Here is a 54,992-nt window from a genome sequence, read left to right on the forward strand (position 1 = left end):
GTGGCTCTCGCGGATCCCGCTGCCGCAGTGGGCCCGCGGACTGCAACCGGTGGTGATCATCCCGCTGCTCGGCACGCTCATCACCGGTGGGCTGATGTACATGATCCTGGCCGGACCGCTGCGCTGGGTGAACGAGGAGATGACCAGCGCCCTGAACGGGATGAGCGGCAGCTCGAAGATCGCCCTCGGTGCCGTGATCGGCCTCATGATGTGCTTCGACCTGGGCGGCCCGGTGAACAAGGCCGCGTACGCCTTCGGTGTGGCCGGCCTGGGCAGTGCCGGCGCAGGCCTCGCGCAGTGGGAGATCATGGCCGCGGTGATGGCGGCCGGCATGGTGCCGCCGCTCGCGCTCGCCGCCGCCACCTTCCTGCGCCCCGGCCTGTTCACGGCTCCCGAACGGGAGAACGGCAAGGCGGCGATCCCGCTGGGCCTGTGCTTCATCTCCGAGGGCGCCATTCCGTTCGCCGCCGCCGATCCGCTGCGGGTGATCCCGTCCATGATGCTCGGTGGTGCCGTGACCGGTGGACTGTCGATGGCGCTCAGCGCCCAGCTGCGTGCGCCCCACGGCGGTGTCTTCGTGATGTTCGCGACCAACGGCACCTGGTGGAAGTTCCTGATCGCGCTCGCGGCCGGCGTGGTGGTCAGCGCCGTCGCGGTGGTGGCCGCCAAAACCCTGTGGCGCCGCGCCGCTCCGGCCGATTCGCCGCAGCCCTCCCTCGCCGCCGCGTAATACTTGTTCCGACTCCGGAGGCGACCCGCCGCCGGCCGTACCCACCCACGAGGAGAGTTCCATGCCCAGCACCACCGTCACCGTCGGATCGGCCGTCGGCCTGCACGCGCGCCCGGCCGCCGTGATCGCGAACGCGGTCAATGAATCCGGACACGACGTGACCCTGTCCGTGGCCGGGGGCGACCCGGTGGACGCCGGATCGGCGCTGATGATCATGACGCTCGGTGCGGAGCAGGGCGTCGAGGTCACCGTCGAGTCGGACGATCAGGCCACGGTCGATGCGATCTCCGCGCTCATCGTGCAGGATCTCGACGCGTAGTCCGTACGGACTCGCGCGGACGAGCGAAGGGGCGGCCGGTGTTCCGGCCGCCCCTTCGTCGTCTCGTTCAGGACGCGGGCGTGATGCAGTAGCTCACGCGCTGCGGCGCCGGGTAGTTCAGGGCGGCGGACCCGCGGCAGTTCAGCGGGCCGCCGGAGGCGCGCTCGGTCACCCGGACCACGTTCGCCGCGCCGCCACCGAGGGCCGTCGGGCACGCGATGGGCCGGATGTCGGTGGTGGCGGCCTGATCGGGCCGCACCTGGTAGCAGTTCCCCAGTGTGAGGTTGGGGACCACGCACAGGGTGGCGCCGTCGGACTCGACCCGGGCGTAGCTGGGCAGCGAGCAGGCGGTCTTCGCGGCCACCTTCTCGGCCACGGAGAAGGTCATCCCGCCGCCCTCGCACCCGGCCCGGTTCGCCGTGCCGTCCGCCACCGAGACGCAATCGCCCACCTCGACGGCGTTGACGTTCGTGACCTCGGGATTCGAGGGCTTCACGCCGAGCAGCAGGACGGCCGCCCCGACGATCACGACGGCGATCACGCCCGAGTAGACGACGGAGGTCAGTACGCGCCAGCCGGTGGTGGGCCGGGCCGCGTCGATGCTGGTGCGCAGCCGGCCCGCCGTCGCGTCGTAGCGACGGCGGAGCGCCGCGAGGCGGGGCTGCGCGTGCTCGAGGATCTGGGTGGCCATAGTCTCAATCTTAACTTGAGACTCACTGAATAACACAAGCCCCATCTTTCACAGCGTTTCGCCGGGGTCGGGAGCGGCGCGGACCGCCGCTGTCTAGGCTTTGCTCATGCCACAGGACGGACCCGTCATCGCTGTAGGCCCGAACCCCGATCCGGAGTTCGACGCCGCCATCACCCGGGGAGGCGGCGTACCCGGCCCGCTGCGGAACGCGGAGGGGCTGGTGTGGATCGACTCCACCTCGGTCCCCACCGACATCCCCGCCTCGATCCGGTGGGTGCAGCTGCCCTTCGCCGGCATCGAGAACTTCGTGGATTCGGGCCTGTTGCAGAAGTATCCCGACATCACCTTCACCTCCGCGGCGGGCGCCTACAGCACCACCGTCGCCGAGCACGCGCTCACCCTGCTGCTCGCGGGCGTCCGCGGGCTCTGGCACCGCGAGACCACGTGGGACCCGAAGAACGCCGCGCCCCGCGTGGGGCTGCTGGGCGGGTCGACGGTGGCCATCGTGGGCGCCGGCGGCATCGGCCGGGATCTCGCGCCGCAGCTGCGGGCCCTGGGTGTGAACGTGATCGCCGTCAACCGGTCCGGCACCGATGTGACCGGCGCCGTCGTGGTCACCGCGGACCGGCTCGACGAGGTCTGGTCGCAGGTGGACCACGTGGTGCTCGCCGCGCCCGCGACCGCCGAGACCAAGTCGCTCGTGAATGCGGACGTGCTGGCGCAGCTCAAACCGCACTCCTGGGTGATCAACGTGGCGCGTGGCGCGCTGATCGACACCGATGCCCTGGTCGCGGCCCTGAAGAAGGGCGCCATCGGCGGCGTCGGCCTGGACGTGACCGATCCGGAACCGCTGCCCGCGGACCACCCCCTGTGGTCGATCCCGAACGCGATCATCACGCCGCACGTCGCGAACCCGCCGCAGCACCTGCGTCCCGCGCTGCTCGAGCGGGTGGAGGTCAACGTGCGGCGGTTCGCGAACGATATGGAACCGCTCGCCGTGATCGACCGCTCGAAGGGCTACTGATGCCGGAGGGCGAGGTCGGCGGAGGCGACTCCCGCTCGCCCGACGACATCGACCTCATCATCCGAGGCATGGTCGGCTTCGCCAAGCGCATTCGCAGCGAGGCCCGGTTCCTGCACTCGGAGGTCTCGTACGTCGATTTCACGCTGCTCTTCGTGCTGAACGAGACGCCGGGCCTGCGCGCGGTCGATCTCGCCGAGGCCGTCTCGATCGACAAGTCGACGGCCAGCCGCCAGCTCGCGAGTCTGGAACGACGGGGCCTGATCCGCCGCGATGCGGACCCGGCCAGCCCCCGGTCCCGGTCGCTGCGGCTCACCGACCGCGCCCAGGAGGTGCTCGCCGATACCGACCGCGAGTGGCGGCGGCGGATCGCGGAACGGACGGCCGACTGGCCCGTCGAGGACGTACGCGCCTTCGCGACCCTCATCGATCGGTACATGGCCACCGAACTGCCCGGAGACGCACCGGATCCCGGCTCCGCCGGCCCGGAGTGACGCAGGTCACCAACCTACTGGTGGGTAAGTTCCCCCGTGCTATGGTCAGCCCACTGTTCTGAGCAATGGGCGGCCCACGTAGCCACCGCGATGTCCGGCGAACCCGGGCGCCACGCGGACCCACCCCCGTTCACACCGTCGCGGGGGCTGGCGCACGCGTGAGGTCGTGCGAGCCGGAACTCCGGACCGCGGCCGTGTGGTCCGGTAGGGACGACCAAGGAACGAACATGAATGTCGGTGTGGTGATGAGCGCATGATCATCGGAGTGTTGAAAGAGGCGCAGCCGGGGGAGACCCGGGCCGCCGCGACCCCGACGACCGTCGCCCAGCTGATCAAGCTGGGATACGACGTGGTCGTCGATCCGGGTGCGGGCGAGGCGTCTTCGTTCTCGGACGACGCCTACGTCGAATCCGGGGCCACCATCGGGGACGCGCGTGCGGCCGACGTCGTGCTCGGCGTCAACGCCCCGTCGTCCACCCAGCTCGACGGTGTGCGGCCCGGCGCGAGCCTGATCGCGATCCTGGCCCCCGGCCTGAACCCCGACCTCCTCGAGGACGTCAAGGGCCGCGGCATCACCGCGATGGCCATGGACGCGGTGCCGCGCATCTCGCGCGCGCAGTCGATGGACGTGCTCTCGTCGATGGCGAACATCGCCGGCTATCGCGCTGTGGTCGAGGCCGCGAACGTCTTCGGCCGGTTCTTCACCGGCCAGGTGACCGCCGCGGGCAAGGTCCCGCCGGCCAAGGTGCTCGTGGTGGGCGCCGGCGTCGCCGGCCTCGCGGCGATCGGCGCCGCCGGCTCGCTCGGCGCCATCGTCCGCGCCACCGACCCGCGTCCCGAGGTGGCCGACCAGGTCGCGTCGCTGGGCGGCGAGTACCTGTCCGTCGCCGATGAGCAGGCCGAGGTCTCCGCGACCGGCTACGCCAAGGAGATGGACGACGACTACAAGGCCCGCGAGGCGCAGCTCTACGCCGAGCAGTGCAAGGACGTCGACATCATCATCACCACGGCGCTGATCCCGGGCCGGCCGGCCCCGCGGATCATCACCGAGGAGATGGTGGCCTCGATGAAGGCAGGCAGCGTCATCGTCGATATGGCGGCCGCCAACGGCGGCAACGTCGCCGGCACCGTCAAGGACCAGGCGATCGTCACGCCGAACGGTGTCACCATCCTCGGCTACACCGATCTGGCCGGACGGCTCGCCGCCCAGGCCTCGCAGTTGTACGGCACCAACGTGGTGAACCTGCTCAAGCTGCTCACCCCGGAGAAGGACGGTGAGCTCGTCCTCGACTTCGAGGACCCGGTGCAGCGCTCCATCACCGTGACCCGCGACAACGAGATCCTGTGGCCCCCGCCGGCCGTGAAGGTCTCGGCCGCGCCCCAGGCCGCACCCGCCGCCGAGGCGGAGACGAAGCCCGAGAAGCAGCCGATGTCGGCCGCCACCAAGGTGGGCCTGACGCTGTTCGGCATCGCGGTGCTGTTCGTGGTCAACGCCTTCGCGCCCGATCCGATCCCGCGGCACTTCACCGTGCTCGTGCTGGCCATCGTGATCGGCTACTACGTGATCGGCAAGGTGCACCACGCCCTGCACACCCCGCTGATGAGCGTCACCAACGCCATCTCCGGTGTGATCGTGGTGGGCGCCATCATCCAGGTGGGACTGAACAATCCCGCGATCCAGGCCCTCGCCGGGGTCGCGATCCTGCTCGCCTCCATCAACGTCTTCGGCGGCTTCGCGGTGACGCGGCGCATGCTGACCATGTTCTCGAAGGGGGCGTGACGACATGACGGTCGAATCCATCGCGACCGCCGCGTATCTCGTCGCGGCACTGCTGTTCATCCTGAGCCTCGCGGGCCTGTCCAAGCACGAGAGCGCGCGCACCGGCTGGCTGTACGGCGTGATCGGCATGACGATCGCCATCGCCGCCACCGTGGCGCTGGCGCTCAACAAGAGCGAGGTGGCGGGCACCGCCACCGTGATCCTGCTCGTCACCGCTCTGATCGGCGCCGCGATCGGCCTGTACAAGGCCAAGGTCGTGCAGATGACGGGCATGCCCGAGCTGATCGCCCTGCTGCACAGCTTCGTCGGCCTCGCCGCCGTGCTGGTCGGTTGGGCCTCGTACCTCGAGGTCGAGCGCGGCTGGATCCCCGGAGAGGCCGCGCATTACACCGGTGCCCTGCTCAAGATCCACCACGCCGAGGTCTTCATCGGTGTGTTCATCGGCGCCGTCACCTTCACCGGTTCGATCGTCGCGTACCTCAAGCTGTCCGCGAAGATGAAGTCGGCACCGCTGGTGCTGCCGGGCAAGAACTACATCAACATCGGCGCCCTGGTGCTGTTCGCGGTGTTCACCGTGTGGTTCGTGGTGGACCAGCAGCTGTGGCTGCTGATCGCCGTCACGGTGATCGCACTGCTGCTGGGATGGCACCTCGTGGCCTCCATCGGCGGCGGCGACATGCCGGTCGTGGTGTCCATGCTCAACAGCTACTCGGGCTGGGCCGCCGCCGCGGCGGGCTTCCTGCTCAGCAACGATCTGCTGATCGTGACCGGCGCGCTCGTCGGCTCGTCCGGTGCGTACCTCTCGTACATCATGTGCAAGGCGATGAACCGCTCGTTCATCTCCGTGATCGCAGGCGGTTTCGGCATCGAGGCCGCGCCCACCGAGGATCAGGATTACGGCGAGCACACCGAGACCAACGCCGACAGCGTGGCCGAACTGCTCAAGAACGCCAAGACCGTGGTGATCACGCCCGGCTACGGCATGGCCGTGGCGCAGGCCCAGTACGGCGTTGCCGAGCTGACCCGCGAGCTGCGCAAGCGCGGCGTGAACGTGCGCTTCGGCATCCACCCCGTGGCCGGCCGCCTGCCCGGGCACATGAACGTGCTGCTGGCCGAGGCGAAGGTGCCGTACGACATCGTCCTCGAGATGGACGAGATCAACGACGATTTCGCCGATACCGACGTGGTGCTGGTGATCGGCGCCAACGACACCGTGAACCCGGCCGCGGCCGAGGATCCGACCAGCCCGATCGCGGGCATGCCGGTGCTCACGGTGTGGGAGGCCGAGAACGTGATCGTCTTCAAGCGGTCGATGGCCTCCGGCTACGCCGGCGTGCAGAACCCGCTGTTCTTCCGCACCAACTCGGCGATGCTGTTCGGCGACGCCAAGGACCGCGTGCAGGACATCCTGGCCGCGATCAACTGATCACGCCGACAAGGGCCCGGACCGTCGCACGACGGTGCCGGGCCCTTCGTCGTGGTGGCCTACCGCCAGGCTTCGTCGATCGTCACGGTGCCGTCCGTGAACGGCAGGTCCCGGCCGACGGTGTCCGGACGGTCCAGGGCGTCCGCCGCCACCAGGGCGACGTTCGCGCGGGAGGTGCCGGGATTGTCGGCCGAGCGCACCGCGGCCGGATCGACCCGCCCCGAGGCCTCGTCCGCGGTGAGCCGGCCGGGCATCAGCACCGTCCAGTCCAGATCGGAGGCGCGCACCGCGACATCGGCGGCGGCCTTGGCCTCGGCGTAGTGGAAGAACGGGTCCGATTCGGGGACACCGTGATCCGGGGCCGCCCCGAGGTAGGAGACCATGATGTAGCGGCGCACCCCGGCCTGTTCGGCGGCCTGCACCGAGCGGATCGCGGCATCCCGGTCCACGGCGTAGGTGCGATCGGGATTCCCGCCGCCGGCCCCGGCGGAGAAGACCACCGCGTCGTTGCCCTGCAGTGCCGTCGCGATCTCGTCGCGGGAGGCGTTCTCGACGTCGAGCACCAGTGGCGTCGCGCCGGTGGCGGTCACATCGGCCGCGTGCTGAGGGTTGCGGATCCACGAGGTCACCTCGTCTCCGCGTGAACTCAGCACTTCCGCAAGGAGAAGTGCCACTTTGCCGTGTCCGCCGATGATCGCGATCCGTGCCATGGCCACCACGGTACGTCCGGCGGGGCGTCGCCGCAGTCGGGGCCGGTCAGCCGCCGAGCGGCATCGTCGCCAGCCGCAGTGCGAGCACCAGGAGGAGGATGCCGATGCCCAGGTTCAGTGCGCGCCAGACTGCGGGCCGACCGAGTGTGCCGGACAGGCGCTGCGCACCGAAGCCGAGCAGGCAGAACCAGCCGATGCTGGCGACCACGGCACCGGCGGCGAACCACCAGCGATCCGGGCCGTAGCGCGTGGACGCCGATCCCAAGAGCAGCACGGTGTCCAGGTATACGTGCGGGTTGAGCCAGGTCAGTGCCAGCGCGGCGGTCACCGCCGCGGCCACCGAGGCCGCGCTCCGCCCGCCCGCGGTGAGCCCGGCGGTGTGCCGCGCGGACCAGAGCGAGCGAAGGCCGTAGCCGATCAGCACCACCACGCCCGCCCACGTGACCACGGTCAGCAGGGTGGGGCGGCCCGATACTGCGGCGCCCAGGCCGGCGACCCCGGCGCAGATCAGCAGGACATCGGAGGCGATGCAGACGGCCACCACCGCCGCGGTGCCCCGTCCGCGCGCCGCCACCTGGAGGATGTACGCGTTCTGTGCGCCGATCGCCACGATCAGCGACAGGCCGAGGCCGAGGCCGGCGAGGAGTGCGGAGGTCATGGCACCGACGCTAGGCCCGGCGCCGGGATAAGTTCCAATGCTTGATACTGCTGACCCATTAGAATCACTTCATGCTGAACGGGCAGCACCTGGCGACGCTCGTCGCCGTGGTCGAGGAACAGAGCTTCGGCGCCGCCGCGTCCCGGCTGCGGATCACGCAATCCGCGGTCAGCCAGCGCATCCGCGCGCTGGAACAGCAGGTGGGGCACGTGGTCGTCACGCGGGAGGGGCCGTGCCTGCCCACCGATCAGGGCAGCATCCTGCTCGGGTTGGCACGCGGCGTCGCCACCCTGGAGGCCGACGCGCTCGGCCGGCTCGCCGGCGGCAGTGGAGCCGCCCGGCTGGACGTGGGTGTCAACGCCGATTCGCTGGCCACCTGGTTCGGCGAGGTGATCGCGGCGGTCGCCGGCTGGGACGACGGCACGCAGCTGCGCCTGCAGGTCGACGACGAGCACCACACCGCCGATCTGCTCCGGGCCGGAACGGTGCTCGGTGCCGTCACCACCGATCCCGAGCCGGTCCAGGGCTGTGCGGTGGAGTATCTCGGCTTCATGCGTTACCTGCCGGTGTGCACACCCGAGTTCGCGGTGCGATGGCAACGTGGGGGCCGATGGCGCTGGCGCGAGATGCCGGTGGTGCAGTTCGACCTGCGCAAGGATGATCTGCAGAACCGGGTACTCCGTTGGCACGGGGTGACCGCCGAACCGGGAGCCACGGACTACCCACCCGCGCAGCGGATCCCGTCGTCGGAGGGATTCGCCCACGCCGTGCGGGTCGGCCTCGGCTGGGGCAGCCTCCCCGAGGCGCAGCTCGGCGACGCCCTCGACCGGGGCGATCTCGTGCGCGTGGGTGACCGTCCCGTGGACGTGAAGTTGTACTGGCAGTCCTGGCGATTGCACACCCGCGCCACCGGGCGGCTGGCCGATGCGATTCACGCCGCGGCCGCGGTGCATCTGCGGTGACCGGGGGCGGCCGGTCCGGCCGCGGGAGTAGCGTCGAGCCATGGTGGAACGGGCGCCCCGCACACTGCGTCGCGGGCTGAGCGAGCTCGACGGGAGACTCTTCGACGCCGTCGCCGATTCGCCGAGTCCGCTGCTCGACCTCACCATGCGGCCTCTGTCCGCAGCGGCCGATCACTCGGTGCTGTGGATGGCCGTCGCGGCGGGCATGAGTACGGGCGGGCTGTCGCTGCGGCGGGGCGCCGTGCGCGGTCTGCTGACGCTCGGCGTCACCAGCCTGGTGGTCAATCAGGGGCTCAAGCGGATCTATCCCCGCGCCCGGCCCGCCTTCGACGGTGTGCCGGTCAAGCGGGCGCGGCGGCAGCCGACGTCCAACTCCTTCCCGTCCGGGCACGCGGCGAGCGCCGCGGCCTTCGCCGTGGGCGTCGGGCTGGAACACCACCGCGCCGGGTACCTTCTCGGCGGCCTCGCCGCCGCGGTGGGACTGTCCCGGGTGGCCACCGGCGCACACTATCCCGCAGATGTGCTCGCGGGATTCGCCGTCGGTGCGGGTATCGCCGTGGCCGGGGCGCGGCTCGTGCCGCCGGTCGACGACGGGTGCGCGGTGACGGCGGACGCCGCGGTGGAACAGGTCCGGCGGAATCCCGACGGCGCGGGGCTGGTGGTCGTCCTCAACCCCGCGTCGGGAGACGGCACGGGCACGCGTGTCGCGCAGGAGTTGCGCGCCGCGCTCCCGTCGGCCGAGATCGTGGAGCTGGACGCGGGCGCGGATGTGGATGCCGTGGCCGCCGACGCCGCCTCCCGTGCGGAGTTCCTCGGTGTGGCGGGAGGAGACGGGACCGTGGCCACCGTGGCCGCGCACGCCATCGCCGCAGACACGCCGCTCGCCGTCTTCCCCGCCGGCACGTTCAATCATTTCGCCAAGGACATCGGTGCCGATACCGTCTCCGCGGCCGTCGATTTCATCCGCCGGGGGCGGGTCACCCGGGTCGACGCGGTGTGGCTGAACGACGAGAAGCTGCTGCTCAACACCGCGAGCATCGGCGCCTACCCGGAGTTCGTACGCACCCGCTCCCGGTTGCAGCGCCGCCGCATCGGTCGTCCCTCGGCCACCCTGCGCGCGATCCTGCGGGTGCTGCGGCGCAGCGCGCCGGTCCGGGTGCGGATCGAGGGCCGTCCGACCACCGTCTCCTTCTTCTTCCTCGGCAACTCGATGTACGGCGCACCGGGTTTCGTGCCCGGCCGCAGGAGCCGGCTCGACGACGGGCTGCTCGACGTCCGGTACCTGGAGGACGGCCACCGCAGGGGCGGTACTCGCCTGCTGTTGTCCTGGCTGAGCGGCCGCATCCGGACGTCCAAGATCTATTGGGAGATGCAGACCCCCACGGTCACCATCGAATCCGACGAGCCCTTCCGGGTGGCGCACGACGGCGAATCCGGAGAACTGCACAGGCGCGCCCACTTCCGCGTGGCCCACCGCGAGCTCCGGGTCTTCGGCACGAGCCAGGTGGGCTAGGTCGTTCCCATCAGCGTCATCCGATTGACCACGATGTCATCGGCGATGAGAGTGGCGGTGCCCGCACCGGTCCCGGTGCCATCGGCCCGGGTGTGCACACTGTTGACCACGCCGACCGCGGTGAACGTCCCGTCGGGCCAGCGGGCGTACACGGGACCGCCCGAATCGCCCTCCACCGCGGGGATCCCGGCCCACCTGACCTTCGTGCCCACCACATCGTCGAGCACCCCGCAGCTGCGCCCGGTGCGCGCCCCGACGATGCAGATCTCCGGGCGCCCGGACCGCAGATCGGCCGCGGTGCTGTAGCCGGTGACGGGGCCGATGGCGTCCGCCACGGCGCGGACATCGCTGCCCTGCACCTGGATGATGGCGATGTCCTGCCGCCGGTTCCGGGTGGCCTTGATGTACTCGCCGAAGGGAACGCTGCTGCCGGCCGAGGTGAGGTAGCGCGCGACCGGCGCGCTACCGGGCCGGGCCTGGCGGGCGAGCTCCGCGCAGTGCCCGGCGGTGAAGGCGACGATCTGGCCGTTGGGGTAGCGCGCGAAGAAGCCCAGTGTGCAGACACTGGAGTACATCCCGAAGGAGTCCACGAAGGTGGCGATGCCGGCACCGGTGGTCGGGACCGATGCCACCGCCGGGGCACGGCCCGGGGCGTCGACCGGATAGGGTGCCACGCTCGGCGTGGTCACCACGGCCGTCGAGACGGGCGGTGGCGGTTCGAGGGTGGCGCGTTCCGGTGCGATGCCGGCACATCCGGCGGCTCCGGCGGCGAGGGCCAGGGCGCACGCCGCGATCCGCGCGCGGCGGCGGAGGGTGTGCACGGTCCGCCCGTCCTCAGGCGCGCGAGCGGATCGCCTCGGTGACGGCGCCGATGGCGAGCGCCCGCACCAGGTCGACCTTCGCCTCGACCTGTCCGGTGGCGGCCGAGATGAAGGCGTCGCCGTCGTACCGGGTGTGCGGCGGGTCGATCGCCCGGGACAGTCCGTCGTGCGCGCCCTGCGCCACGATGAGGCACTCGACCTTGGTGAGGCGGGCGTTCGTGATCACCACGCCGATGGTGGTGTTCTCCCGGTCGCCCGGGGTCGAGAACGGCTCGTAGTCGCCGAATCCCGCGTCGGTCTCCGTCCCGGTGAGGATGTCGCCGAAGGCGTTGACGGCGCACAGCGCCCCGACGATCACCGCGCCCGACCGCGCCTCGGCGTAGGCCAGGCCGGCGTCGCGGATGCCGTCGATTCCGCGGGCCTTGCCCACGGTGGCCCCGGTCCCGGCGCCGATCAGGCCGTTCACCTCGGCATCGTGCGCCGCGGATGCCGCTGCGGCGTAGCCGTTCTCCGCCGTCGGCCGGACGGTGGGATCGCCCACCATCAGGTCGAACAGGCCGAGGGTGGGCACGATCGGCACCCGGCCGGCCACCGTCGCGATGCCCCTGCCCTCCTCTTCCAGGCGGCGCATCACCCCGTCGGCGCTGGCGAGGCCGAAGGCGGACCCGCCCGTGAGCACCGCGCCGTGGATCTCCTCCACCGACCGTTCGGGGGAGAGCAGGTCGAACTCGCGGGAGGCGGGTGCGCCGCCGCGCACCTCGCCGGACCCGACGGTGCCGTCGGGGAAGGTGACCACCGTGCAGCCGGTGCGGGCCGCCTCGTCGGTGTAGTGGCCGACGCGGATGCCGGGAATGGTCACGACGGAGGTGGCGGGCATGCCCAGAAGATTACGCGCGCTCCGCCGCGTGCGCGGTCTCGTAGGCGAGCCTGGTGGCGGCGCGGCGTTCGACCGTCTCCGGGTTCTCCAGAGCAGGGTCCAGGCCGTTCTTCTCCAGCCGCCGGGCGCGGTTGGGGCGCATGTAGGCGGCGTTGTAGAAGGCGTTGAGCAGGACGCCCAGCAGCACCGTCGCGCCGCGCAGGCCGAGCGGCCCGGGGAGCAGCAGGAGCAGGCCGTACACGGGGAGCATGGCGAGTTGGCCGCGCACCAGGTGGCGGGCCACCCAGGTGCGGCAGGTGAGCGTGTGCCGCACCCAGGCGCGGTTCCTCTCGGGCAGGGTTCCGGTGTACACCCAGGCCAGGTAGTGCAGCGGATCGGGACGGTGTGCGGTGCTCATGTCAGGACTCTCTTTCCAGGGCGCCCGCGGCCAGTGCCCGGGCATTGACGGTGGTGAGCACGCGGTGCAGGTCCTCGAGCTCGGACAGGCTGGCGCCGAGCCGCTCGATCACGGCCGGCGGCACGTCCAGCGCCCGCGTGCGGAGCTCCCGGCCCGCGTCGGTGAGATCGACGTCGATCTGCCGTTCGTCGTGGGCGGATCGCGTGCGGGTGATCAGTCCCTGCGTCTCCAGACGCTTCAGCAACGGGCTGAGGGTGGGTGAATCGAGTTGCAGCGCTTCGCCGATCTCCTTGACGGACATCGGTGCCGCGCCCCACAGGGCGAGCATCACCAGGTACTGCGGGTGCGTGAGGCCCATCGGCGCGAGGATCGGCCGGTACACGGACAGCACCGCGCGATTGGCCACCGCGAGCGCGAAGCACACCTGGCGCTCCAGGGCGAGCGGATCGGCGTCGGCGGCGGGGGTATCGGGATCGGCCATGTCCCCACGGTAGCAGATAAGTAGTGCACTAACTAGTCGTGCACGAAGTTATTCGTCGGGGCCCTCCCACGGGATGTCCGACTCGCCGGGGAGATCGCCGGGCAGCAGATCCTCGCGGAATCCGCGCCAACTGGGTTGGCGCAGGTGACCGCCCCGCCGCAGGGAGGAGTAGCGCACATCGCCCACCACCTGCGGCAGCACCCACACGGCGTCGCGGGCGTCCGGATCGTCGATGGGCGCGGTGAACGGGGACCGCTTCATCCGCAGCGGTTCCAGGCGTTCGGCCAGGGCGTCCAGGTCGCGGTCGCTGAATCCGGACCCGACCGACCCGAGGTACACCAGTCCGGTCTCGGCGGGCAGTCCCACGAGGACCGAGCCGATCCGGTTCGCCCGCGAACCCTTCCCCGGCTTCCAGCCGCCGATCGCCACCTGCAGATCGCGCCAGTTCTTGTGCTTGAGCCAGGCGCGCACCCGCTGGCCCGGCAGGTAGGGGGAGTCGCGGCGCTTGGCCACGATGCCCTCCCAACCGAGTTCGGCGCTCACCGCGGCCGCGACGGCGCCCGACGACGCCTCCACCAGCGGTGGCACGGCGATCGCATCATCGGAATCGAGCAGTGGTGCAAGACCTTCCAGGACCTCGCGCCGGACGGTCCAGGGCCGCCGGGTGAGATCGACCCCGTTCAGTTCGAGGACGTCGAACAGGTACAGCTGCACGGCGCCGGCGCGGGTGTCGCCGCCCGCCATCAGGTGGAACGACGGTACGCCGTTCGGGTCGAGCACCACCGCCTCACCGTCGAGCACCACGTCCATACCGTCGAGATCGTGGGCCAGCGACTCGAATTCGGGGAACTCGCCGGTCACCACCCGACCCGAGCGGGTGCGCAGGCTCAGCGCGCCACCGCGCACCGTGGCGATGATCCGGTAGCCGTCCCACTTGCCCTCGAAGGCCCATTCCTCGACCGAGAGCCGGTCGATCGGGGATTCGGTGGGCAGCATCGGATCCGGCGCCGCCGCTGAGGCTTTCGTGACGGGTGCGGAGGTGTCTTTGGTGAGATGTGCCAGCCAGTTCTTCTCGCCGGTGCGGATGAGCGCGTAGCGCAGTCCGCGCAGGCGTTCGCCGTGCAGCGTCACGATCACCTCGTCCTTGCGCCACTTCTCCAACTCGTAGGTGCCGTGGTCCCAGATGGTCACATCGCCGCCGCCGTACTCACCCTTCGGGATGCTGCCCTCGAAGGCGGCGTAGTCCATGGGGTGGTCCTCGGTGCGCACGGCGAGGTGATTCACGGCCGGATCGTCCGGGAGGTTCTTCGGCACCGCCCAGGAGGCCAGCACGCCGTCGTGCTCCAGGCGGAAGTCGTAGTGCAACCGACGCGCGTGGTGCTCCTGGATCACGAAAATCGGATCGCCCGCGCTCGCCGCGCCGCCGAAGGGCTCGGGGGTCTTGTGGGCATCGCGCTTGGCCCGGTACTCGTCGAGGTTCACCGGCCGCGGCGGGGGCGACGGTGCCGCGAGCAGGGGCGTGAGCAGGTCCCCGTCGGTGCGCGCGCGGTGCAGCACCTCATGGAACTCCAACTGCCGCAGTCCCGGACGGGTGAGCTCGTCCCAGTCGCGGGGCGCTGCGACCCACGGGTGGTCCCGGCCGCGCAGGGAGTAGGGCGAGACGGTGGTCTTGGAGCCGCTGTTCTGCGACCAGTCCACGAAGATCCGGCCCCCGCGCTGATCCTTCGACATCGACGCCGTCACCAGGTCGGGCGACTCGGTCTCGAGCTGGGACGCGATGGCGTGCGCCACCTTGCGCGCCCCCGGCGACGAGAGCCCGTCCGGCAAGGTCGAGTAGATGTGCATGCCCTTCGAGCCACTGGTCACCGGATGCCCGTCGAGTCCCATCGCGGCGAGCAGGTCACGGATGCGCAGCGCCAGCGCCGCACAGTCGTCGAGGGTGATGCCGGGGCCCGGGTCGAGGTCGAGGACCAGGCGGTCCGGCGGGCCGGGCACCTCGGTCTCGCCGTCGATCACGAACGTCCACTGCGGGACGTGCAGTTCCAGCGCGGCCTGCTGCCCGAGCCACACCATATCGGCCGTGTTCTCGACCACGGGGTACAGCGATTCGCCGTCGGAGTGGTGCTGGGCGCCGCGGCGGATCCACGCCGGTGCGTGGCTCGGCAGCCGCTTCTCGAAGAAGGCCGTCTTGTCGACGCCGTTGGGCCAGCGTTTGCGGGTGAGCGGACGGTCGCGCAGATGGGGCACCGCGAAGGGTGCGATCGCCTGGTAGTAGTCGATGACCTCGGACTTCGTGGTGCCCGTGGCCGGGTACAGCACCTTGTCCAGGTTGGTGAGCTGCACGTTGACGCCATCCACCTCGCGGTTCTCCCGTGTCTGCGCCACCCACCCATTATCGCCGCCTTCCCTCCCGCCGCTCCCCGACTTAACAGCGTTAGGTGTAGGTGTTTCCCCAGGACGGGGTGTGGGCTAACGCTGTTAAGTCAGGGAGGGGTGGGTGCGAGGGGTGGGTGCGGGATTCGGCTCTCGCCATATCGGCTCACACCAGTCACAATGGTCACATGCGCGCGATATGGACGGGTGAGCTGTCGTTCGGGCTGGTGAACGTGCCGGTGAAGGTGTACTCGGCGATCGAGAGCCACGACGCGAAGTCGCACCAGGTGGATGCGAAGGACGGGGTCCGCATCCGGTACAAGCGCGTCCGCGAGGGCACCGACGACGAGGTGGAGTTCGCGAACATCGCCAACGCCTACGAGGCGGACAGCGGCGACACGGTGATCCTCAGCAAGGAGGACATCAAGTCGATGCCCGTCGAGCGGCATCGCGAGATCTCCGTGACCGAGTTCGTGCCGCGCGAGGACGTGGACCCGATCATGTTCGACAAGCCCTACTACCTCGAGCCCTCGTCGAAGTCGCCGAAGGCCTACGTGCTGCTGCGGCAGGCACTGCAGGAGACGGACCGGCTCGCGATCTGCACCTTCACCCTGCGCAATCGCACCCGGCTCTGCGCGCTGCGGGTGGTGGGCAACGTGATGGTGCTGCAGACCCTGCTCTGGCCCGACGAGATCCGCACCCCCGAGTTCCCCTCGCTCACCGAGGACGTGAAGATCCGGCCGCAGGAGCTCGCGATGGCCGCCTCGCTCATCGACTCGATGGCCACCGATTTCGACCCCGAGCAGTACGAGGACGACTACCAGGTGCAGCTGCAGCAGCTGATCGAGGCGAAGTCGACCGGCGAGACGGCCTTCCCGGACGCGCCCGACGAGGCCGGCGACGAGGACGACGAGGTGGCCGACCTGCTGGCCGCGCTGCGCGCATCGGTCAAGAGCCGCGAGTCCGGCAAGCCCGCGAAGACCGCCGAGAAGAAGCCGGCGCGCAAGCGCGAGGCCAGCTGATCTAGAGCTCCCGCTTGAGCCCCACGTGCTCGGAGCGGTAGCCGAGCCGCCCGTAGAAGGCGCGCGCCCGCTCGCGCGTCATATCGGTGGTGAGCTGCGCCAGGGTGGCCCGGTGCGTCCGGCCGTGGTGATGCGCCCACTCGATCATCGCGGTGCCCAGGCCGCGCGAGCGTTCGGTGGCCGCCACCCGCACGCCCTCGATCTGCAGCCGGGTCGTCCCCGAACGCGACAGACCGGGGATCACCGTCAGATGCATGGTCCCCACCACGCGATCGGACTCGTCGCGGACCACCGCGAGGTAGTGCGAACGATCGCGGGCCACCACGTCGAAGGCGGCGTCGTATCCGGCGGTCTCGGGCGATTCCCGGGTCCGGCCGATCTCGTCGTCGGAGAGCAGGGCGACGATGGCGGGGACATCGTCCCGGGTGGCCCGCTGCACCCGGTAGGTCCGGTCGCCCACGCGCAGCGTGCCGCCCACCGATTCGCGTGCGGCCGCCCGCATCCGGCCCACGAGCAGGTCGAGCCAGGCGCCCACGTTCTCCCGCGCCTCGACGGTGTCGGGGTAGCGGCACCGTAGGTGCAGGCCCTCCTGGTCGAGGATGAACCACAGCATCACGCCGTCGGTGCGGATGCTGGCGCCCACGTACTGCGCCGCGAGTCCTGCGGAATCGACCCGCACGGGCAGCCTGCGCAGATCCAGCCACGAGATCGCGAACATGCCTGGCACCTCGGGCATCCCGCCCCAGGGCTCGAGGATGTCCTCCAGCGGCCAGGACCCGAGCTGCACGGCCTCACGTACCGCCGCCGCGGCCGCCTTCGGCTCCGGCGATCGGCTCTCGATCACCGAGTTGGTGATGAACCAACCCACCGAGTCGTGCCAGGTGTCATCCGCAACGGTCCCCGGTCGGCCTCCGGCCTCCTGCCCGCCGTGCCGACTGTGCACCGGGAAGACCGCACGCAGCGGCTCATTCGCCAGCTCCAGCGTGACGGCGGTCATCGTGGCGACGGTGGCCGCGAGGGTCGAGACGCCGTCGTCGCGGGCCTGCGCGGCGAACGCCGCACTGTCGTCCACATCGAAGACGTCACGCACCTCGACGCGCTCCAGATGCGGTTCCGGCGTCCCCAGCGACAGTGGGAAGCGCGGCATCACATCGCCGCTGGCCGAGAGGATCTCCGCCCATCGGCGGCGCACCTCGTCCGGGGCGGCGGGCCGATCCTGCAGCGCCCGGGTGTGTTCCACGAAGGCCGGCACCGGATCGGTCGACGGCGGCCGTCCCGCCCGCACATCGGCGAGCGCCGCGAGGAAGTCGCGCACGATCACCAGCATCGACCACATGTCCACGTGCGAGTGGTCCGCGGCGATCACCACCGTCGGACCGTCCGCCGTCTCCAAGACGCAGAGCCGGTGCGCCGGACGCTGATACGGAGAGCACGCACCGTCGAGCACATCGCGGAGCGCATCGTTGACGGCCTGCCCCGGTGCGATGGGATGCTCCACCCACGCACCCGGCCCGACCTCGATCTCGTGCAGGGCCGGCGCACCGTCGGAACCGGGGACGAAGGCCGTGCGCAGCGTGCCGTGCCGCGCGATCACCGCGAGCCACGCGGCGGCGAGGTCCGCGCGGGGAACCGGTGCCGGCAGATGGAAGGACAGCGCCATCCAGGAGCCCGGCCGGTCGCCGCCCGCGACGTGCCGCCCCTGGTCGAAGGACACGGGCAGGGGGCGGCCGGGCGGCGAGGCGGTCACGTCGTACCCCACCAGCCGGCCGAACGGCAGTCGCAGGTGCGCGACATTGGTCAGGCGCATGGGCGGTACCCTAGCCCTCTCCACAATCACCTGCGCGCTGTGAGAAGGCCAGATGCCCACATTCGACGTTCCCGGTGCCGTGCTCGACACCGAACTCAGTGACGAGGGCGGACATCCCGTCGTCCAGCTCCACGGGCTCACGTCGAGCCGGGCCCGCGACCGGGTGCTCGACCTCGACCTCGGCCGCGGATTGAGCGGAACCCGCCTCCTGCGCTACGACGCCCGAGGTCACGGCCGGTCGACGGGCCGGACGGTGCCCGAGGACTACCGCTGGTCGAACCTCGCCGACGATCTGCTGCGCCTGCTCGACGATCGTTTCCCCGGGGAGCGCGTGCACGGCGTGGGGCCGTCGATGGGCACCGGGACGCTGCTGCACGCCGCCGTCCGCGATCCGCAGCGGTTCAGCGGGCTCACCCTGATGGTGCCGCCGACCGCGTGGGAGACGCGGGCGGCCAAAGCCGCCGACTACCGGCTCGCCGCCGAGGCGGTCGAAGCCCAAGGAATCGCCGGATTCCTCGCCACCGCAGAGGAATCCGCGCCACCGCCCGCGTCGAACGGAGCGCCTCCGACCCTCCCCGAGGTGTCGGAGGAGCTGCTCCCGTCCGTCTTCCGCGGCGCCGCCCTGAGCGATCTACCGGAACGCCAGGCGATCGCCGGACTCACGATCCCCGTGACGCTGCTGGCCTGGATCGACGACCCCGCCCACCCGGTCTCCACCGCCGAGGCCCTCGCCGAACTGCTCCCGAAGGCCACGCTCACCGTGGCCCGCACTCCCGGCGACGTCGCCCTGTGGCCCACTGTTCTCCGCGACGACGTCGCCCGGCGTCACTGACCGTCGCAGCCGGGCGACGGCCACTCCGACCAGGCAGAGCAGGCCGCCGAGCAGGCCCCACGCGGTGGGCGTTTCCGCGAGGAAGGCCCAGCTCAACCCGATCGACAGTGCCGGCACCGCGTACGACGACGAGGCCGTGACGCCGGCCGGTGTGTGTGCCAGCGCGTACGCCCAGAGCAGGAACGCGAGAGCAGTGGGCACCAGGCCCAGGTACAGCACGCCCACGGTGGCGCCGATCGGGGCGGCGGCCAGCTCGCGGAACAGATCGGGTGCCCACGGCAGGAGTACCGCGGCACCGACGATCGCGCCGAGTGCGGTGGCGGTGAGCGGATCGGTCGAGCGCAGCACGAGCTTCTGCGCCACCACGCTGATCCCGTAGAGCAGCGCGGCCGCGACGGCCAGCGCGACCCCGGCGCCGTCGCGCCGCCCGTCGCCCGAGAAGGCGATGACCGCTGCACCGGCGAAGCTGATCACGATGCCCACGGCGAGCAGCGGCGGGAAGCCCTCGTGCAGAAAGGCCCCGGCCAGCACCGCGACGATGATCGGCGCGATGTTCACCAGGAGCGCGGTGGTACCCGCGTCGAGATGCTGTTCCGCCGCATTGACCAGCACCGTGTACAGGGCGAACCACAGTGCGCCGTAGCCCACGGTGAGGGCGAGGGCGGTGCCGCGCGGCGCGCGGACCTCGCCGGTGTACATCGCGTGCAGCACCCAGATGACGCCGAGCACCGATGCGCCGACCAGGAGGCGTCCCTCGGCCATCGGGATCGGGGAGACGTGCGATCCGATTCCACGGATCACGACGAAGGCCGAGGCCCACGCGAACATCACGATCACCAGGGCCAGAGCGGGGAGTTGCTTCTTCATGTGGTCCACTGTGCGACCGGCAGGAAGTTAGCACAAGCGAATGTTTCTGCATTATCATTTAGTGGGACTGAATGGAGAGTGTCATGCTCGACGCACACCGGCTCATGATCTTCCGCTCCGTGGCGGCCACCGGATCGGTCGCCGCCGCGGCCACGAGCCTCGGCTACACGCCGTCGGCCGTCTCGCAGCACGTGGCCGCCCTCCAGCGGGAGACCGGCCTGCAACTGCTGGAACGGGTCGGACGGGGCGTGGAACTCACCCCCGCGGGCCGGATCCTGGCCACCGAGGCCGACGGGGTGCTCGAACGCCTCAACGCGCTCGGCGCCACCGTCGACGACCTCCGGGCGGGCAAGGCGAACCGGATCACCATGAACGTCTTCGCCACCGCCGGCACGCACTGGATGCCGGCCGTGGTGCAGACCCTCGCCGAGGAGTTCCCCGACACCCGCCTGCGGCTGCGCATCGAGGACGAGGTCACCGAGATCGCCGCCCGCCGGCCCGATCTCGCGGTGGCCGTGCGGCAGGAGCACTCCCAGACCACCGCGGTGGCGGGCTTCTCCCACGAGGACCTGCTGGTGGAGTCGTACGTCGCCGTGGTCCCCGAGGATCACGAGTTCGCCGGCCGCGATCTGATCGATATGGCTGAGCTCGAGGGCGCGCGCTGGATCGACAACGACGTGCGTCGCGGTGCCTGCCGGCAGGCGGTGCTCGATGCCTGCGCCGGAGCGGGTTTCACTCCCCGGTTCGTGGTCGAGACCACCGACTATCCCTCGGCGCTCCGGTTCGTGGCGCGCGGGGTGGGCGTCACCGTACTGCCCCGGCTCGGCGCCACCGAGCTGCCGCCCGGCACCGTGGCCGTGGACGTGTGCAATCCGGCGCCCCGGCGGACCATCGTGGCCTACGTCAAGGATTCGGAGTGCCGGAACCCTGTGGTGCGCCGTGCGATGCACCTGCTGCGGGAGTCCGCCGCCGCGGCCTTTCGGCCGTGAGCCGCGATGCGACCGCGACCGTCGCCAGGCCGGAGGCCAGCGGCACCAACAACGTGACCGCGAATCCCGTGTGTCCCCACGGCAGGACCTGAGCGAAGACGGCACCGGCACAGGCGATCGCGAGTGCGGTGCCCACGGCGTCGGACAGCTTCAGTGCACTGGAATTGGCGCCCTGCTCATCGTCGGCACTGCGACTGAGCATGAGGATCGACAGCGTGGGATAGGTCAGGCCCATGCCGAAGCCGCCCACCGCCCAGGTCGCGAAGATCACCGGCCACGGGGCGTCCAGCGCGAAGGCCGACGCCACCGCGGTGAGCGCGAACACCAGCAGGCCCGACCCGATCAGCGGAAGCCGTTCGCGCAGTGCACCGTCGGCCGGAATGCGTGCCTGGAGCTGGGAGGCCAGCGCCCACAGCAGTGCGGCACCGGTCATCACCGACCCCGCGGCGAAGGGCGAGAGCCGGTCGATGTGCACCAGGTACAGCGGGACGTAGATCTCGGCGGCGAAGAAGGCCCCGGCCATCAGCAGGCTCAGCAGCATCAGCCGCGGAATACCGGGACGGCCCGTCAGCGAACCCGCGGGCAGCATCCGTGCCGTAGCGACCACCGCGACCACCAGGCCCGCCGCCGCCACCGCCAGGAAGACCGCTCCGCCCCGCGGCGCCGCGAACTGCGCCACCGCGGTCGCCACCCCCGCCGTGAGGGCCGCGATCAACAACCCGCGGTTGGGCGGATCGTCGTTGCGGTAGTCGGATTCGTCGAGACCGGAGGTGGCCCGCAGCGTGGCGACCAGGGCCAGCAGTGAGGGCCCGGCGAGCCCCAGGAACACCCAGCGCCAGCCCACGGTGTCCGCCGCCAGACCCGCGATGGCGGGACCGATCAGCGACGGCACCACCCAGGCGGTCGAATACGCGGCGAACACCCGCGGGCGTCCCTCCGGTGGAACCAGCCGGCCCACCATCGCGTACAGCACCACGCTGATCAAGCCGCTGCCCAGTCCCTGCACGCCGCGGCCCACGGCCAGCACGGTCATGTCCGGCGCCGAACCCACCACCACCAGGCCCGTCGCGAACAGCAGCGCGCCCGCGATCAGCGGTGGCCGGACGCCGCTGCGGTCGACCCACGGTCCCACCCACGCGATCGCCACGATCATCGCCGCGAACGCGGCACCGAAGGCCACCGAGTACTCCGCGGTGGCCCCGAACTGCTCCGCGGCCCGCGGCAGCACCGTGCCCACGGCGAGGGATTCGAAGGCGGAGAAGGAGATCAGCGCGACCGAGCCGATGAGGAACCAGCGGAGCCGGCCCTGCTCGGGTGGTGCCGGGATGCGCTCGTCGATGGTCATTGGCAGCACGCTAATACGTCGACCTTGGTTGAGGTCAACCGAGAAAACCAGTTGTCCCCGGCGCGGACCGCAGGCATCGTGGAAAGGTGCATATCGACATCAGCGCCGGACAGCGTGTGCCCCGCATGCTGCGGCCGCTGTTGCGCCGCGACTACCGCCTGCTGTTCATCACCCTGTTGTGCGCGCTGACCACCGACGGCATGTGGCTGGTCTCGGTGGTCTGGCAGGTGATCGACATGGGCGGCTCGGCGACCAGTGTCTCGATGGTCTCGGGCGCCGCATCCGTGGGTCTGCTGGTGTCCACCCTGGCCGGCGGCGTGCTCGCGGACCGGGTGTCGCAGCAGCGCATCCTGTTCGTGCTGGAACTGCTCAAGGTGGTGGTGATCGGCGGCGTCGGCGCGCTCGCGGTGACCGGTGTGATCACCGTCCCGATGCTCATGGTCGGCTCGCTCGCCCTCGGCCTGGTGTCCGGCTTCTACTTCCCCGCGTACTCGGCGCTGGTGCCGCGGCTGGTGCCGCCCTCGGAGCTGCTCGCGGTGAACGGCTACGAGTCCGCGGTGCGCCCGGCCGCCGCGATGGCCGTCGGACCGGCGGTCGCGGCCTGGATCATCGCCGTCGCCTCGCCCGGTGCCGCGCTCATCGTCGCGGGCGGGATCTGCCTGTTCGCCGCTGTCTGGGTGGTGCGGATCCACGTGCCGCAGGCGGAGGCGGCCGAGGGCGCCGATGAGCCCGGTTCGCCGCTGCGCGAGCTGTGGGAGGGCATCCAGTACGTGCGCCGCACGCCGTGGCTGCTCGCCACACTGCTCTTCGCGAGCCTGATGGTGCTGGTGACCGTGGGGCCGATCGACGTGCTGCTGCCCTTCGCGATCAAGGATCAGGCGCAGGGCGCGGCCGGTGAACACTCGATGATCCTGGCCGCCTACGGCTTCGGCGGCGTCGCGGGCGCACTATTCATGGCGGCGCGGAGAATGCCCCGCCGCTACCTCACGGTGATGATGGTGCTGTGGGGCCTGGCCTCGCTGCCGATGGTGGTGTTCGGCATCGCCGACAGCGTGTGGCCCATGGTGATCGCGGGCTTCGTTCTGGGTGTGCTGTTCGAGGCGCCGGTGGTGATCTGGGGCACGCTGCTGCAGCGCCGGGTGCCGCGCCGCCTGTTGGGGCGGGTGTCCAGCCTGGACTTCTTCGTCTCGCTGGTGTTCATGCCGCTGTCCTTCGCGCTCGCCGGTCCGGTGAGCCAGGCGATCGGCCTGACCACCACCTTCGTGCTGGCGGGACTGATTCCGGTGCCGCTCGCGGTGATCGCGATCCTCGCCGCGCGGATGCCGCAGGACGAGCTCGAACACCCGCTGGTGGACGAGGACGAGGATCCCGACGAGGCGCCCGAGGAGGAGCCCGGCGACGCGCCGGTTACGCCCACCGTGAACGCTCCCGCACCCGACGGCACCGTCGGATAGGCTTTCTCCTATGACGAGCGGGGTTGCGAGCATCGACACGCACGAGCCGATGGAGGCCGAGCGTCCCCCGCTGCTGCGCGAGGTCTACGGCCGGGTCCTCCGGCAGGAGCGCACGCGGCAGGGCCGCACGCTCGCCGAGGTGGCCCGCGAGGCCGGCGTGTCCACGCAGTACCTCTCCGAGGTCGAGCGCGGCCGCAAGGAGGCCTCGTCCGAGGTGCTCGGCAGCGTGTGCGATGCGCTGGGCGGTTCGCTCACCGAGTTCGTCGGCGGCGTGCACCGTGAACTGGTCGGGAGCCGTCCGCGTCCCGTCGCCCTCGCCGCAGCCTGACGGATCAGTCCTCGCCCGCGTCCGGCTGGCCGGACTCGCTCTCCTTGGGCTGCTTGGCCCACCGCAGCTGATGCGGATGCACCGCGCTGAAGCCGCGCGCCCGGTAGGCGCGCAGGCTCCGGGTGTCGAGATCGGGGACCTCGTTGATCGCCTCCGCGAGCTGACCGTCCACCAGCACCGTGCCCGGCCGCGCCGCGCTGGTGAGCCGCGCGGCGAGATTCACCACGCTGCCGAACAGATCGCCGTACCGCTGCAGCACCTCGCCGTACGCCATGCCCACGCGCAGTTGCGGGAACTCCAGGTCGATCGCGTCCAGCTCGGGGTACTCGTGCGGGGTCTGCAGCTCCAGCGCGATCCGTGAGGCCGCGGCGGGCTCGTCGGCCGCGAACATCACTTCGTCGCCGACGCCCTTGATGATCCATCCGCCGCCGCCGTAGATCACCGTGCGCATCCGGGTCTCGAAGGTGCTCAGCAGCGTGCTCAGTTCCGAGACCGCGAGGCCGCGGCTGAGCCGCGTGTAGCCCACCATGTCCGCGAAACCCACCGCCATGGTGGCGGTGAGCGCGCCCTCCTCATCGGCGGCGGGCGTCATGAGCCGCTGCGTGGCGGCGGCCAGGTGCCGCCGCCAGATGTGCGCCTGCAGGTTGTCCATCCGGTCGATCACCAGCGCCGCGCCGCGTGCCGGATCGGGATCGCCGGCGGCCTCCGCGTTCTCCAGGTAGTGCCGGATCATCGGGGCCTGCCATTCCGCGAGCCGGTACATCGCCTGGCCCAGTGCCTGCGATCCGGGGACCACCGCCTCGGCGTCCACCACCCCGTCGGCGAACAGCACCGCGAGATCGCGCACGATCTCGACGTCGTCGCGGGTGAAGGCCTTCGTATCGTCGTCCCGCAGATCGGCGAAGCCGGCCGAGGTCCACCAGGCACGGAGATCTTCGATGTCCATGCCGCCCTGCTCCGCCAGTTCGCGGAAGGTGTACTCGCGCGTACCCGGCAGTAGCAGCTCGTCGATGTCGAGTTCGCCTGCGTCGCCCATGCGACCACTCTATGGGGCCTAGGCTGGAAGGGTGACTATCAGCGTGTTCGAGCTGTTCTCGGTGGGTATCGGCCCGTCGAGTTCGCACACCGTGGGACCGATGCGGGCAGGCGCCGACTTCGCCGATGAGGTGGCGGCTTCCGGTCCCGAGGCGATGCGGTCGGTGCGGGCGGTGCACGTGGATCTGTACGGCTCGCTCGCGGCCACCGGGCGGGGGCACGGCACCTTCGCCGCCGTCCTGCTGGGGCTCGAGGGGCAGCGGCCCGAATCGGTCGATCCGGACTACGTCGCCTCTCGCAGCGCGGAGATCGACGCGACCGGGATCACCCGGTTCGGCGGGGTCGCCGACGTGCCGCTCAGTACGCAGCAGATCGTGCTGCACCCCTTGACGGTGCTGCCGCGGCACACCAACGGGATCCGCTTCCGGGCCGAGTTCGCCGACGGTGCCGTGCACGAGGCCGTGTACTACTCGGTGGGCGGCGGATTCGTGGAACGGGAGTCCGGTGCCGACACGGTGAACCCGCTGGCCGGGACCACCGCGGTGCCGCACGACTTCGACACCGCGGCAAGCCTGCTCGATCTCACCCGGCGCACGGGGCGCACCATCCCGCAACTGATGATGGATAACGAGATCGTGCTCCGCGGCGGCCCGCCGGAGAAGGCCGAGCGCGATGTGCGCGACGGGCTGCTGCACATCTGGACGGTGATGTGCGCGTGCATCGAGCGCGGCTTCCGTTCGGAGGGAACGCTGCCCGGCGGCCTCGATGTGAAGCGGCGCGCCCCGGGCCTGCACCGCAGGCTGGTCGAGACCGGCGAATCCGACGCCATGGACTGGCTCAACGTGGCCGCCATGGCGGTGAACGAGGAGAACGCCTGCGGCGGCCGGATCGTGACCGCGCCCACCAACGGCGCGGCGGGCATCGTTCCCTCGGTGTTGTACTACGCCTTGAAGTTCCGCCCCGGATTGGCCGAACGCGCCGAAGACGTGGTGTGCGATTACCTGCTGACCGCCGCCGCGATCGCCGTGCTCTACAAGCGGCGCGCCTCCATCTCCGGCGCCGAGGTGGGCTGCCAGGGCGAGGTGGGCTCAGCGTGCTCGATGGCGGCCGCGGCGCTGGCACAGGTCGCGGGCGCCACGCCGGCGCAGGTGGAGAACGCCGCCGAGATCGGCATCGAGCACAACCTGGGCCTCACCTGCGATCCGATCGGCGGCCTGGTGCAGATCCCGTGCATCGAGCGCAACGCCATCGCCTCGGTCAAGGCCGTGAACGCCGCGCGCATCGCCCTGCACGGCGACGGTACGCACCGGGTCTCGCTGGATCAGGCCATCGAGACCATGCGCCAGACCGGTGCCGACATGCTCTCCAAGTACAAGGAGACCTCGCTCGGCGGCCTCGCCGTCAACGTGCCGGAGTGCTGAGCGGAACCTGTCGGACCTCGTCGTTAGGCTTGGCCGTATGAACGTGCTGACGGTGGCGGCGGTGTGTTTCCGTGATGATGAGGGTCGGGTGCTCACGGTGCGCAAACGCGGGACCGACGCCTTCATGCTGCCCGGCGGCAAGCTGGAACCGGGGGAGTCGCCGATCGACTGCGCGATCCGCGAGATCGACGAGGAACTGGGCGTGCGGCTCACCGTCGACGATCTGACGCATCTCGTCTCGTGGCGCGGTCCCGCCGCGAACGAGGCGGACACCGATATCGAGTCCACCGTGTTCACCACCGGTCTGCGGGTGCAGCCGCAGGCGGCCGCCGAGATCGCCGAGGCGCGCTGGCTGGACCCGGCGGCCTACGGCGGGGTGACCATCGCGCCCATGCTGCAGCAGTACCTGTTCCCGCGGCTGACCAGCGCATGAGGATCAGCCAGCCGCAGGCCCGCCGCATCGCGCTCGCGGCGCAGGGCTTCGAGCCCGGATTCGCCGGCACCTCGACTCCGACGATGCGGCAGGTCCAGAAGACCATCGACCGGCTGCGGCTGATCCAGATCGACAGCGTCAACGTGGTCGCGCGCAGTCAGTACCTGCCGGTGTTCGCCCGCCTCGGTGCCTACGACACCGGCCTCCTCGATCGCGCGCGGGATGCGACGCCCCGCCGGCTCGTCGAGTCGTGGGCGCACGAGGCCTCCCTGGTGCCGCCCGCCACCTGGCCGCTGCTGCGGCACCGTCGTACCTCCGCGCGGGCGGCGGCGCGGTTCGCCAGCTATGACGATCGGCATCCCGGCCAACTGGACCGGCTGCGCGGCGCCCTCGCCGAGCTGCCACCGCTCACCGCCCGCGCGCTGGAGGCGCACCTCGAACACGAGCAGGTGGTGGAGAAGACCCACTGGGGCTGGAACTGGTCGTCGGTGAAGGAGGGCCTCGAGGTCCTGTTCCACACCGGGGAGGTCACCAGCGCCGGCCGCACCAGCCAGTTCGAGCGGCTGTACGCGCCGTCGTCGGCCGTGCTGGGCGAGCTCGCCGAGGTCGTGATCCCTGACGACCAGGCCTACCTGGAACTGGTCCGGCAGTCGGCGCAGGCGCTGGGCATCGGTACCGCGCGCTGCCTGCGCGACTACTTCCGGCTGTCCACCGCCCAGGCCATGCCTGCGATCGAGAAACTGCTGGCCACCGGGGAACTCATCGAGGTGGACGCACCGTGGTGGCCCGGAACCGTCTACGTGCACGCCGAGGCCAAGCGCCCGCGCGCGATTCACGCCCGCGCTCTGCTCTCGCCCTTCGATCCCGTGGTCTGGCAGCGCGAGCGTGCCGAGGCGCTGTTCGACTTCTTCTACCGCATCGAGATCTACACGCCCAAGGAGAAACGGGTGCACGGTTACTACGTGCTGCCCTTCGTCTTCGGCGATCGGATCGTGGCGCGCTGCGATGTGAAGGCGGATCGGAAGGCCTCGGAACTACTGGTGCACTCCACGAGTTGGGAGCCGGGTGGCCGCGACGCCGCGTCGGAGGCCGCGTTGGAGCAGACGGTCGCTCAGATGGCGGGCTGGCTGGGGCTGGAGAGCTACCGGCTCTAAACGGCCACGTGCAGTGGGCCGGTGATCGCGGTGAACACCGCGAACAACGGATGCGCATCCGGCCGGTAGTGGCCGAAGTCGGGAGCCGAGCGGCGGGACGCGGTATCCCACTGCTTCTTGGTGACCGCCGAATAGTCGAGCCGGTACCCGGCTTTCGCCGCGAGCACCTGCAGCAGCGTCTTCGACGATCTCCCGTTGCCCTCCCGGAACGGGTGCGCGCAGTTGAGGTAGGCGTACGCCTCGGCCGCCTGCCGCGCGTAGTGCTGCCGGTCCCGCTTCTCGCCCAGTAGCTCGATCGGCTGATGCGGGAGGCGGTGGTTGAGCATCTTCGCCGCGTCGCCGAGGTAGCGGCCTATCCAGTTCGAGTGGAACGTGGTGTGGCCCAGCGCCATATCGTACTTCCGGAAGACTCCGGCCCAGGGATACAGCACGCCGAACAGGGTGCGGTGGATCAGCGACAGATGGCCTCCGTCGAAGGTCTCGGGAAGCGTGGTCAGGCCCGTCTCGATGCCGAACTCCTGCGCGGTTCCCACCTCGAACTCCAGCTGTCGCAGGGCCTCCGGGTCGCGAATGCCGAAGCGGTTCCGCAGCACCCGGGTATCGGGGTACACGGTGTCGGGGAAGCCCGCCGGGTGGTCCACGCAGTCCGGTGCGCCCAGTTCTGTGGCGGCCGCCAGTGCCCGCTCCACGGCCTCGTCCACGTACCGCCCCAGCGGCACCGCACCATCGGCCATCGCGGCGAGCCGCTCGACGTCCACGACCGTGGGCGCCCACCCCTCCAGGATGCTGTTCGCGATGGCGCCGTGCAGCGACGCGGCCCGCCCCGCGGGCAGACCGCGGAGCGGGCCGGCGAAGTCCCGGAGCGGTCGCGCGGCTGACATTCCCGCAGCTTATCGCGACACGACGGCCTCGCGCGTGAGGTCCAGGAGGTCGAGGAAGCCGCGGTCGTGCGAGACCACGACCAGAGCGCCCGCCCAATCCTTGAGTGCTTCGACCAGCAACTCGACGGAGGGGATGTCGAGGTTGTTGGTCGGTTCGTCGAGGACCAGGAGCGACGGTGCCGGATCGCCCAGCAGGGCGATCGCGAGCGCGAGTCGCAGTCGCTCACCTCCGCTGAGGGTGCCCACGATCCGCTCGGATTGCTTCCCGCGGAACAACATCCGGGCCAGCGCGGCGTAGGCCTGCTGCGCGTCCAGGTCGGGGTGCGCGGCCCGCACCGCATCGATGAGCGTGCTCTCCTCAGCGCCGTCGAAGCGCACGTCCTGCGGCACGTACCCGATCACGGTGGGCGTGCTCGCCTCCCGCGCCGCCGCGATCGCTCGGCGCAGCACCGTCGTCTTCCCGGCACCGTTCGGGCCCACGAGCGCCACCCGCTCGGGTCCGGTGACCTGCAGTTGCGGATCGTCGAGCTGGGTGCGGTGCACCCCGGGGCCCGGCTCGGGCATCGCGATCCGGACGGACCGATCGTCGCGGACGGCCTCCTGTGCCTGGTCGAGCGCGTCGCGCGCGGAATCCACCCGGCCCTCGTGCAGGACGCGGTGCTTGCCCGCGGAGACCTCGGCCTTCTGTTTGAGCAGCCCCGCCAGGATCGGCGGCACGCGCTTCTGCGCCTCCGCCTTGTCGGCGTACCGCTTTCGTTTGGCGAGCTTGGTCTGCGCCTCGGCGAGGTCGCGTTTCTGCGCCTTGAGATCGACCGAGGCCGTGGTCACGGCCTGCTCGGCCGCGGCCTGCTCGGCGTCGAGCACCTCGCGGTAGTGCGAGTACGGCCCGCCGAACACCCGCACGGCGCCGCGGTACAGCTCGACGGTGGTCGCCATCCGCTCCAGCAGCGCGAGATCGTGGCTGACCACGACGACTGTTCCGGAGAACCGGTCCAGTGCGTCGTTGAGCAGATCGCGGGCGCGGCTGTCGAGGTTGTTGGTGGGCTCGTCGAGCAGGAGGGTGTCGGGTCGGCGCAGCAGCTGGCCGGCGATGGCGAGCAGTGTGGCCTCGCCGCCGGACAGTGTCCCGACGGTGCGGTCCAGCGCCCCGAGCCGCAGGCCGAGCCCGTCGAGGGTGGCGATCGCGCGCTCCTCGATGTCCCAGTCGTCCCCGACGGCGTCGAAATCGGACGGGTCGGCGGACCCGTCCTCGATCCGGCGCAGGGCGGCCACGGCGTTGCCGATCCCGAGGGCGTCGGCGAGGGTGTCGCCGGATTGGGCCTGGGGGTGCTGCGGGACGTACCCCACTACACCGGCCCCGCTCACCGATCCTGAGCTGGGAGTTATCTGACCTGCGAGGATCCGGAGCATCGTGCTCTTACCGGCGCCGTTCGCCCCGACCAGCGAGGCGCGGCCCGCCGGAATGGTGAAGCTGAGGTCGTCGAAGACGGGAGTGCCGTCCGGCCAGCGCAGGGAGAGGGCGGAAACAGCAAGAGGGGTAGCCATGAATGCTCCTTGAGGTCCGAGGGGGCCGCGCGGCACGAAGGGTGCGGGGCGACGAGGTCAGGGACGTCTCAAGACAGCATGGCGAGCAGTTTAAACACGCTTGCTGCGGGTTCGCACGTGATTTTCCGAGGGCGGGAGTGTGATGTACGTCCCATACCGGCGTGCGGTGCTTGTGCGGTGGTCGGTGCGCGGTGCTACCTTTTGAACCATGTCCGGGAGTCTTGAAGGCCATCTGCGCGTCGGTTATGAGACCGTCGCGCTGGGCTGCCGTCTCCCCATGGTTCGCGTGCACTGTCGAATGTGTTGCGGCTGAGCGCTTTCCGCTCGCATTCTCGCCGGCTTCGTAGCCGATTCATTCGATATCTCCATATCTCCGCCACGTTTCGGGTCGATCCGTACCCAGTGGCGCACGCACCCCTCGAGGAACCATGACCGTCGTTGATCTTCCTGCCACTTCCGCCGCGTCGAACCGTGCCGCGCAGGCCCGCGCCGGACGTGCGCACAACCCCCTGACCAGGGCCGCCGACCGGGCGCCGCGCACCGCCGCACCGGCCCGGGTGTTCCCCCCGCAGCTGCGGGTGTCCGAGAAGCCGGCTGCCGCCGTGCTCCGCGTGATCCGTCGCGGCGGACTCGTTCTGCGCGACGAGATCGTCCGTGAGACCCAGCTCTCGGCAGCCACCGTGAACCGCCAGGTCACGGCCCTGATCGAGGCGGGCCTGGTGCGGGAGCGCGCCGATCGCGCCGCGAGCGGTGTCGTCGGTCGTCCGCGTCTGCCGCTCGAGGTCGATCCCACCGGCCCGCTGGCGCTGGGAATCCACATCGGCTTCCGGGTGAGCACCGTGACCATGCACGACGTGTCCGGCAAGATCGTGGGCGCCATCCAGATCCCCACGCCGGAGAGCGGCGAGCCCGGCGAGGTGCTGTCGGTGATCGCCACCAGTGCCCGACGGTTCCTGGCCCGCTGGGACGGCCGCACCATCCTCGGAGCCGGCATTGCGATCGGTGGCCGCGTGGACGACCGCGGTGTGGTGGCCGACCATCCGCGCCTGGGGTGGAAGGACGTGACCCTGGGGGAGCGTCTCTCGGGCGCGATCGGTCTGCCCGTGACGGTGGCCCCGCACGTCGAGGCCATGGCCGCCGCCGAGCTGCACCTGTCCGAGGCGCTGGAGTCGCAGGGTTCGACCCTGTACTTCTACGGTCGCGAGACCGTGGGCGTGGCGCTCGCGCTGCATGGCGCGGTGCACTCACCGAAGTCCGGTCCGCACACGATCGGGCACCTGCCCACGCGCAACATCGAGCTGCTCGATCCGCGCGGCACGGGCCGGCTCGAGGACGCGGTGACGGATACCGCGGTGGTCGAGGCGGCGCAGGCGCAGAAGCTGGCCGTGCGCACCGTCGCCGATCTGCACAAGCTGGCCGAGACCGGCAACGAGACCGCCAAGGCGATCATCGCCGAGCGCGGCCGGGTGCTGGGCGAGGCCGCCGCGCTCGTGGCCGACATCTTCAACCCCGACCGCCTGATCCTGGGCGGCCAGGCCTTCACCGACTACCCGGCGATCCTGCCGCACGTCTCCGCGGCCCTGAAGGCCACGTCGGCCGAGCCCGGTCGCTCCGTGCGGGTCAGCGGTGCGGGCGGCCGCGTACAGCAGCAGGCGGCCGGTGCCGCCGCGCTCGACGGTGTGTACACCGATCCGCTGGGAGCCATCGCGCGCGCCACCGCGTAGCACCGTCGTCGCTCGGACCCGGGCCCCGCCGCACTCCTGTGCGGCGGGGCCCGTTCGTCGGTGCCGGACGTCCGCGAACGGCTCCGGAGAATGGCATCAGGGCGGATGTAATTCGCGACGGAAATCGGGCGTCGTCAATGATTCAGGAATTCTTCATACTTTGTTTCGCAACGCATCAAAATGGAACGTGTTCGAGTGGGTGAACTGGGAAAACTGTGAACCCTCCCCGGTTGGAGTGGAGTCGGGCGCGGCGCCGCAACACATGGCGGTGGCTGACACTTAACCTGCGTCTCAGTTGCGATCTCAAATGGCAAAATTCAAAACAACAAATCAGCACTCAAGGTGGTACATTATTTTGCGACAATGAAGCCAGCCGGTACATGAGTGCCGGGTATGCGTCGTGAACGGGAGGGTGGCATGGGTACCGAGACGGTCAACTCCGTGGCGCCGGGGCAGAGTATCGGTGCGCGCGCGATCGAAGCGCGGGCGGCTGTTGCGACGGCGCATTTGCGTTCCACCGTGACATCGATCAGTTCCGCGGTGGACCCCACCAGCGCACACGGCGCGCGAATCACCTCCGCGATCGATGGCCTGGTCGCCGGTGTCATGCCGGAGCTCGAGGCTGCCGAATCGATGCTTCGTGGCGATAACGGCTCCCAACACGATGGTCGGTCCGCACTGGGCGGCTATCAGTCACTGCGATCCGTCGCGCGGGCGTCTGCGCACCGCGGCGCCGGCATCTATTCGTGACGGCGGGGAGCGAACTGCGTGAACACGTGCATTCATCCTGACCGGGAGGTGGCGCGGTGATCGACCGTCCCGACACTCCCCACGCCGATGTCCTGCTGGACGGCATCTGGGAAGAGGAGATCACTCCCGACGATCTGGCCTCGCGGTCGCTCTCGGCGGCCCAGGCATCGTCGTACGCCTTCCGTGTGGCCAGTGAGGGCACTGCCGCCACGGCCCAGCTCGAGGGCGAGGTGCACGAGTTCCTCGAATCCGAGACCGGGACCTGGGCGAAGAGCTTCATCGGCATCGTCCGGGTCGGCGAGTCCCTGGTGCACGTCTCCCGCGCGCTCGGTGAGATGGCGCGGAACCTGCAGCAGGTCAATCTCGAGCAGTCGGAGATCGTGCAGCAGGTCGAGGCGGAGATCGAAGCGCTGGAGCGTGCCCTCGAACTCCAGGGCGAGGATCCCACGCCGCAGATCGAGGCGTTGATCGCGGACGGGCGGGCGAAGGCCACCGAAGCCGCGGCGCGGATGGCCGTCAGTGAAGTGGAGCTGTCGCAGCCCAACGACCTCGACGAGAGCTTCATGGCCTTCGGGCGCGTGCCCGGAGCCAGCGCCACGTTCCAGGCCGCCGTGAAGGCCAGCGGCAACGTCAAGCCGCCCCCGAGTCGCGCTGCAGCGGCACAGGACGCTTTCGCGGATTCGATGGACGACACCGAGGCGCCCCGTCTCAACGGCTTCGCATTCGGCCGAGCGCCTTCGACCAATGGTGTGAACGGGGTGAACGGCACCGGGGTCGTCAACGGCGTGAACGGGACGGCTCACACCAACGGGACGGCTCACACCAACGGGACGGCGCGTCCGAACGGCGAGGCCGTCAACGGTGACGCGACCGCGCCGGCCGTCAACGGATTCTCGTTCGGCCGGATTCCGATGGTGAACGGCACGCACGCGCCGTCGACCCCCGTGGAGAACGACCTCCCCGTCTCCGGTGACAAGCCCGTGCCCCCAGCCGCTCCCGTGGAACCGACTGATCCGCCCAACGGCACCGCCGTCGGGAGGGTTCCGTCGGGCAACGGAACGAATGGATTCTCACGTACCTGGGCCAGCCCCGACGACACCCCTGCCCGCGGCGAGGGGTCGACCCCGGTGGTTCCGCCCACGCCTCCGGTTACCAACGGCAACAACGGGTCCGGTCCGATCACCTTCATGTCCTTCGGTCGCGTGCCGTCGGCCGACGGTGCCCCCTGGTCTCCGCCGACCGGCCCGACGACCGGGCCCGTGCCCGTGGTACCCGCCGGTGCCGCGGCGATGCCCCTGTTCGGGGCCGGGGCGGGTGCCGACGACGAGGCGTCGACCGGCGAGACCGACGAGACCGTGGATGGGCCGGTTGCCGAATCGTTCCCGACGGGCCCCGTCGCCGCCTCGGCCGAGTCGGCCTCCGCGCAGGCACCCGCTCGTGACCATGACGTGGAGCCGGAACCGCTCACCGAGGGAACGGCAGAGGAGTACGACGCCGCTGCCGCGCTGGTCTCCGGATTCCTGTCCTTCGGCCGCGTGCCGGGTGGGACGAACCCGCCCTCCGGTGAGTCGCAGGTCGAGGCCGTGGATCGGGTGGAGGCAAACGCCTCCGAGGTTGTCGCCCCCGAGGTCGTCGCCCCTGCGGCGTCTGTCGCGGAGACAGTCGCAGACGAGACCGATCAGGATTCGTCGGTCGACGCTTCGGCGACCGACGTCGAGAACGACGCCGAACCCGACATCGACGAGGGCACAGTCGAATCCGATGCCCCGGATGTCGATGAGGTCGAACTCGTCGATGTGGATTCCAGTGCCCTGATTAACGGCTTCATGTCGTTCGGCCGCGTCCCGGGCGCTGCCCCGTGGGATCGCGACACCGAGCCGCCCCAGTCGGAACTCTCGGAATCCGTTGCGGTGGAACCGGATACCGAGTCGGCCGATCACGGTACGGAATCCGACGATGCCGTCGACGCCACTGAGATCGCAGACGTCGCGCCGGCCGAGCTCGACGAGCCGGCGAGTGAGGTCGACGAGGTTCGGGACGCGGTGCTGGTCGAGGCCGATCAGCCTGTGCGCCTTGCCGAGAACGACGAGCGCCTCGTGCATCCGACGGAGATCGATGAGATCGCCGAGCCGGAGGTTGACACGGAATCCAGCGCGGACGACGCATTGACCGTCGAGTCGATGGATGTCGAAGCGGTCCCGGATGCGGTTGATCTCGCGATCGAAAACAGTTCCGAGGCTGTCGATTCCGTTGTCGATGATGTCGAGGAAGACGATCGACCGGACTCTGAAAACCTCGCCGATGCCTCCGCCGACGAGGCCGGGAGTCACGACGGTCTGGTGGAGACGGAGTCCGCGCCGTCCGTGGCCGACGTTGACGAGGACGCGGTCGATCCGACCGCCGATGTCGAGGCGGAATCCCCAGTAGCGCTCGCCGAGACCGATGCGCCGGATCCCGACGATCACGCGGTGGGCGAGGGGGATCCGGAGAACGACGAGGAGCCCGCTCCCAGTCCGCTCGCAGGCATCGCGATCGTGCCGGTCGGGTCGCTCGTGACCGCGCCCGCCGAGGACGTAGCCGTCGACGACGAGGCCGACGTGCTCATTGCTGACGGCACCGCCGGCCCTGACACCGATTCCGCAGAACGTTCCGATTTCGTTGACGATCCGGAGCCGGTCGAAGACCATCCTCTGGAAGCGGAAGCGGAAGCGGAAGCGGAAGCGGAAGCGGAAGCGGAAGCGGAAGCGGAAGCGGAAGCGGAAGCGGAAGCGGAAGCGGAAGCGGAAGCGGAAGCGGAAGCGGAAGCGGAAGCGGAGCTCGAAGCTGTTCTGGATGCTGACGCAGCGGCTGATGTCGATGTGGAAGCTGATCCAGAGGCGGATGCCGAAGTCGAGTCGGAGCATGAAGCGGGTCTTGCCGCCGATGACGAGCTCGACGCCGCGGTAGTCAGCGACCCTCTCGCAGAGGCAGAGGCAGAGGCAGAGGCAGAGGCAGAGGCAGAGGCAGAGGCAGAGGCAGAGGCAGAGGCAGAAGTTGAAGCCGCGCTGGAAGCTGAAGCAGCGGTTGATACCGATGTAGACGCCGAGCCGGAGGCGGAAGCCGAAGCCGAGCTGGACGCGGATACGGAAGCGGACTCCGAGGCCGAAGCTGAAGCCGAGCCGGACGCGGATCGTGCCGACGATGCCGACGTCGATCCGGCGGCGGTAGTCAGCCATGGTCTCGCTGAAACCGAGGCGGAAGCCGAAGCGGAGGCAGAGGCCGAGGTAGAGCCGCACGCCGAGGTCGAAGCCGTTGCGGAGGCCGGTACCGACGCAGAGCCGGAACCAGCGGTCGAGGCCGCCGCCCCGGCGGACGATGCGCCGGAGCGGATCGCGCGCCCCCGTGTGGTCGCGACGGGCCCGATGATCTTGGGGCGTTCCCGCCCCGAGGTCATGCCGCTGTCCCCGGCCCTGCAGCGAGTGCGCGACGTGGTCGCATCGATCGCAGGCACCCTGGCCGGCGGACCGCACAGCACGGAATCCGGATTGCACTGGGCCGCTGGGCTGCTCGTGAGCCCCACCGAGGAGATCGTGGTGGTCACCTCGTCCGACGCCGGCTGGCTTCCTCCCCGCGTACTGATCCCCGCGGATGTCCGCGTGCTCTGGAACGTTCCGGGGTCGCACCGCTGGGCAGCCGTCGACGATCCGGTTCGCGGTCTGCTGGAATACGCGCAGGACCGCGGTTACCTGGTCGAAGCCGTCGCCACCACCCACCCGAGCCGGGCGTACAGCCCCGTCGTCGCAGGGAACCTCGTGGGCGTCACGCGCGTCGGCCCGGTCATCCCCGGCGGACTCAATCGGTTCGAGGCCGTGGTCTCGCCGGTCCGGCGTGACCACATCCGGTCGCTGTCGCCGGTCGAGGCCGCCCGTCAGACTCGCGCACTGCTCCGGGACCTGGAGCAGATGCCGATCGCCGCGGAGAACGCGATCGGCTTCGAACTCGCGCGGACGGACGCACGCCGATTCCTCGACAGCCATACCGAGATCCCGCTGCCCCTCCTGGAGCAGCTCCACATCGACGACGAGGCGCTCACGGACGCGCTGTGCCTGGGCCGGATTCCGGCCCGCGCCGACGACCTGGGACAGGAGCCCCCGGAAGCCGAACAGTTGCGGGATCGACTGCTGGAGCGGGCGGTTCTCGCCGCCACGATGGCGGCCTGCTACTTCGACGTCGAATCCGCGGTGTACGCATGGACATTCGCCAAGTTCCTCGCGAGCCAGCGACCAGGAACGCCCGGGACGACCTAGGGACAATGACACAGACGATTCCGACAGCGCAGCGGTACTTCTCGCTGGGGCTGCGTTCCCTGACCACGCGCGGCGACACAGCCGAGTCCGCGACCGCCTTCCGGCTCGCGGTCGACGCCGACCCCTCCATGTGCGACGCCTGGATCGGCCTCATGGCCGTCGACAAGTCGCAGGCCGGCGATCCGGAGGCGGCCCGCGGAGTGCTCACATCGGCCCGCAACTTCGGAGCCGAACTCCGGCGGAACGGGCTCACCGTGGACCCCGCCGACGGAGCCCTCGGCCTGAAGTCACCGGTGCACATGGGCGTCGTCGAACTCGGTATGCCCGTGACCGACGCGATCTATGCGCGCGCCGGCGCCGCCGTCGTCCTGGCGCAGGCGGGTTTCCTCGCGGAGGCCGCCGAGGAGTTGGCCAAGCTGCAGCGCGAGGTGGGCCCCGAGTCGCCCGCGCAGCGGAACTACATCCGCTACCTGTGGATCTGCCTCCTCGGCCTCGCGCATCGCTGGCCCGAGGTACTGGCCACCGTCGCGGACAGTCGCGAGCCCATGTGGATCTCACCCGAGACCGACGGTGCCGTGCGCTTCTGGCAGCTCGGCGTCACCGCGCTGACGGCGCGGGCGCTGGTGGGCACCGGCGACGCGCACCAGGCGCTGTCCGCCACCAAGAACGCCCTCGGTAGCGAGGAGTTCAAACTCGTCCAGGCCAGTTTGATCGTCACCCAGGCGTACGCGCTGCGCGCCACCGGTGAGGAGGAAGCTGCCACCAAGCTGTTGCGTGACGCCCGCGCCTGGATCGCCTCGCGGCCCGATCTCGATCACGCGGCCGCGGGCGGGGTGCTCGAGGTGGTGACCGCCGAATCGATGAACACCCGCACCGATCCCTGGGACCCCACCTCCGGCACCACCGCCGAACAGATCGAGCAACAGAGCCTCGATCGTCGCCGCGACGACGTGCTCGCCGAGGCATGGCGCGAACTCGACGGGCTGGTGGGCAGCCCGGACGTGAAGGCGCAGATCCGGCGTCTCGCATCGAAGGTCGAAATGGACCGGGAGCGCCAGGAACTCAGCGAGGAAGCCGGCGAGGAGTACAGCGAGGAGGAGATGCGGCTGTCCGCGATCATCTCCGGCCCGCCCGGCACCGGTAAGACCACCGGCGTGCGGATCCTCGCCAAGCTGTACTACGGCCTCGGTGTGATCGCGCGTCCCGAGGTCTACGAACACCAGCCCAGCGACATGATGACGGGCTACGTGGGGCAGGCCGGCATCCGCACCAACAAGCTCATCGACGAATCGCGCGGTGGGCTGTTCTTCCTCGACGAGGCGTACGGCCTCGTGGCGGGCGACGGCGAGGATCAGTCGTCCCGGTTCGGACGCGAGGCGCTGGAAGTCCTGCTGGCGCGCATCGAGAACGAGGGCGATAAGCCGCTGCGCGACAAAGTGGTCGTGGTTCTGGCCGGGTACGACGACGACATGAACCGCCTGCTCCAGGTGAACCCCGGTCTGCCGCTGCGCTTCCCGACGCGCATCGCGTTCGCCGCGTTCACCCCCGAGGAACTGGTGGAGATCGCCGAATCCGTGGCGGTACGGTCCCGGGAGGAACTCGGAGCCGGAGTGCGGGAGTTCCTCCGCGACAGCAACCGTCGTCTCGCACAGGTCAGCGCACTCGACCTCAAGGGACGGCTGTGCAACGGTATCGATCTGATGTCGAACGCGCGATTCATGCGCACCGTGATCTCCACGGCGCGCGGATTCCGCGACTTCAGAGTCAGCGCGATCGACCGTTCGGCACTCAGTTCCGATGAGCGCCGCGCCCTCCTGCGCACCCTGGAACTCGACGATGTCCGGCTCGCCTACGAGGAGACGCTGCGGGTGTCGCCGAACTTCCCCTGGTCCGAATGGCACCTGCTCGAAGACTGGGAGAGCTGACCATGGCGGACATCAACCCCGATCCGAACAACCCCAAATCCGGCCTGCAGGAACGGGTTCGCGGCTTCCGGCTCACCTCCAAGTACCAGAAGTCGGGCGAATCGTATCTGCAACGCCGCAACGAGGAAGCACTGGTACGCAGGGACACCCGCTGGATCGACGACGTCAAGAAGTACCAGGGATCGCCCCTCTACGTGGCCCTCGCCGCCGGTCTCGTGGTCGCGCTCGGCTGCATCATCGCCGCCGTCATCTTCCCCGCGGGCAAGGTGGGCGACGGTGACCTCATCCAGGACAGCCAGACCGGCGCCCTGTACGTCAAGGTCGGCGATGCGCTCAGCCCCGTGCCGAACGTGACCTCCGGCCAGCTCATCGTCGGTTCGCCCGCCAAGCCCGTCCAAGCCAAGTCCGCCGAGATCGAGAAGATGCCGCGCGGACCGATGGTCGGTATCCCGTACGCACCGAACGTGATCCGCAACTCCGATAGCCGGGATTCGAAGTGGGCGGTGTGCGACACCACCGCCACGGGTGCCGCGGTGCCGCTCGATCCGAACACCGGCCTTCCCACGACCGCGACATCCGCGGTCAAGGTGACGCTCATCGGTGGCGATCTCTCGCCCGCCGAGGGCACCGACGACATCGCCGGCAACGCGGCCCGGGTGGTCTCCTTCGACGGCCAGACCTGGCTGCTGTACCAGGATCGAGGAGTGGTCGCCCGAGCACGTCTCGACCTGCGCAACTCGGCGATCCGGGAAGCTCTCGGCATCCGCATCGACGAGAAGGTCATCCCCATGTCGGCGGGGCTGTTCAACGCCCTCGCCTCCCGCGAACCGATCGACGTCCCGCCCATCGTGGACGCCGGTAAACCCGCGCGGTTCCCCAACACGGAGCGGATCCTCGTGGGAACGACGGTGCGCGTGCCGACCGTCGACGGTGGCTGGACCTACTACGTGGTGGCCGCGGACGGCATCCAGCAGGTCTCGCAGACCGCGGCATCGATCCTGCAGACGGCTTCACCGGTGCGTAGCGGGGTCGTCGAGATCGACAGTGCCAAGGCGAATCAGTGGCCGAAGGTGGGCGGCCGGATCGCGGTGGACCACTTCCCGTCGGGCACCGTCCGGATCGTCGACGCCGCGGCCGACCCCGTCACCTGTTACTCCTGGGCGCGCAGCGGCGATCAGCCCACCGCTACCCAGCGGGTGATGGTGGCGCGCACCCTGCCGCTCACCCAGCAGCAGAACGCCGCCCGCATCCGGCTGATCGGCGCACCGGCCTCGCAGGGGACCATCGCGGACGATGTGTACATGCCCGCGACCACCGGCCGCTACGTCTACGTGACGGGCTCCGCGGCGGACACCCGTGAGCAGGGCGGGCAGTTCTGGGTGGCCGATACCGGGATCCGTTACGGCATCGACGATCAGGGCAGCAACCAGCAGGGCAGCTCGGCCAAGGCGCTCGGACTGGCGAATCCGGTTCCGGCTCCGTGGACCATCGTGAGCCTGTTCGCGCAGGGCCCGACCCTCTCCAAGGCCAGTGCCTCGATCAAGCACGACGGTGGCCCCGATGATCCGGTCGTCGCGACCATCGACCCGAAGGGGGCGAAATGAGTAGGCAGGTCTTCGAACCGCCGCTCCATCCCAAGAAGGAGCCCCGGGTCATCAAGAAGGAGGTCGAGGTCCGCACGCCGGACACGATCGACGAGGTGGACCCGCCCGGTAAGTGGCGCACGGTGATGATGCCGGTGGTCATGGTGGTGGCCGTGCTCGGCATGCTGTTCATGATGATCCGCATGAACCGGGGCTTCAACCCGGTGATGCTGCTCATGCCGATGATGCTCCTGTTCGGCATGTTCGCGTACATGGGCGGCGGCCCCGGCGGCAGTGGCGGCAAGTCCCGCGCGCAGCTGCTCCACGACCGTAAGCAGGCGAGCCGCTCCATCGGCGCTTCCCGGGAGAAGGCCCTCGCTCGTGGCCGGAACTATCACGAGGCGCTCCAGCACGCGTATCCCGATCCGGCCGTGGTGACCTCACTCATCGGCGGGGAACGCATGTGGGAGGTCAACGGAGGCGACGAGGAGCGCAAGAGCCGGTTCACCGCCGCACGGTACGGCCGCGGCCGCATCGTGCCCAAGGCCAAGCTCCGCACCCCGGAGGCGCCCGACGGCGAGTTCCTCGATCCGGTGCAGTGGACGGAGACCGTCAAATTCCTGCACACCCACTCGACGGTCGCGGACATGCCCCTCGCGCTGACGCTCCGCAACTTCCCCCTGCTCGGGGTCGGTGGCGATCGCGAGCGTGCAACGGGAATGGTGCGGGCGATGATCGAGCACCTCACCATCACGCACGGTCCGGATCGCCTGCGTCTCGCGGTGGTCACGGACCAGCCCGACGGGGGCCCGTGGGAGTACACCAAGTGGCTGCCGCACGCGCAGCATCCCACGCTGGTGGACGCCCTCGGATCGCGGCGGATGGTGTACGGCAACTGGACCGACTTCCTCGACGAGCTCGCGGGCGGTGATGATGCACCGTCCGGCGACGGGAGCCGGGTGGTCGACTACTCGCGCCCCTTCACCACGGAATCCGAGGTCTCGGGCAGGACGCGGCACACCGTCGTGATCGTGGACTCGGCCGAGCGCGCACGACTCACCGACCAGGCCATCGCCTCGCTCGCCGATGTCACGTGGATCCTGCTGAACCCGCCCGACGGCGTGGTCGACGGATTCCCGCACGCGGTGCAGCTCACCGTGGACCCCGCCGGGATCGTGACGCGCTGGGACTCGGATCTGCCGCTGGAGTCGCCCAAGGAGATCGCACGTGCGGACTACGTCGATGCCGTCGACGCCCACACCGCGGCGCGGAAGCTGGCCCGGTGGGAGCTCGAGACCACGGCGTCACTGCAGTCGAAGGAGCGGCAGGACACCGGCCGTGACTGGGCCAGCCTCGTCGGCGTGGAGGATCCCGGTGCGATCGACGTGGTGCAGTTCTGGCAGCGGATCAAGCGCTTCGACGATCCGCGCCGCCTGAACTTCCCCATCGGCTTCGCGCCGGACGGCAGCCGCATCCACCTCAACATCCGCGAGGCCAGCCAGGGCGGTACCGGCCCCCACGGCGAGATGATCGGTACGTCCGGCTCCGGCAAGTCGGAGTTCCTGCGCTGCCTCGTTCTCGATGCGTGCCTGTTCCATTCGCCGACGATGCTCAACCTCCTGCTCGTCGACTTCAAGGGCGGTGCGACCTACCAGGGGATGGAGGACATTCCGCACGTCGCCGCCGTGGTCACCAACCTCGAGAAGTCCGAGAGCATGGTCGACCGCATGATGGAGGTGATCACGGGCGAGCTCAAGCGGCGTCAGCAGATCTTCGACGATGCCGCGGCGAAGTACCCGTCGTTCAACATCATCGGACTCACCGAATACGAGAAGGCGCGGGAGTCCGGGCACTGTCCGGACCTGGAGCCGATGCCCGCACTCGTCGTTCTGATCGACGAGTACACCGAGTTGCTCGAGGCCAAACCGGAATTCGTGAACATCTTCTCGCAGATCGGCCGCGTCGGCCGCTCCGTGGGCGTGCACCTGCTGCTCGCGTCCCAGAACGCGGAGATGGCCCGGTCCCGCGGACTCGAGTCGAACATCCACTACCACATCGCACTTCGCACCGGCACCGCCGGCGATTCCCGTGCGGTGATCGGTGTGCCGGATGCGAAGAACCTGCCGGGCAAGCCGGGCAACGGCCTGATGAAGACCCTGCACGAGGACGATCTCATTCGCTTCTACGCGGGCTTCACCGGCAAGCCGTACTTCGCGCCCACCGTGATCGAAGCGCCGGTGGTCAAGGAAGCCCCGGTCGTGTCGACCACGGCTCTCGCCTCCCGCGGATTCACCGCGGGCAGTGTCGACATCCCCGACCTCGACGTGTCGATCCTGGAAGAGGAAGAGGTGGTACGCACCGAGGAGGAGATCCGCGCCGCGCCGACCGTCTTCACCGTCGTCAAGGAACTGCTCACCAACGCACCGGCGCGACCGGCGTACAAGCCCTGGCTCCCCGAGCTGACGACCACGACGCTTGATGCGGTGGAACCGTCTCTCGCAGAGGATGAGTGGCAGGCTCCCACACCCACCACGCCGGCGTCGCTCAAGATCCCGTTCGGTGTCTTCGACGATCCCGCTCGGCACCAGCAGCCGGTCTGGCATCTCGATCTTTCGGGCGGCCAGGGCAACGTGCTCATCTACTCCGGGCCGCAGAAGGGTAAGACGACTGCCGCGATGACCCTGGTCACGTCGCTGGCGCTGACCCATTCGCCGGAGCAGGTGCAGTTCTTCGTCGTCGACTACACCGGTGGCGGCTGGATGCGTCTGGAGGATCTCCCGCACATCTCCAAGATCGCGACGCGGTCCGAGGAGGACGCGATCAACCGGATCATCACGCAGATGTCCGATCTGATCAACCATCGCGTGAAGCTCTTCCGCAAGTATCGGGTCAACTCGATGGCGGAGTATCGGCGCCTGCGTGCGGATCAGTCCTCGCCGGTGCTGGAGGAGGACGCCTTCGGTGACGTCTTCATCGTGATCGACGGTTTCGATGCGACCGTGACCGAGGGGGGTGTCTTCGAGAACAAGGTGCCGGTGCTGGAGGCGTTGGCCTCCGGCGCGCTCAACTACGGCGTGCACTTCGTGGTCACCACAGCCCGCAACACTGTTCTCCGCGGGTTGTCGAGCCACATGCACACGATCATCGAGGGACGCATCTCGACCGCGAGCTACGACATGTCGGTGGTCAACTCGCAGCGCAACAAGCTCGTTCCTGACAGGCCTGGACACGTCATCACCACCGATCGGGACCTGCTCGCGCTGGTGGCGCTGCCGCGAGCCGACGGCGATCCGACCGCCGGAACGCTGAGTGACGGCATCGCCGAGATCGTCGGCCGCATCCGCCGGGGTAATGCGACCGGTGCGGTGGCTCCTCAGTTGCTGGCGCTGCCCGAGGTGATTCTTGAGCGGGACCTGTTCGCACACCTCCCCGTCGCGACCACTGACCGTGAGCGGGTTCGTCTGCCCTTCGGGATCCGGGAGTCCGACGGTGGCATGGCGATAGCGGACTTCGGCCGCGAAGCGCACATGTTCGCGGTGGGAGAGAGCGGCTCGGGCCGTTCCGGTCTCGTGCACACTCTCATCGAGGCGATCAGTGAGCGTTATCCGACCATCGACGACGGTGCCATCGCTCTCCTGGACCCGAAGCGAGTGCATCGCGGGGCGTTCGCCCCGAACCCCAAGAACATCGGAGTGCACGGATCCGAGTTGGGCGACTTCCTGCAGAAGTGGCAGGACAAGCTCGTCGAATGGATGGGTGAGGGCGAGACGGACCCCATGAAGGTCACGTACCGCCGGATTCCGGACGACATCGACAGTGCGGCGTTGGCGCGCCGCGACTGGTGGACCGGCCCGGAGATCTTCTTGATCATCGATGACTACGACACGGTCGTCGGCCGTGGCGATCGAACGAATCCGATCACGCAAACAGTGAAGTTGATGAACGATGGTGTGATTCGCGGATTCCACGTGGTGCTGATTCTCAACGACGCGGAGTTCCTCTACAAGTCGGGCTCCGATCCCATGGTCCAGTTCATGACGACACAGAGTTCCATGGCACTCGCGATGTCCGCGGACAAGTTCACCGTCGATATCGGCGGTGAGCGCGGGCAGCGGTTCGGGGTGCCGGGACGTGGGCGTTTCCATCCGGGACGTGGCGCGACGTCCGGTCTGGTGCAGGTCGCGTGGAACGGCCTGCGCCGTGGCGAAGCCGATGCGGGGGAGGACCTGTGGGGCTGACGAACTTTCATCGGTGGAATTCCCGAATGGGATTGACTGAAGTGAAGGATTCTGACATTGTTGCAACTTGAAAATGTACGTGTGAGGGGTAGGGCATGGTGGGTTTGAACGTGGCGCCTCTTCAGCTTTTGTCCGGTACTAACGAGGTGATTGGGAACGTCGCCAGCACCTCGGGGCTCGTGGGTGGCGCCGCCGGGACACTCGGCGCGGTCGTGCCCGCCGGTGCCGACGACGTCTCGCTGCTGGTGTCGGCCGGATCCGCTGCGCACGCGGCCAATTATCTGGCCGTCACAGTGGTCGATCACGCCGAGGTCGCGCAGTACGCGGTGAGCCTGTCCGCGGTGGCTGCCACGTACATCGCCGCCGATAACGCGGTCAAGTTCTAGCGGGTGCGGAGATGACCTTTCCAGCGCTCCCGCCCGAGGTGAACGTCGGGCGGCTGATGTCCGGGGCGGGGCCGGCGCCTGCCACCGCCGCCGCGGCCGCGTGGTCGGTCGTCGCGTCGGCGGCCAGCGCACGGTCGGCGTTCCTGACCTCATTGCTCCCGCGGCTGGCCGCATCCTGGCAGGCCCCGGAGACGGCATTGATGACCCGGAATGTGGCGATGTACCTGGCGTACAACGAGGCGCTGCGGGTGCAGGCACTTCTTGCCGCAACGAGGCACACCAAGCAGGCTGCTGACTACTCTGCGGCGCTCGCAGGAATGGCGCAGCTACCCGAGATCGTCCAGAACCAGGTGACGCACGGGGTGCTGCAGGCGACCAACTTCCTCGGCGTGAACACAGGTGCGATCGCCGCGAACGAGGCTCAGTACGCGGGGATGTGGGCGCAGAACGCGGCCATGATGTTCGGCTACCTGGCCAACTCCATGGCCAATATGACCTTCGAGCCCTTCATTCCCCCCAAGCCGATCGCCAGCCCCGTCACCGCTCCGATCGCACCTGCCGCGGCCGGTGCCGCTTCGGTCGGTGACGCCGTGGTCACGAAGCTGGCTCTGGCGGCACAGGGCGCGGCCGCGGTCGCGTCGAGCCTTGCGATGCGCGCCAGTGGCACCGTGGTCATCGGCACGAAGATGGTGCAGTCGCTCGCTGCATCGGGGATGCGCGCAGAGGCGGCGGCGAACGAGGCGAATCGTGCGGAGACGAGTGGGAATCAACCCGCCCCCACCGGGACCCAGTTGGGTGCGCAACTGGTGCAGCAGCTCGGGACCGCCGGATTCGCGGGGATCGGCGCCGCGGCATCGGGACTCGTGGGTTTGTCTCAGCAGGTCGGCAGTCAAGCGGTGTCTGTGGGGTCGTCGGTAGCGGTGTCTCAGCCGCTGAGTCAGCTGGTGTCGTCGATCGACACGGAGAATCGCACGGCTTCGGTCGGGTACTTCGGGACCCGCCCGGGATCGCCGGCATTGGAGACGATCGCTCGAGGCGCCGGTGTCAGTGGGGCCGCGAGTGCCGTACGCGGCCAGACGAATTCACCGGTGGTTGCGCCGGCCACCTGGCAGACGGGTGGACTGACGGTCGCACCTCCGCCGCCGCCCCCGCCGAGGATCTTCGCGGAACCCCTCCGCGTTGCTCAGCCGGTGAGCAGCACGGCGCCGGTCGCTCGATCGAAAGGGCGCCAACGAGAGCGAGTCGTGGTCCCGCCCACTGCCGCCGTTCCCATCCCCGTCTACCAGGACGCGCCGCCCGAGTACGAGACGGTTCCTGTTGATGTGCCGTCGACCGGCGAGGGGGGCTGAACCGCGGATCATCCACGCGGCACGCGGCCACTATCGCGTAGCTGACCACCGAGCCAGACAACCTTGGAGAAACGATGCCCTCACCCATTTATCAGATGAATACGGTCGCCCACGCGGTCGGTACGAAGAAGACGGAAGCCATCGCCGAGGAGACGCTGGCGAACATCGCTGCCGTTCGCGCCCAGGCCGAGGCCTACCAGGCAGCGAATGCCGGCCAGACGTCGCTCGCCGCGTTCGCTCACATGAACGAGATCATCGAGGTGTGCAACCGGGAGCAGGAGCGACTGCGTCAGATCGGTCTCTCGCTGCAGCAGAACAACACGATCATCGTCAATACGGATAGCGACGGCCGGGACATCTTTCAGGGGTACGTGGGCACATAAGCCCGCGAACTCACCCATTGAAACTGTGACGTAAGGGAAGACAATGTCAGATGTGATCAGGGTCGACTACACCAACTACGAGACGACCGCACACACCTTGATGGGGGCTGCAGCGAAGGCGGAGGAGCTCATCGCCAGCCTTCAGGCGAACACTGCAGCGAACCTCAGCGATAAGAACTGGTTGGGTAGCGATCAGGTCAGCTACAAGGACGTTCACGATCGCTGCTTGGTGGCCAATCAGAACATCGCCGATGTGATCCGTAAGGCTAGCGGCAAGGTGCAGACTGCTGCCGCCTTCCATCAGGCGGGCCAGGCGCAGGCGGCCACGATCTACTTCTAGATCACAAAGAGAACGATGCTCGGTCACCTTTCGGAGGCTGAGTTGTACAACGACGGGTAAGAGAACGAGGTAGCGGTGCCGGACAACGATTCCGGCGGAAGTCTGTCCGCCTTCGGCGCCTCCGTCGACGAGCTGAATCTCCTGATGCGGCTCGCCGACGTCACTGAGCTGGCTCCGGTGGTGCTCGCGGTGCACCCGAACGTCTACCGCCCCGACGATCTCGCCACTGTGGACCTCGCGGTGCTCCCGGGCCTGATCGAGGCCGGCCTCGTCGACGCGGAAGGTGCCGTCGAGCCCGAGGTGGCTGCGTGGCTGCGTGCGCTCCAGGCGCCCGACGCGGAGATCGCGGTGCGCGTCTTCGAGGGCGAGAGTGCGCTCCGTGGCGCCGTCGTGCGCCGCGATGAGCTGGTAGTCTGCGTCTTCCGCCACGACGACCTGCTGACCGTGCAGGGCTACGGCACCGACGGCGAGGATTTCGACTCGACGGTGGTCGAACCGGTGTGGCGCGTGCTGGGTACCTGCGACCCCGCCGACTTCGATTCGCTCACACTGGACGCCGCGGAACTGGGCGAAATCGTGGCGATGTTCAACCCGGCTTCCGCTGACCCCCGCGGTGAGCGCGAGTTCCGCGGTCGGCTGCGTGAGCACGAGCTGACGCCGTACACCGTGGACATCCTGGTGGACGCTGCCCGATACAGCGGCCGACGCGCGGAGATCGTGTATCACCGCGTGGACTTCAATGGCGTTCGAACCCAAGCACAATGGGCGCTCGGTGTGATGGACACCGGGCAGGGCCGGGTGCTATCGACCACCTCCCGCGGACGGCACGGGCACAACGACGTGACCATCAGCCCGGGTACCAGGCGACGGTTCGCCGAGGGACTGACTGAGCTCGTGGCCCGAGGCGGCTGCGTCGGCTGGTTCGATATAGCAAATTGACAACGCGTGACCAACTCCCCTTCAGCAGTCATTGTGCGTTAGAGTGCAAGCGATTTGACCTGGATGAAAGGTTCATCTGATGAGCGACGGTGCAACGAACGTTCACCTGCCTTTTGCAGAGCAGAACAAGACCGAGGGCGCTCCCGCGTCCCCGACCCCGCAGCCCGTCGCCGGCGCGCTGGCGACCAACGCAACGTCGCGCCCCGTGGTGAACCCCGGAGCGACGAACGCCGAGCCGGCCTCGGCGGACTCCGCACCGGCCACCGGTGAGTGGGAAGAGCCCGACCTCCCCGGCGTCGAGGACGCCGACGAGGCGGGCCCGGTGCCGACCGCAGCTCCGGCGGATCCCACTGCAGCCGTCGCCGCGTCGGTCGCCACCGACGATGAGCGACCCACCATCGAGCAGCCGGTCATCGTCGACGAGCCCGCCGCGGACACGGCGGACAAGCCGGAAGCGGCGCCGGAGAAGCCCGTCGACGAGCCCGTGGCGGAGGCGCCGACGCCCACTCCGCAGCCGCAGGCCCCGCAGCCGGTCCAGCAGGCTTCGCCGCAGGCCGCGCAGACGGTGCCCGTCCCGGCGCAGCAGCCCCAGCAGCAGTGGCAGCAGGCGCAGCCCGGACAGCAGCACTTCGGGCAGCCGCACACCGGTCAGTTCCAGCAGCCGCAGTTCGGCGGCCAGCCGCCGACGGGCCAGTTCCAGGCGCCCGTGCAGGGCCGGCCGCCGTCACCGCTGCCGTTCGGCCAGGCCGCCCCCGGACAGGGCGCGCAGCCGCAGCAGCAGCACGCGGGGATGCCGATGCGCCCCATGGGGGAATCGGTGTCCGCGCCGATGTCGACCGCCTCCTCGTCGTTCCAGCAGCACATCCGCATGTCGGAGTCCGCCGTCCGGGTCACCGGGTGGCGCGCCTGGCTCAAGCGCATGGGCATCGACGTGGGCCCCAGCACTTCCGAGCAGGAGCACGCGGAGCTGGTGCACCGGATCCGTGTACCGAAGAACAAGTTCCACGTGACCAGTGTTTTCGCGGATTCCGCGGGTGGCACCCTGCTGGTGGGCGTGCTCGGCCAGATCCTCGAGCGCACCCGCGCCGATAACGTGGTCGCGCTCGACCTCGACCCCGACGGTGGCGATCTCGACCAGGTGACCGCGTGGCACCAGGGCGGCTCGACGGCGCGCACGCTCATTCAGCAGAGCGACCTCTCGGACCGCAACCAGGTGGACAAGCACCTGGCGGTGACCCCGACGAATCTGCACGTGCTGCCCACTCCGTGGCGCTTCAACGGCCGCGACGTCACCGACTACGACGACGTGCTGGACCTGTACTCGATCTTCCGGCCGCACTACAGCCTCGCCCTGGTCGACGCCGGCCGCGGCCTGCAGACCGTCACCGGCACCGGCGTTCTCGAGATCTCGTCGGCGCTGATCCTGCCCGCCTCCGCCACCACCCGTGGTGTGCGCAAGGTGGCCGCAACGATCGATTGGCTGCGGCACCACGGCTGGCACGGCCTGCTGGCCAACACGATCGTGGTCATCAACCACACCAAGAAGCGCGGCAGCGTCACCGTCGAGCAGTTCGACGAGCTCTTCCGCGCCGGCCAGAAGCTGCGGGTCCACGAGATCCCGTACGACCCGCACCTCGACGCCGACATGCCGATCGATCTCGACCTGCTGAAGCCGCGCACCGTGCGGGCCTTCGAGCTGCTCGCGGCCGATCTGGCCGACACCTTCAACTCCGGGTACGAGCCGCCCGCCGCCACCAAGCTGGCCGAACTCCAGGTGCGCTCGCACGAGGGACGCTGACCCGATGGCGTTTCCGATCACCCCCGGCGCGCCCGGGGGCGCACCGTCGCCGGATCCTTCCGGCACGCCCACGGGCAAACCGGCAGTGCCGGAGCAGGTGCGGGTCCTCGTCGAGGTAGGGGAGAACTCCGTCGAGCGGAGCCTCCTGGCCCGCCGCCGCCTTTCCGTGGTGATGGACTCCGTGATTCCCGGGCTGGAGCAGATCTTCCCCGATCACGACTTCAGCACCACCGGTGCCTGGACCTTCGCCCGCGAGGGTGGAACGCCGCTGTCGCGGGACAAGTCGCTGGCCGACGCGGGCGTGCTCGACGGTGATCGCCTGATCCTCGCGGAGACCTTCTCCAACCAGACCTTCCGTCCGCTCATCGAGAGCACCGCGGACGCGATCCAGGAGTTCTGCCGGCAGCGATTCCGCCGGTTCAGCGCGGGGACTGCGCGCACCCTGGGACTGATCGCGCTGGTACTCGGTGCCCTGGTCTTCGCGACACTCGTCCTGGTCGCGTGGAACGCCGATTCCAGTGTGCTGTGGTGGTTCCCGGTGGCCGCGCTGGCATCGATCGGTGTCGTGTCCGCCGCTGTCTCGGCCGACCGGCAGTACCACTCGCAGCAGGTGGCGTACGCGCTGCAATTGGCTGCGGCACCGGTCCTGTTCTCCGCGGGGTTCGTGCTGATCCCGCCGGACGGCGGTGTCGACGGCGCGTTCACCGCGGCCAATGTGCTCACCGGCGCCATTCTCACCCTGATCGGCGTCGTGGTCCTGGGCCGCAGCAGCGGTCTCGGAGCGGCGGTTCTCGCCGGTATCGGACTGGCCGCTGCGGCCACCATCGTGGCGAGCGCGCTGTTCGCGTACACGCCCTTGGGGCGCCCCGCGATCCCCGCGATCGGCGTGGTCAGCGGTTTGCTGCTAGCCAACTGGGTACAGGGTTGGGCGCTGATGCTCGCCCGCGTGCGGCCGGACGCCCTGCCGCCGCCCGGTGAGGACATCGACCGTTCCGAACTCGACGTGGCCTACCACGTGGACACCTTCGACGACGAGAGCACCACCGAGCTCGCGCGCGGCGACGAGAACACCGCACTGGAGCGGAGGTCGCGGACCGCGGCCAAGCTGCTCACCGGCTTCTACGTGGCGGTCGCCGGAATCCTCGTGGTCTCCGCGCTCACCATCCTGGTTCCGGATACGCGCTACTTCTGGGGCGAGGTGGTGATCGCGGTCCTGGTCTCGGCGATCTGCGTGCTGCGTGGCCGCACCCTGCACGACCGCATTCACGCGACGGTCTTCTTCGTCGCCGGATTCCTCATCGCCGCCGGGCTTTCCATCATGCTGGTGGCAGCGGTCCCGTCGAACATCGGTCGGCTGGCCGTGATCGTGGTGAGCACCGTGGTCCTGCTGGCCTTCGGGGCGGGTGGCCTGCTCCTGGCCGATCGTGTCTCCGCGGAGGAGGGTGCGCTCGCCAAGCCCCTGTCGGCGCGCCTCATGGGCCGCATCGAGCTCGGCGAGAAGACGGCGATCTTTGCCGTGGTCCTGTTGGCGCTGTGGACCACTCGGCTGTTCGCCTTCATGCGTGAACTCGACCTGTCCTTCCTGAAGTAGATGGGCACCACTGCCGTGCCGATCGTGAGGAGGGTGAGCGCCGTGGTGGCGGTCACCGCGGTGGTCTCGCTCATCGGAGGATGGGTGCCCGCCGCATCGTTCGCGGTGGTCCCGCCCGTCGCCGATCTCGGCGGCGCGCCCCCGGACACCGACGGTCCCGAGCGTCCGCTGCGGTACAACAATCCGCGATGCGTGGATCCGGGCATTCTGCCGAACTCGAACCTCGCCGCGGCCCCGGCACCGTCGACCACCCTGCGGATCGACGAGGCGCAGAAGTTCTCCACCGGAGCCGGAGTGACCGTCGCGGTGCTGAGCACCGGGGTGCGCCCGCAGGCGCGGCTGCGCGCCCTCGACGGTGCCGGCGACAACATGAACCCCGCGGACCGCGGCCTGATCGACTGCGACTCCACCGGAACGCTGGTAGCGGGCATCGTGGGCGCCCAGCCCGCGGCCGGTGACGGATTCGTCGGTGTTGCACCGGATTCCCGCGTGCTCTCGATCCGGGTGGACTCCACCGCCTTCTCGCTGCAGAACTCCCCGGCGGACAACGAGGACCCGAACGCTTCGCGTGCCGCCGTGACGGCGCGCAGCATCGCCCGCGCCGTGGTGCGCGCCGCCAACCGCGGCGCCCGGGTGATCGTGATCCCCGAGCCCGTGTGCATGGCCGCCGACGCCCAGTTCCGGCAGCGTGAGATCGGTGGCGCGGTGGCCTACGCCACCCAGGTCAAGGACGCGCTCGTGATCGCGGGGGCCGGCGCCACCGACCGCAAGGGCAGCAACGGGGGCGGGAACGACTGCAAGGCCAATCCCGACCCGGACCCGGGCTCGCCCGACGATCCGCGCGGCTGGCGCCGGGTGAGCTCGGTGGCCACACCGAACTGGTTCGACGGCCTGGTGCTGTCGGTGGGAGCGACCACGGCCGAGGGCGCTCCGCTGCCGGGTTCGCTGAACGGGCCCTGGCTCGATGTGGCCGCTCCCGGTGCGGGACTGGTGTCGCTCAACTCGCGGGTCGGGGACGGTGTGGTCAACGGACTGCCCTCCGAACGCACCCTGGTGCCCTTCGCGGGCCCCGAGTTCGCCGCCGCCTACGTCGCGGGCACCGCGGCACTCGTGCGGGCCCGGTATCCGCAGATGCGGGCCAAGGACGTGGCCGCGCGGATCGTGGCCACCGCCCACGCACCGGGGCGGGGCACCGATAACAAGGTGGGGCGCGGCCTGATCGACCCGGTGGCCGCGCTGACCGCGAAGGTGCCGGAACAGGGCGTGGACATCGACGTGGAATCGGTGGAGAAGCTGCTCCTGCCGCCGCCCGCGCCGTCGCCGGACACGCGGCCCCGGCAAACGGCGGCGATCGTGGCCGGCGTGGGACTGGCGATCGTGATCGTGCTCGCCGCGGTGGTGGCCCTGGTGCGACCGCGGCGCACCGGCAAGCGGAGGACGTCGTGACGACCGAGATGCAGCAGGCGGCACCGACGGATCCGGTGCCGCCCCATCCCGAGGTGATCCGGCTGCGGCGTTCGGTGGGGATCAGTGTGACCCTGCGCCGCGCGCTCGTCTGGGCGATCCTGTCGGGAGTCTTCGTGGCGATCACCGCCGGACGATGGCCCACCTGGGCGGTCGCCACGGTCGTGGTGATCGGCGCGCTCGTGGCCTTCGTCTCGGTGCACGGCTCGGTGCTCAGCGAGCGGATCGCGGCGCGCTACCGGTACATCCGCCGTCGCCGTGACGGCTACGACGGCCTGCCCGGCCGGGTCGTGGACGTCGACGGTTGCGGCGTGCGGTGCGGCGACGGCTACGAACTGGTGTCCGCGATCGAACTCACCGCCGATCTCGCGGAGACCCGGCTGCGGGACGGGCGCGCCTACGCCGCCGACACCGTGCCGCTGGACCTGCTCGCCTCGATGATGACGCAGTACGGGCTCGACGTGGACATCGATGTCTCCTCGGCCGGCCGACGCGTGCCGCCCGGCCCCGCCTACCGCGCGTCGTACGCGCAGGGCGTGCGTTTCTACTCGGCGATCGCGCAGCGCTCCACCTGGCTGGTCCTGCGGGTGAACACCCGCCGCAACCTCGCCGGGATCGTGCGCCGCGGACCGTCGCGCACTGCGGGACCCCAGGCGTTGATGGCCGCCACCCGCCGCCTCGAACAGCGTCTGCAGGAGCGCCAGATCCGCGCCCGCGTGCTCCCGGCCGCCGAACTGGCGAGCCTGGATTCGCTGCTCTCCTTCGGTGCCGACGCGCGCCGCGGTGAGGAGGAGTGGGATCACATCTCCTACGGAAATGCTTTCGCCACGACGTATTTCGTGGATCCCGGGCGGATGTCCACCGAGAAGCTGGACCGCTGGTGGGGCCTGGACACCGATGGCACCGCTGTGGTTCTGCGGCTGCGCAAGGCCTCGGCGCAGGCGCCCGTGGAGATCAGCGGCCTGGTCCGGTACGACACCGCGACTGCGCAGATCGACAACCACGACGACACACTCATCCTGCTGCCGGGGCGGCAGCGGGAGTTGGCCCTGGCGACACTGCCCGGGGGCGAGACCAGCGTGGTGGACCTTCCCTCCGCGCCGCTCGACGAACTCGCCGCCGTGGAGATCCCGGTCGGGCCGGCCGGACCGGTGTGGGGAATCGCCGACGGTGCCGCGATCGCGCTCCCGCTCTACGACGCCTCCCCGGTCCCCGAGACCCTGCAGGTGGAGTTCGCGACCGATCTCACCGCGGTACAACTCATCCTGCTCCGCTCGGTGGGCGCGGGCGCCTCCGTCGCCGTACACACCGCCCGCCCCGAGCGCTGGCTGATGCTCGCGAACACGTTGGCCGATCCGTCGCGGTTCCGGATCGTCGAGGCAGGCGATCGGCGGCCCGCCGACCTCACCGTCTTCGACGGTGTCGAGGTGGACGCGGTGCCGGAGCGCACATTGCTCACGGTGCGGGCACCGGGTGAGCAGACCAGCGAGAAGGCCGACGTCGCCGTCGAGCAGCTGACACCGTCCACCGTCCGGGTGCGGATCGGGCGCCGGGCTCCGATCGACATGGTGCTCAACGCCACCGACGAGGAGCTGCGGTACTGCGACGTGGTGGTCCCGCCGCAGGCGTCGAGCACGAGCGAGCTCCCCGTGCAGCAACGCGTGCCGCGTGCTGCGCCGACGCCGCCCCGGCACGTCCCCACCGCGCCGCCCGCGCCGTGGTCCCGAGCGATTCCCCCGCGTGCTCCGGCTGCGCCCACACCACCTGCACCCGCCACACCACCTGCACCCGCGGCACCCGCACCTGCGGCACCGCCCGCGGCATGGCGACCCGCGGCCCAGGCCCCGCAGCCCGCGCCCGCGGCGCCACC

The 54,992-nt window shown here is 69.8% G+C and carries 44 protein-coding genes and 1 pseudogene (1 of these 45 running past the window's edge); 31 read left to right on the forward strand and 14 right to left on the reverse strand.

Going from position 1 to position 54,992, the window contains the following annotated elements:
* On the forward strand, positions 1-730 hold the 3' end of the coding sequence (locus ABD108_RS17610) for a PTS fructose transporter subunit IIABC (RefSeq protein WP_220656972.1). 1,394 nt of this gene lie to the left of the window's left edge; only the last 730 of its 2,124 coding nucleotides appear in the window; the start codon falls outside the window, past its left edge; the stop codon is at positions 728-730.
* Between the two features lie 61 nt (positions 731-791).
* Positions 792-1,049: an HPr family phosphocarrier protein gene (locus tag ABD108_RS17615; RefSeq protein ID WP_220656971.1), complete on the forward strand. Its 258-nt coding sequence runs from the start codon at positions 792-794 to the stop codon at positions 1,047-1,049.
* Between the two features lie 67 nt (positions 1,050-1,116).
* Here ABD108_RS17615 and ABD108_RS17620 read toward each other — a convergent pair whose 3' ends face one another.
* Complete coding sequence (locus tag ABD108_RS17620) at positions 1,117-1,740, reverse strand: hypothetical protein (RefSeq protein ID WP_220656970.1); 624 nt, start codon at positions 1,738-1,740, stop codon at positions 1,117-1,119.
* 106 nt (positions 1,741-1,846) lie between these two features.
* On the opposite strand from ABD108_RS17620, the gene ABD108_RS17625 reads away from it, so the two are divergent.
* From ABD108_RS17625 to pntB, 4 genes are all read left to right on the forward strand, one after another.
* Positions 1,847-2,764 carry a D-isomer specific 2-hydroxyacid dehydrogenase family protein gene (locus ABD108_RS17625; protein WP_220656969.1) on the forward strand — a complete coding sequence of 306 codons (918 nt, stop codon included), beginning with the start codon at positions 1,847-1,849 and terminating at the stop codon, positions 2,762-2,764.
* Positions 2,764-3,255 (forward strand): MarR family winged helix-turn-helix transcriptional regulator, encoded by a 492-nt coding sequence (locus ABD108_RS17630; protein WP_220656968.1) that lies wholly within the window; start codon positions 2,764-2,766, stop codon positions 3,253-3,255. The genes ABD108_RS17625 and ABD108_RS17630 overlap by 1 nt, the downstream gene beginning before the upstream one ends.
* A 253-nt stretch (positions 3,256-3,508) precedes the next feature.
* Positions 3,509-5,035: a Re/Si-specific NAD(P)(+) transhydrogenase subunit alpha gene (locus tag ABD108_RS17635; protein WP_220656967.1), complete on the forward strand. Its 1,527-nt coding sequence runs from the start codon at positions 3,509-3,511 to the stop codon at positions 5,033-5,035.
* A gap of 4 nt (positions 5,036-5,039) precedes the next feature.
* A complete protein-coding gene (pntB, locus tag ABD108_RS17640) occupies positions 5,040-6,461 on the forward strand; it encodes a Re/Si-specific NAD(P)(+) transhydrogenase subunit beta (protein ID WP_220656966.1) in 1,422 nt (473 codons plus the stop codon).
* A 59-nt stretch (positions 6,462-6,520) separates the two neighbouring features.
* Here pntB and ABD108_RS17645 read toward each other — a convergent pair whose 3' ends face one another.
* Both ABD108_RS17645 and ABD108_RS17650 read right to left on the reverse strand, forming a co-directional pair.
* Entirely contained in the window at positions 6,521-7,171 is a 651-nt protein-coding gene (locus ABD108_RS17645; protein WP_220656965.1) for an NAD(P)H-binding protein, read from the reverse strand.
* A gap of 46 nt (positions 7,172-7,217) precedes the next feature.
* The gene (locus tag ABD108_RS17650; protein WP_220656964.1) at positions 7,218-7,829 is read right to left on the reverse strand and encodes a LysE/ArgO family amino acid transporter; all 612 of its coding nucleotides are present in this window, start codon (positions 7,827-7,829) and stop codon (positions 7,218-7,220) included.
* Between the two features lie 71 nt (positions 7,830-7,900).
* Here ABD108_RS17650 and ABD108_RS17655 point away from each other — a divergent pair, with 71 nt between their 5' ends.
* Entirely contained in the window at positions 7,901-8,791 is an 891-nt protein-coding gene (locus tag ABD108_RS17655) for a LysR family transcriptional regulator ArgP (protein ID WP_220656963.1), read from the forward strand.
* Between the two features lie 40 nt (positions 8,792-8,831).
* Positions 8,832-10,304: a bifunctional phosphatase PAP2/diacylglycerol kinase family protein gene (locus ABD108_RS17660; RefSeq protein ID WP_343930952.1), complete on the forward strand. Its 1,473-nt coding sequence runs from the start codon at positions 8,832-8,834 to the stop codon at positions 10,302-10,304.
* On the opposite strand, the gene ABD108_RS17665 is transcribed toward ABD108_RS17660, so the two are convergent.
* From ABD108_RS17665 to ABD108_RS17685, 5 genes are read right to left on the reverse strand one after another with little or no spacing between them, the layout of a single operon-like run.
* Positions 10,301-11,125: a S1 family peptidase gene (locus ABD108_RS17665; RefSeq protein WP_220656961.1), complete on the reverse strand. Its 825-nt coding sequence runs from the start codon at positions 11,123-11,125 to the stop codon at positions 10,301-10,303. The two genes, ABD108_RS17660 and ABD108_RS17665, sit on opposite strands and share 4 nt — an antisense overlap.
* Before the next feature lie 13 nt (positions 11,126-11,138).
* Complete coding sequence (locus ABD108_RS17670; RefSeq protein ID WP_305112443.1) at positions 11,139-12,002, reverse strand: P1 family peptidase; 864 nt, start codon at positions 12,000-12,002, stop codon at positions 11,139-11,141.
* A gap of 10 nt (positions 12,003-12,012) precedes the next feature.
* Positions 12,013-12,399: a DUF5313 family protein gene (locus tag ABD108_RS17675; RefSeq protein ID WP_220656959.1), complete on the reverse strand. Its 387-nt coding sequence runs from the start codon at positions 12,397-12,399 to the stop codon at positions 12,013-12,015.
* Between the two features lies 1 nt (position 12,400).
* Complete coding sequence (locus ABD108_RS17680) at positions 12,401-12,880, reverse strand: MarR family winged helix-turn-helix transcriptional regulator (RefSeq protein WP_220656958.1); 480 nt, start codon at positions 12,878-12,880, stop codon at positions 12,401-12,403.
* A gap of 48 nt (positions 12,881-12,928) precedes the next feature.
* The gene (locus tag ABD108_RS17685; RefSeq protein WP_220656957.1) at positions 12,929-15,265 is read right to left on the reverse strand and encodes an ATP-dependent DNA ligase; all 2,337 of its coding nucleotides are present in this window, start codon (positions 15,263-15,265) and stop codon (positions 12,929-12,931) included.
* 176 nt (positions 15,266-15,441) lie between these two features.
* On the opposite strand from ABD108_RS17685, the gene ku reads away from it, so the two are divergent.
* Positions 15,442-16,275, forward strand: a complete 834-nt coding sequence (gene ku / locus ABD108_RS17690; RefSeq protein ID WP_305112438.1) for a non-homologous end joining protein Ku — start codon at positions 15,442-15,444, stop codon at positions 16,273-16,275.
* A gap of 1 nt (position 16,276) precedes the next feature.
* Here ku and ABD108_RS17695 read toward each other — a convergent pair whose 3' ends face one another.
* A complete protein-coding gene (locus ABD108_RS17695; protein WP_343930953.1) occupies positions 16,277-18,082 on the reverse strand; it encodes a GNAT family N-acetyltransferase in 1,806 nt (601 codons plus the stop codon).
* A 52-nt stretch (positions 18,083-18,134) separates the two neighbouring features.
* Between ABD108_RS17695 and ABD108_RS17700 the strand changes: the two genes are divergently transcribed.
* Positions 18,135-18,914, forward strand: coding sequence for an alpha/beta fold hydrolase (locus ABD108_RS17700; protein ID WP_343930954.1), 780 nt, complete (start codon positions 18,135-18,137; stop codon positions 18,912-18,914).
* Between the two features lie 27 nt (positions 18,915-18,941).
* On the opposite strand, the pseudogene ABD108_RS17705 reads toward ABD108_RS17700, so the two are convergent.
* Positions 18,942-19,781: pseudogene (locus ABD108_RS17705) on the reverse strand (DMT family transporter); the annotation flags it as partial.
* Between the two features lie 83 nt (positions 19,782-19,864).
* Here ABD108_RS17705 and ABD108_RS17710 point away from each other — a divergent pair.
* On the forward strand, positions 19,865-20,770 hold the full coding sequence (locus ABD108_RS17710; RefSeq protein ID WP_305112435.1) for a LysR substrate-binding domain-containing protein: 906 nt from the start codon (positions 19,865-19,867) through the stop codon (positions 20,768-20,770).
* On the opposite strand, the gene ABD108_RS17715 is transcribed toward ABD108_RS17710, so the two are convergent.
* Positions 20,685-22,115 carry an MFS transporter gene (locus ABD108_RS17715; RefSeq protein ID WP_343930955.1) on the reverse strand — a complete coding sequence of 477 codons (1,431 nt, stop codon included), beginning with the start codon at positions 22,113-22,115 and terminating at the stop codon, positions 20,685-20,687. The two genes, ABD108_RS17710 and ABD108_RS17715, sit on opposite strands and share 86 nt — an antisense overlap.
* Positions 22,116-22,201: 86 nt before the next feature.
* Here ABD108_RS17715 and ABD108_RS17720 point away from each other — a divergent pair, with 86 nt between their 5' ends.
* Positions 22,202-23,569: an MFS transporter gene (locus ABD108_RS17720; protein ID WP_343930956.1), complete on the forward strand. Its 1,368-nt coding sequence runs from the start codon at positions 22,202-22,204 to the stop codon at positions 23,567-23,569.
* 10 nt (positions 23,570-23,579) lie between these two features.
* Positions 23,580-23,897: a helix-turn-helix domain-containing protein gene (locus ABD108_RS17725; RefSeq protein ID WP_220656951.1), complete on the forward strand. Its 318-nt coding sequence runs from the start codon at positions 23,580-23,582 to the stop codon at positions 23,895-23,897.
* Positions 23,898-23,901: 4 nt separating this feature from the next.
* Here the strand turns inward: ABD108_RS17725 and ABD108_RS17730 are convergent, their stop codons facing one another.
* Positions 23,902-24,933: an adenylate/guanylate cyclase domain-containing protein gene (locus tag ABD108_RS17730; protein ID WP_343930957.1), complete on the reverse strand. Its 1,032-nt coding sequence runs from the start codon at positions 24,931-24,933 to the stop codon at positions 23,902-23,904.
* A 31-nt stretch (positions 24,934-24,964) separates the two neighbouring features.
* Here ABD108_RS17730 and ABD108_RS17735 point away from each other — a divergent pair, with 31 nt between their 5' ends.
* The 3 genes from ABD108_RS17735 to ABD108_RS17745 are packed head-to-tail and all read left to right on the forward strand — an operon-like array spanning position 24,965 to position 27,940.
* Positions 24,965-26,353: an L-serine ammonia-lyase gene (locus ABD108_RS17735; RefSeq protein WP_220656949.1), complete on the forward strand. Its 1,389-nt coding sequence runs from the start codon at positions 24,965-24,967 to the stop codon at positions 26,351-26,353.
* Positions 26,354-26,390: 37 nt separating this feature from the next.
* Positions 26,391-26,786: an NUDIX hydrolase gene (locus ABD108_RS17740; RefSeq protein WP_343930958.1), complete on the forward strand. Its 396-nt coding sequence runs from the start codon at positions 26,391-26,393 to the stop codon at positions 26,784-26,786.
* Entirely contained in the window at positions 26,783-27,940 is a 1,158-nt protein-coding gene (locus ABD108_RS17745; protein WP_343930959.1) for a winged helix-turn-helix domain-containing protein, read from the forward strand. The genes ABD108_RS17740 and ABD108_RS17745 overlap by 4 nt, the downstream gene beginning before the upstream one ends.
* Here the strand turns inward: ABD108_RS17745 and ABD108_RS17750 are convergent.
* Positions 27,937-28,821 (reverse strand): Fic family protein, encoded by an 885-nt coding sequence (locus ABD108_RS17750; protein ID WP_343930960.1) that lies wholly within the window; start codon positions 28,819-28,821, stop codon positions 27,937-27,939. The two genes, ABD108_RS17745 and ABD108_RS17750, sit on opposite strands and share 4 nt — an antisense overlap.
* 9 nt (positions 28,822-28,830) lie before the next feature.
* Positions 28,831-30,366 carry an ABC-F family ATP-binding cassette domain-containing protein gene (locus tag ABD108_RS17755; RefSeq protein ID WP_343930961.1) on the reverse strand — a complete coding sequence of 512 codons (1,536 nt, stop codon included), beginning with the start codon at positions 30,364-30,366 and terminating at the stop codon, positions 28,831-28,833.
* A 428-nt stretch (positions 30,367-30,794) separates the two neighbouring features.
* Between ABD108_RS17755 and ABD108_RS17760 the strand changes: the two genes are divergently transcribed.
* The 15 genes from ABD108_RS17760 to eccE all read left to right on the forward strand — a co-directional run.
* Positions 30,795-32,090, forward strand: a complete 1,296-nt coding sequence (locus ABD108_RS17760; protein WP_220656944.1) for an ROK family transcriptional regulator — start codon at positions 30,795-30,797, stop codon at positions 32,088-32,090.
* 417 nt (positions 32,091-32,507) lie between these two features.
* Positions 32,508-32,840 carry a hypothetical protein gene (locus tag ABD108_RS17765; RefSeq protein WP_220656943.1) on the forward strand — a complete coding sequence of 111 codons (333 nt, stop codon included), beginning with the start codon at positions 32,508-32,510 and terminating at the stop codon, positions 32,838-32,840.
* Positions 32,841-32,896: 56 nt separating this feature from the next.
* Positions 32,897-37,126: a hypothetical protein gene (locus tag ABD108_RS17770; protein ID WP_343930962.1), complete on the forward strand. Its 4,230-nt coding sequence runs from the start codon at positions 32,897-32,899 to the stop codon at positions 37,124-37,126.
* A 5-nt stretch (positions 37,127-37,131) separates the two neighbouring features.
* The gene (locus ABD108_RS17775) at positions 37,132-39,051 is read left to right on the forward strand and encodes an AAA family ATPase (RefSeq protein WP_220656941.1); all 1,920 of its coding nucleotides are present in this window, start codon (positions 37,132-37,134) and stop codon (positions 39,049-39,051) included.
* Positions 39,052-39,053: 2 nt separating this feature from the next.
* A complete protein-coding gene (eccB, locus tag ABD108_RS17780; RefSeq protein ID WP_343930963.1) occupies positions 39,054-40,655 on the forward strand; it encodes a type VII secretion protein EccB in 1,602 nt (533 codons plus the stop codon).
* Positions 40,652-44,872 carry a type VII secretion protein EccCa gene (eccCa, locus tag ABD108_RS17785; protein WP_343930964.1) on the forward strand — a complete coding sequence of 1,407 codons (4,221 nt, stop codon included), beginning with the start codon at positions 40,652-40,654 and terminating at the stop codon, positions 44,870-44,872. The genes eccB and eccCa overlap by 4 nt, the downstream gene beginning before the upstream one ends.
* A 95-nt stretch (positions 44,873-44,967) precedes the next feature.
* The gene (locus ABD108_RS17790; RefSeq protein ID WP_305110388.1) at positions 44,968-45,258 is read left to right on the forward strand and encodes a PE family protein; all 291 of its coding nucleotides are present in this window, start codon (positions 44,968-44,970) and stop codon (positions 45,256-45,258) included.
* A gap of 11 nt (positions 45,259-45,269) precedes the next feature.
* Complete coding sequence (locus ABD108_RS17795; RefSeq protein ID WP_305110387.1) at positions 45,270-46,607, forward strand: PPE family protein; 1,338 nt, start codon at positions 45,270-45,272, stop codon at positions 46,605-46,607.
* A gap of 74 nt (positions 46,608-46,681) precedes the next feature.
* A complete protein-coding gene (locus ABD108_RS17800; RefSeq protein WP_305110386.1) occupies positions 46,682-46,990 on the forward strand; it encodes a hypothetical protein in 309 nt (102 codons plus the stop codon).
* 52 nt (positions 46,991-47,042) lie between these two features.
* Positions 47,043-47,330, forward strand: coding sequence for a hypothetical protein (locus ABD108_RS17805; RefSeq protein WP_305110385.1), 288 nt, complete (start codon positions 47,043-47,045; stop codon positions 47,328-47,330).
* A 75-nt stretch (positions 47,331-47,405) separates the two neighbouring features.
* On the forward strand, positions 47,406-48,269 hold the full coding sequence (locus ABD108_RS17810) for an ESX secretion-associated protein EspG (RefSeq protein ID WP_220656934.1): 864 nt from the start codon (positions 47,406-47,408) through the stop codon (positions 48,267-48,269).
* Between the two features lie 79 nt (positions 48,270-48,348).
* On the forward strand, positions 48,349-50,067 hold the full coding sequence (locus ABD108_RS17815; protein WP_343930965.1) for a MinD/ParA family ATP-binding protein: 1,719 nt from the start codon (positions 48,349-48,351) through the stop codon (positions 50,065-50,067).
* Positions 50,068-50,071: 4 nt separating this feature from the next.
* Positions 50,072-51,658, forward strand: coding sequence for a type VII secretion integral membrane protein EccD (gene eccD, locus ABD108_RS17820; protein ID WP_305110383.1), 1,587 nt, complete (start codon positions 50,072-50,074; stop codon positions 51,656-51,658).
* A 33-nt stretch (positions 51,659-51,691) separates the two neighbouring features.
* The gene (mycP, locus tag ABD108_RS17825) at positions 51,692-53,104 is read left to right on the forward strand and encodes a type VII secretion-associated serine protease mycosin (protein ID WP_305110382.1); all 1,413 of its coding nucleotides are present in this window, start codon (positions 51,692-51,694) and stop codon (positions 53,102-53,104) included.
* Positions 53,101-54,992: type VII secretion protein EccE (eccE, locus tag ABD108_RS17830; protein ID WP_343930966.1), on the forward strand; the 1,892-nt coding region annotated here is incomplete at its 3' end. The genes mycP and eccE, both read left to right, overlap by 4 nt.

This window comes from Tsukamurella strandjordii (genome assembly GCF_039525985.1).
GTDB lineage: Bacteria > Actinomycetota > Actinomycetes > Mycobacteriales > Mycobacteriaceae > Tsukamurella > Tsukamurella strandjordii.

Coding starts and splice junctions, on each gene's coding strand:
- ABD108_RS17815 (WP_343930965.1), top strand. CDS start 48,349: ATGAGCGACGGTGCAACGAACGTTCACCTGCCTTTTGCAGAGCAGAAC.
- ABD108_RS17645 (WP_220656965.1), bottom strand. CDS start 7,171: ATGGCACGGATCGCGATCATCGGCGGACACGGCAAAGTGGCACTTCTC.
- ABD108_RS17675 (WP_220656959.1), bottom strand. CDS start 12,399: ATGAGCACCGCACACCGTCCCGATCCGCTGCACTACCTGGCCTGGGTG.
- ABD108_RS17700 (WP_343930954.1), top strand. CDS start 18,135: ATGCCCACATTCGACGTTCCCGGTGCCGTGCTCGACACCGAACTCAGT.
- ABD108_RS17790 (WP_305110388.1), top strand. CDS start 44,968: ATGGTGGGTTTGAACGTGGCGCCTCTTCAGCTTTTGTCCGGTACTAAC.
- eccD (WP_305110383.1), top strand. CDS start 50,072: ATGGCGTTTCCGATCACCCCCGGCGCGCCCGGGGGCGCACCGTCGCCG.
- ABD108_RS17620 (WP_220656970.1), bottom strand. CDS start 1,740: ATGGCCACCCAGATCCTCGAGCACGCGCAGCCCCGCCTCGCGGCGCTC.
- ABD108_RS17775 (WP_220656941.1), top strand. CDS start 37,132: ATGACACAGACGATTCCGACAGCGCAGCGGTACTTCTCGCTGGGGCTG.
- ABD108_RS17730 (WP_343930957.1), bottom strand. CDS start 24,933: ATGGGCGACGCAGGCGAACTCGACATCGACGAGCTGCTACTGCCGGGT.
- eccB (WP_343930963.1), top strand. CDS start 39,054: ATGGCGGACATCAACCCCGATCCGAACAACCCCAAATCCGGCCTGCAG.
- ABD108_RS17715 (WP_343930955.1), bottom strand. CDS start 22,115: ATGACCATCGACGAGCGCATCCCGGCACCACCCGAGCAGGGCCGGCTC.
- ABD108_RS17695 (WP_343930953.1), bottom strand. CDS start 18,082: ATGCGCCTGACCAATGTCGCGCACCTGCGACTGCCGTTCGGCCGGCTG.
- ABD108_RS17760 (WP_220656944.1), top strand. CDS start 30,795: ATGACCGTCGTTGATCTTCCTGCCACTTCCGCCGCGTCGAACCGTGCC.
- ABD108_RS17740 (WP_343930958.1), top strand. CDS start 26,391: ATGAACGTGCTGACGGTGGCGGCGGTGTGTTTCCGTGATGATGAGGGT.
- ABD108_RS17655 (WP_220656963.1), top strand. CDS start 7,901: ATGCTGAACGGGCAGCACCTGGCGACGCTCGTCGCCGTGGTCGAGGAA.
- ABD108_RS17670 (WP_305112443.1), bottom strand. CDS start 12,002: ATGCCCGCCACCTCCGTCGTGACCATTCCCGGCATCCGCGTCGGCCAC.
- ABD108_RS17765 (WP_220656943.1), top strand. CDS start 32,508: ATGGGTACCGAGACGGTCAACTCCGTGGCGCCGGGGCAGAGTATCGGT.
- ABD108_RS17680 (WP_220656958.1), bottom strand. CDS start 12,880: ATGGCCGATCCCGATACCCCCGCCGCCGACGCCGATCCGCTCGCCCTG.
- ABD108_RS17710 (WP_305112435.1), top strand. CDS start 19,865: ATGCTCGACGCACACCGGCTCATGATCTTCCGCTCCGTGGCGGCCACC.
- pntB (WP_220656966.1), top strand. CDS start 5,040: ATGACGGTCGAATCCATCGCGACCGCCGCGTATCTCGTCGCGGCACTG.
- ABD108_RS17745 (WP_343930959.1), top strand. CDS start 26,783: ATGAGGATCAGCCAGCCGCAGGCCCGCCGCATCGCGCTCGCGGCGCAG.
- ABD108_RS17630 (WP_220656968.1), top strand. CDS start 2,764: ATGCCGGAGGGCGAGGTCGGCGGAGGCGACTCCCGCTCGCCCGACGAC.
- ku (WP_305112438.1), top strand. CDS start 15,442: ATGCGCGCGATATGGACGGGTGAGCTGTCGTTCGGGCTGGTGAACGTG.
- ABD108_RS17660 (WP_343930952.1), top strand. CDS start 8,832: ATGGTGGAACGGGCGCCCCGCACACTGCGTCGCGGGCTGAGCGAGCTC.
- eccCa (WP_343930964.1), top strand. CDS start 40,652: ATGAGTAGGCAGGTCTTCGAACCGCCGCTCCATCCCAAGAAGGAGCCC.
- ABD108_RS17750 (WP_343930960.1), bottom strand. CDS start 28,821: ATGTCAGCCGCGCGACCGCTCCGGGACTTCGCCGGCCCGCTCCGCGGT.
- ABD108_RS17625 (WP_220656969.1), top strand. CDS start 1,847: ATGCCACAGGACGGACCCGTCATCGCTGTAGGCCCGAACCCCGATCCG.
- ABD108_RS17755 (WP_343930961.1), bottom strand. CDS start 30,366: ATGGCTACCCCTCTTGCTGTTTCCGCCCTCTCCCTGCGCTGGCCGGAC.
- ABD108_RS17650 (WP_220656964.1), bottom strand. CDS start 7,829: ATGACCTCCGCACTCCTCGCCGGCCTCGGCCTCGGCCTGTCGCTGATC.
- ABD108_RS17725 (WP_220656951.1), top strand. CDS start 23,580: ATGACGAGCGGGGTTGCGAGCATCGACACGCACGAGCCGATGGAGGCC.
- ABD108_RS17635 (WP_220656967.1), top strand. CDS start 3,509: ATGATCATCGGAGTGTTGAAAGAGGCGCAGCCGGGGGAGACCCGGGCC.
- ABD108_RS17615 (WP_220656971.1), top strand. CDS start 792: ATGCCCAGCACCACCGTCACCGTCGGATCGGCCGTCGGCCTGCACGCG.
- ABD108_RS17800 (WP_305110386.1), top strand. CDS start 46,682: ATGCCCTCACCCATTTATCAGATGAATACGGTCGCCCACGCGGTCGGT.
- ABD108_RS17795 (WP_305110387.1), top strand. CDS start 45,270: ATGACCTTTCCAGCGCTCCCGCCCGAGGTGAACGTCGGGCGGCTGATG.